This window comes from Pseudomonas sp. No.21 (assembly GCF_054558415.1).
Window position 1 is genome coordinate 113,230 of record NZ_BAAJNO010000008.1, and the last position, 55,474, is coordinate 168,703.

Genomic DNA, 55,474 nt, shown 5'->3' on the forward strand with positions numbered 1-55,474 from the left:
CGAACATTACAGTTCTGTCAGTTTGCTATTTCTTTCTTGTAGGCCCTCCTTAAGGCTCGGTACTGTCTTCCTGCCCGCGCAGCCTTGCGGATTCCATGGGCCTGATCGGTAGCAATGCCTGAGCTAACTCGTTCATTCGCACCGACGGATCGCGACCATCAAACAATCAAGAGAGATAGCCACTATGTCGAACAAATCCAACGTAGCTACCGGTGCCGCCTTGGCTCTGGTGGCCGCCAGCCTGTTCTCCACCCTGCCCGTCCAGGCTGCTCAGGAAACCAAAGCAGCAGAAGTGAAGTGCTTCGGGATCAATGGTTGCAAAGGGCAGAACGACTGCATGACCGCGAAAAACGACTGCAAAGGCCAAGGCGAATGCAAAGGCCAAGGGTTCAAGTTGATGACCCAGACCAAATGTGACGAAGCCGGTGGCAAAACCAGCGAATAAGGCGGTTCAGGGGAGTGCATGCCACTCCCCTGCTGGAGTCTCGAATGAGTAAGCGCAAAACTCTGGGTTTCGGTCTTGGCCTTCGTAACGAGTATTACCGGCAGATCCTGGAGGAACGGCCTGCGGTCGACTGGTTCGAGATCATTTCCGAGAATTACCTGGTGGAGGGCGGCAAGGCTCTCTACTTCCTTGATGCGATCGGCGAGCACTACCCCCTGGTGATGCACGGAGTATCTCTTTCGATTGGCGGCTCACATGCCTTGGACATAGACTACCTACGACAGCTCAAGCAGCTGGCGGATCGGGTGCAGCCTCAGTGGGTGTCTGATCACCTGTGCTGGAGTCGAGGCAACGCCCATCAACTTCACGATCTGCTACCGCTGCCGTTTACCCAGGAGAGCCTGCTGCATGTCGCGGCCCGGGTGCGCTTGGTGCAGGATGTTTTGGAACGTCCCATCGTGCTGGAGAACGTTTCCTCCTACGTGCAGTGGACAACATCCAGCATGAGCGAGTCTCAGTTCCTCTCGGAGCTCAGTTACCTGACCGGGTGCGAGCTGCTTCTCGACGTGAACAACGTCTACGTCAGTTCGCGCAACCAGGGTTTCGACTCTTGGCAGTTCATCATGGAATTGCCGCACGAGCGGATTCGGCAAATTCACCTGGCCGGGCACAGCGATTACGGGCAGTACCTCATCGACACCCATGACCAGCCCATCGCTGATCCGGTTTGGTCTCTCTACAGCAAGACTTTGAGCTACTTGGGCCCGACATCGACCTTGATCGAGCGGGATGACCAGTTTCCGCCGCTGGAAGAGCTGTTGTCCGAATTAGCACATGCCCGTGCTATCGCCAAATCTGTGATATCGGGGGCCACCCCTTGAGCCTGATCGCCCTACAGACTGCATTTGAAACTTACCTGACAGGTGACAGTGCCCTGCCCTCCAACGAGCTTTTGGAGCAGATCCGAGGTAGCACAGCGCTGAGTGCTCTCGAAGGCCTGCAGATCTACCACAACGCTTACCGTTCGCGCCTGCTTGCGGTCTTGCGAGAAGACTTCCCTGCCCTGCTTCACTGGATCGGCAACGAATCATTCGAGCAGCTCGCACTGGCCTACTTGGCCGCCTGGCCACCACGACATTTCAGCATTCGCTGGCTGGGCGAGAAGCTGCCCGAGTTCATTAGCAGCTACGTCGAAGAACCCCAACTATCGCCGATGCGCGAACTCGCGGAACTGGAATGGGCCTTTACACTGGCCTTCGACGCTCAGGATGTCGAAGCGCTTTCGCTGGAGAACATGAGTGATTTTTCGGCTGAAGACTGGATTTCACTCAGGGTTTCCCTGACTGCATCTGCCCGGTGGTTGCAGCTGCAGTACAACACGCTGGAGTTGTGGAAAGCCGCCAAGTCCGGCAGCTTGCTGCCTGATATTACCCGCCTGCCAACGAACCTAGCCTGTCTTGTTTGGCGTCATGAACTCGTCTGCCAGTACCGGAGCCTGGAGCCAGCGGAGGCTTCGGCATTGCAGTTTCTCATCGAGGGCGGATCGTTCGCTGAACTCTGCGAGTCGTTGAGCGCCACGCATGGCGAGCAAGCTCCCTTGCAAGCCGCGACCTGGTTGAAGTTGTGGGTCAACGACGGTTTGCTAAAGCGCGGCCAGCTAGTACACGAATGACCCGGAACCTTTAGGCTAGCGCTCTCTCTTTGGCCACTCCGAGCGCTTCTATGACTCACCGCATCATTCATTTCAAACAGTAAGCCTTGCTTGACCCGGAGACCTATCAGGCAATGCTGGCCGACGGCGTTGGTCACTGGGAGCGGCTTGCAGGAGAAGTCGTCGGCATAGAAGACGAAAAAGCCACGAGTTCGCTGCATTGAAAAGCCTGTTCAAGCGCAAGCGGTACTCCTATGACACGCTGGAAATGCGCGAGCCAGGCGATCACTCAAACTGGCTTCGCGGCCGAGATGGTTCAGAAGGTATGACCAACGAGGTCACCAGTATCCCAGGGCTAAAAGAGCTCTCAGAACTGGAGATTTAGTGGGATAGCAGGTCAGCGCTCAAGCGCTGACCTGGGCCGAATAGCCAAGCTCCTGGATGAGTTCGCGGATCGATTCGGCACTTTCTGTGCTCTCAACGGTGACCTTGCCGGCCGCTCGATCCACTTCTACTCGTGCATCCTGATCCAGAGCTTGAATGGCCTTCGTGATTTTGCTCACGCAACTGCCACAGCCCATCCCCGCAACACTCAGACTAAACATGTCTTTCACCTCATTTCGTCCGCGGCTCAAGTTACCGCACGGACAGCATCGACCTTGACACGATGGCAAGGTCAAGCCCGTAAGCGCTACAAAAGGATCAGCCGTTTACCACGGGCGTAAGGATGGGGGTTGGTGAACACACCACGACATGCCTTGCGCCCCTCGTCAGTGCGACGTATAGATTCTGGGGGGTCATAAGCTCAGGATGCAGGACAACCGAGACATCCGCCTCCAGCCCCTTGAGAAGTAATGTGCTGCCTACAGAGCGTCTTGCGATCGGTCGGGCAAGGTGTCTATTGCGCTCTCGCGCTTGAATGGCTGCACTCAGAAAGTCGGCAGCACCTCCCACCACCGCTTGCATTGCAGACCGGCAGCAGTACAGAACCTCCGGTCGGTATACACGTGCCCCGTGCTGCTCAGCGAGCGTATCGATCACACGGAGCGCTTGCCCCAATGTTGGCGCTGCTACGAAATCGATCGCCGCAGCCTCGGCCGCGGTCGGAGGCGTTCGGGCCCTTCCTGCACGCAGCGACTCCACGCGCGTTCGCAGGTTTGCTGCACCTACCCCCGTCATTACGCTGGAAGCAAACTCCACAAGTTGTGCCAGAGCATTGGCACCCTGCAAGTCAAAGTTCCTGGCGAAGTTGACGAGATCTCTCAGGTCGACGGCTTCTACGGCCATGGCACCGGGTGTCTGGCTCGTGAGCTGATGGCGACCTTGCACGTTGATGGAGTCCCCGATGATGAGGACGCTACCCTGAGCGTTGGGAGCTTCGGTTCTCGCGGCCACCAGTCGCTGCTGAACTTCGGTTCCGGCGTTTAGCTGCACCCAACGCACTTCTGCTGGAGCCGTGCGCAGATCCACCGGCTGACCAGCTTGAAGTTGTTGCCTTATGGCGAGCAGCCACTGCCCGAGGTTCTCAGCTCCAGCCAGCCGCCAGCGCCACGGTATCCTCAACTCTCCCGCTGCGGGAAACAGGGGTTGCACCTCATTCGCCCAATGCACCAGTCGATTGCCACGGAAGCTGAATATGGCTTGCATCGGGTCACCGAGCACGCAGGTCGGAAGCACCTGGGCCAAACCAGACACGATGGCGTGCTGGACGACGTTGCAGTCTTGGTACTCGTCGACAAGCAACCGTGCATAGGTGGCGCGAAGGGGCTGAGCGAGGTGACCGGCCTGCAACAACTGCATGGCGGCCTCCCGAATTGCCGGGTAGTCAGTATTGGGTTGATGCAGCTGTAGGATCTGCGGGTTATGGCCGCTTCGCGCTGGGAACTTAGCGATCAGGCGCATCGAGAATCCGTCAATGGTGGAGACTCGATATGCGGAGTTAGGAACACCGGCTCGTCTCAGGCGCGCCCGTAAGGCCGCAACGCCGGCGTTCGTATGTGTCAAGACGAGGATGGGTTTGCTCTGCGTATGCGCGATGAGCGTCTCGGCAATCAATTGCGTTTTTCCACAACCTGCGGGGGCCGTTATGGAGCCACGCTCGATAGCGAAAAGATCAATCTCAGGGGGCACTTGTAAACGTCCAGAGCTGATTCGTGACTGCCATGAAGCCCGGTTCGGCGTTCTGTAAAGACGGACCGACGATGTCCCTTGCAACCTCCTGATAGGTTGTCAGCGACTTGAACCAGCCGCTGTTGCGGATACGGGATGCGGTTCCCAGCAGCTCTCGTCTCTCAGGTGAGTACCCATCCACGAGTCGCTTGGCTCGGATATCGTTCAGCGTCACGCGGCCTTGGGACTTCGTCTGAATGTGTGCGTTCATCAGCTCTGCACCCACTATTGTTTCGGCTTTCGCCAGAAGTGCATCGAGTGCTTGCTCACTGAGATGGCGGAAGATCTCGTCCTCCAACGTGAGGCCTGGTCGCCATGTAAGAATTTGCCCGCCGGCGGCCAAGAATGCTTCAGCGAGCCCCGCGGTCGAAGGCTTGTCGGCATCTACAAAAACCATCACGCGGTAACCCAAGTTCAGAAGTGCTGTTCCCCGGATAAGACTGTTATCGGGGCTTCCCCCGCCGGCGTCCACATACGCGCCGCCATGGGCCAGGAATGAGGTAGCGCCAAGACTGACCCACCATTGGTCAAGGCCACGCGCGAAGCCAACCTCGCTGGCCCCCTCGCAAACGATGATGGATTTGGCGAGGAATGCTTCGGGGTCCTTCCGAAGGGTACTTTGTACCTCGTTGGCTTCCCCAGCTGGCATAACACTGTGGCGCTGAGGTGCTGACCGAACAACGAATAACTGGCTGCCGGACAGCTCGCGCAGCGCGACCGGCGAGTGCGTCGTCATGAACACTTGCAACGGAGCGGCAGCGTCCTTTGCACCCAGCGAGTCCAGGAATCGCATGAGCCGATGAGGTTCAAGCCCGTATTCCACCTCATCAACCAGGGCAATTGGCGCGGCGCTGGCCGCAGCCCTTTGAAGCCCTGCCACTAGCAAGCGTGACGAGCCCGTGCCAAGGGAGCGCAGCGGAATACCTGTTTCACTGTGCAGCGCGATCGCCCCCTCGCCAATCGACACAGAATGTGCGTCAAGGAGCGCCTGAGGCATAGCCCCGACCGAAACGCCAAGATGCTGTGCTGTGCGTTGCACGACCTCAAGCGTCTGGGTCAGATGTTCGGCTGCTTGATTGCCAAAGTTCGCTCTTGCTTGCCTAGCGGCGCGCGCCAGTTCAGCACCAAGCTCGGCGCGCTCATCGGTAAGTCGATTGAGCACTGAGCCACGACTCCACGACAGGTTCGAGCTCGCAAAGCTGCCGATACGGGCGGGCGCTAGTGCCGCTCGTTCTTTCCAGGGAAGAGTGCGTTCAAGTTGCTGCTGCTCCGCGCGCTCGGAGAAAAGTGTCCAAACAGGCTCCAAATCGGCACCAACTTGCAGACGCAAGGTGATGACGGTCTCCAGCCCCGCTCGCGGTTCGTCTTCGACTTCCCCCGTACCGGGATGGAATCCACGCAAGAACTCGCCGTAGACATCGATATCCATCAGCGATAACGGCAGATCGCCAAGCGCCACGCTGATGGTGATGGGTACATCGACGTTTAATGCGAAGAAGTCCATGTCGCCGAACGTGCCGCCTCGGCGGGCGCCGACGCAAAGGTCAATCGCGTCCAGGATGCTGGACTTCCCACTGTCACCCGGACCAATGAGGCAGTTAATTCCGGGGGCCGGCACCCAGTCGAGCGCCTGGATAGACCGGAAGTTGCTAATTTGCAGTCGGCGAATGCGGGCCACGGAGAATCCTCATGGGGTAACGACTGTCAGTCTCCTACTCGCAGCGGGAACGATCCATAGAACGTCCCCTCGTCATCAGGTGATGCGACTGATAGGTCAAGTTGCAAGCTACCGTACGGTATTTTCCGGTCAGATGCGCATTTAAAAAATCGCCCTGCAGGTAGGCACATCGTCTTGTCTAGCAGACTAGCCAACGTCCGTTGCTTTCAACCTAAGCGCATTGAAAACCACCGAGGCTGAACTGACGCTCATTGCCAGAGCAGCGATCAAGGGCGACAGAAGATGTCCTGTCAGCGGATATAGCAGCCCGGCCGCTAGCGGGATTCCCATCGCGTTGTAGAGGAATGCAAAGGCAAGGTTCTGCCTCATGTTCTTCACCGTGGCCACCGACAAGGTGCGCGCCCGCAGGATGCCCATCAGGTCTCCCTTGACCAGGGTCACTTGGGCGCTGTTCATCGCCACGTCGGTGCCCGTGCCCATAGCGATGCCTACGTCGGCCCTGGCCAAGGCCGGCGCATCGTTGATGCCGTCGCCCGCCATGGCAACACGCCGGCCATAGCTCTGCAGTTCGGCGACTAATTTCTCCTTGTCCTGCGGTTTCACCTCGCCATGCACCTCCTCGATGCCTAACTGCTTCGCCACGGCTCTTGCTGTGGTGAGGCCATCGCCAGTGGCCATGATGACCTTCACGTCAGCGTTCTGGAGTTGAGCAACAGCCTGTTGGGAGGTCGGTTTGATTGGATCGGAAACGGCCAGGAGACCCGCCAGGCGACCATCGACGGCCAGATAGATGATGCTGATGCCCTCCAGGCGCAGTTGCTCTGCACGGTTACGCAGCGGAGTAATATCGACGCCCGCCTCCTCCATCAACGCTGTGTTCCCAAGCTGCAGTTGATGGCCATCGACCTGTCCGCGTACACCAATACCTGAGCCAGATTCGAAGGTCTCCGGTTTCACCAGGGCAAGACCCTGTTCACGCGCATGATCGACAATGGCATGCGCCAGCGGATGCTCGCTGCCCTGGTCGAGGCTTGCGGCCAAGCGCAGAACCTCGACCGAGTCGAACGGCCCGGTTCCCTCTGCACTATGAAAGGCCGGCCGCCCCTGCGTCAGTGTCCCGGTCTTGTCGACGATCAAGGTGTCGATTTTGCAGAGGTTCTCGATAGCGCTGGCATCGCGGAACAACACACCGCTGCTGGCGGCCTTGCCGGTCGCGACCATGACCGACATCGGCGTTGCCAAGCCCAGGGCGCATGGGCAGGCAATGATCAGTACGGCCACAGCGTTGATCAGGCCAAATACCCAACCTGATTCCGGCCCGAACACCCCCCAGCCAAAAAATGTCAGGATCGCGATCAGGATCACCCCCACCACGAAATACCCTGCCACGGCATCGGCCATACGCTGCATGGGCGCCTTGGAACGCTGGGCCTTAGCCACCATCTGGACGATCTGCGACAACATGGTTTCGGCGCCCACCTTCTGCGCTTCCATCACCAGGCTGCCGTGGGTGTTCAGGGTGGCACCGATGAGGGTATCCCCTGCCCGCTTGGTGACGGGCACCGGCTCGCCGGTGAGCATCGACTCGTCGACAGCGCTCTCGCCCTCCAGCACGGTGCCATCCACCGGGACTTTTTCGCCCGGCCGGACACGCAAGTGGTCACCCTGATGGACGTGGGTCAGCGGAATATCTTCTTCCTGGCCGTCAGGCCTGATGCGCCGGGCAGTCTTGGGGGCCAATCCCAGCAGTGACTTAATGGCGGCAGAGGTCTGCGAGCGGGCTTTGAGTTCGAGCATCTGGCCCAACAGCGTGAGCGAGATGATCACCGCGGCGGCCTCGAAGTAGACGCCGATGCGTCCATCCTGAACGAAGGCCGCCGGGAACCACTGCGGCACCAGGGTGGCTGCCACGCTGTAGAGGTAGGCGGCTGCAGTTCCTAATCCGATCAGGGTCCACATATTAGGGCTGCGTTGCCGGATGGAGTCTATTCCGCGAGTGAAAAATACCCAGCCACCCCAAAGCGTCACGGGCGTTGCCAGAACCAGCTCAACCCAGTTCTGGGATGTTCCATGGAACAGCTGCAAGGAATGACCAGCCATCGCCAGCACGGTCACGATGACGGTCAATGGCAGGGTCCACCAGAACCGTCGCGAAAAGTCTTTCAGCTCCGGATTTTCTTCGTCCTCCAGCTCTGGAATGACGGGTTCGAGCGTCATCCCACAGATCGGGCAGTTGCCAGGGCTCGGTTGGCGAATCTCGGGATGCATCGGGCAGGTGTATTCAGCCCCCAGTCCTGCCTGAGTTGAGTACTCTGGCGGAGCGGCATGCTGGTGGTGCCCGGCATGCGATTGATGGCTCATGTACTGATGAGGGGCTGCCTGGAACTTCTCCTGGCATTTTGTACTGCAGAACCGATAGGCCCTTCCCTCAAAGTTCTCCTGGTAAGGACTATCAGATTTGACCTCCATGCCACACACCGGATCGCGTGGGCTCTCTGGATGGCCGTGCGAGTGATGTGCATGGCCCTGGTCATGATGGCAGGAGGTCTTTTGCATTCGAGTTACTTCCTATCCTCGTCCTTGGAAACTGCGGCTCCGCTGGAGTGGGAGTGCCCGCCATGATTGTGGCCAAACAGATGCATCAGCGGGCATAGCAGCAGGATGAGGTATGGCAAAGCCTGCGAAAGATGACCGTAATGCTCGCGCGCGACATAGAAGATGCCGATTACGGCCAGCATGATCAGTGCGATGCCAATCTTGCTCTTCCAAAAAGGTGGTTCCGTAGTGCCAGTGTGGTGCGTGTGATCCATGACAATAGCCTCGGTTCAATGACCATAGAATCAGCATAGGTTGCTCTGGCCAGGCAGAGTTGACGCGTATCAATGGAGTTCAGCGTACGGTCACCTTACCGACCATTCCCGACTGATAATGTCCAGGAACATTGCAGGCGAACTCCAGATCAGTAGCGTCGGAGAAGGTCCAGATCAGCTCTTCGCGTGCACCTGGCTCGACCAGAACGCTGTTGGGATCGTCGTGCTCCATGCCGACCATCTTCATGCCGCCCATGGCGTGGTCCATTTTGCTCATGTCATGCGCTGCAGTCGGGGACAGCGTGCCGTTCTGAAACATCGCAGCCATCTCTTTCTGATGCGCAGCATGGGATGCCGCTTTGCCAAGGTTGAACTCGTGCAGCAGGGCTCCCTCGTTCAGCAGTACGAAGCGAACCGTCTCGCCCGCCTTGATTTCCATTGCCTTGGGTTCAAAGAAGATGTCCCCCATCCGTACCTCGATGGTGCGATCTACTGCCTGACTATCTCCCGACTGGCCGATGCTGTCTTTGTTGTGGCCCGGGCTGGCCATCGCGTTGGCTGCGCTGAGCAGCAAACCCACGGTGGTGATCAAAGAAAGGGATTTGAGTTTCATGGTATGCCTCTGGGGTAGTTAGGAGGTATGCGCCCCTATGCTGATTAAGTGCAGCTGCCGGCACGCTGACGCGAAAACTACATTGCAGTAAGGTTTTGTCAGATAGGTGCCGGCCAGCCCTCGGCCAATGGGTAGCACCGGTGCCGATCTAACGCAGGGCGAAATCACCTACCATTCCTGCCTGGTAATGCCCAGGCAACGTGCAGGCAAAACTCAAGGCCCCGGCCTGTGGGAATGTCCAAACGAACTCTTTGGTCGTGCCGGGCTCAACGAGAATGGCGTTCGCGTCTTCATGCTTGGCTTTGATGACCTCCGGATACCCGGGAGGATTGGAGTCTCCCGTGCCATAACGCTCATGCCAGACAATGCTTTCGGCCATACCGGTCGGTGTCAGCGTGCCGTCCTTGAACAAGGCCGCCATCTTGCGTTGGTGCGCCAGTTGGGACGCCGCTTGCCCTATGTTGAACTCGTGCATCAATGCGCCCTCGTTCTTCAGAACGAAGCGCACGGTCTCGCCGGGCTTTACGTTGATTGTCTTCTGGTTGTAGTTGATGTCGTCCATCTTCACCAAGATGGTACGAGTCGCCGGCGTCGCTTTGGCTTGTTGCCCAAAATCACTTCCACTGGGCTCGGCAATTGCCGGAATAGCAGTGCTGATGAACAGCGTGCTGATCAGTAACTTAAGGGGTAGGCGTTTCATGGTGAGACCTCGCTGGGATGCTGGAAATCTCATGCTATTACCCGCTTGCTGCCAGACCGCTGACCCCAAAACTACAATTGCGTCAGCTGGGAAAAAACACGGCGCCATAGAGGCGCCGCTGGCCAAAGGAGCAATCACGGAAGGCCTGGAAAATGGGGGAACCCTTACGGATGGCACTCTTTGTCGGCCATCATCAGCTTGTGCTCGCGAATCATTTGGCCCAGCACGTCGTCTACCAGCTTGTCATGCTTTTCCATCCAGGCCAGATGCTCTTCGGTGGACATACCTGGAGCAGGATGTTCGTCATGCAGCTGACTCATAATGTTTTCGAGCATTTTCATGTGCTCCTGCATGTGCACATGTCGCTCGCTGGCTGGGGCCTTCTCCGCCTGGATCAGCACAGCTTCTGCTTTGTCGCGCATCTGCTGGATGCGTTCGAATACTCGATCGCTGCCCCCTTCGGCCCAAGCCATAGAAGACAGCAGTAGCGAACCAACCAGAAGCAAAGGTTTCAGCGATTTCATGGGGCAGTCTCCATCAGTGCAAACTATGGCCGGCACCTCTGCTTTTGGTCTGTCGAGGGCCGAGAGCACAACCTAGTGCTCATGTTTGCACCCTAGACAAGCCACCCTGTCAGCGACCTGAAACCAGGATTACATTTTCGTAAGCTTCTGGTTGGTGCCGCTGTTTGCCTGCAAACTCTGGCCACCCGTTTTTTGGAGTCTGCTCGCATGAAACTTCTGGTAGCTGAAGATGAACCCAAAACCGGTGCATATCTGCAGCAAGGCCTCACCGAAGCGGGATTCAATGTCGACCGGGTTATGACCGGTACAGATGCGCTACAGCACGCGCTGAGTGAGCCCTATGACCTGCTGATCCTGGATGTGATGATGCCGGGGCTGGACGGCTGGGAAGTGCTGCGCATGGTGCGCGCCGCCGGAAAAGACGTCCCAGTGCTGTTCCTGACCGCACGCGATGGTGTTGAGGATCGCGTTAAAGGGTTGGAACTGGGCGCGGATGACTACCTGATCAAGCCATTTGCTTTCTCAGAGCTTCTGGCCAGGGTCAGAACGCTGCTGCGCAGAGGCAATGGCTCACCCACGCAAACCACCATGAAAATTGCCGATCTGGAAGTCGACCTGATGAAGCGGCGCGCGGTCCGGGGTGGGAAAAGAATTGACCTGACGGCGAAGGAGTTTTCACTGCTGGAGCTGCTACTGCGCCGGCGTGGCGAAGTGCTCCCGAAATCTCTGATTGCTTCCCAGGTGTGGGACATGAACTTCGACAGCGACACCAACGTCATTGAGGTCGCTGTACGTCGGCTGCGCGCCAAGATCGATGACGATTTCGATCTCAAGCTGATCCATACCGCCCGCGGCATGGGGTACATGATGGATGCGCCGGAGTGAATATGAAGCACCTCTCGCTGACCGCCCGCATGAGCTTGATGTTCATGTCCGCGGTGATTGCCGTCCTGACACTAGCGGGGCTGAGTTTCAACATGCTCAGCCAGCACCACTTCAAGATGCTGGACCGGCAGGCCCTGGTGGAAAAACTCGAATCAGCCAAACATATTCTCAACAATGCTCGCAGCGGAGCTAGCCTCTCCGAGGAGTTACCGCAGTTGCGAGCCTTACTGGGGGCGCATCAGGATCTGGCCGCAACCATCCTGGCCGGCGACGGCGCAGTGCTCTTTTCCGACCCCAGAGCAGTCGAAGTGCCCGAACGTTTCAGGCTAGCCGATGAGCAGAGCATGTGGGAGTGGCAGAAAGACGAGCACATGTACCGGGGCATGACGGCTCAAATCTCTGTGACAGACCAACCCGAACCGCTTACAGCTCTGCTGATTCTCGATGTCACCAATCACACACACTTTTTCGACACGCTGCAGCGATGGTTCTGGATTGGATTGGTCATCAGTGCCTTGGTCAGTGCAGCGCTTGGCTGGGTGGTTGCTCGCAGTGGCCTCAGGCCGCTGCGACAGGTCACTCGCGTGGCCACCGGGATGTCCGCCCGTTCATTGCAGGAACGAATCCCTCTAGAACCAGTGCCACAGGAACTTCAGCAGTTGGTACTGTCCTTCAACGCGATGCTGGCCCGACTTGAAGAGGCCTTCATTCGACTCTCCAATTTCTCTGCTGACATCGCACACGAGCTGCGCACGCCCGTAAGCAACCTGATGACCCACACTGAAGTCGTGCTGAGCAAGAAGCGTGATATCAATGCCTACGAGGAGAATCTGTACTCGAACCTGGAGGAATTGAAGCGCATGTCTCGCATGATCGATGACATGCTGTTCCTGGCCAAGGCTGATAATGGCCTGATCATCCCAGAGCAGGCCAGGATCGAACTGGCTGACGTAATCTTCAAACTGTTTGACTACTACCACCTCCTGGCCGAAGAGCGCGGCATTGAACTTTCGCTCACAGGCAAAGGCCAAGTGCTAGGAGATCGGCTGATGCTTGATCGAGCGCTGTCCAACTTGCTGTCCAATGCGCTGCGTTACACGCCGGCGGGAAAGAGAATTTCGGTTCTGATCCGCCAGACAGCGGACTCAACTACCTTCAGCATCGAGAACCCAGGGAACACAATCAGCTCGGAGCATCTAGAGAAACTCTTCGACCGCTTTTACCGGGTAGACCCTGCTCGACGCGAAGGTAGCCCGAGCAATGCCGGGCTCGGGCTTGCCATCACCCGATCCATAATCGAGGCTCACAAAGGCCGCATTTGGTGTACTTCAGCGGCTGGCCTCACGGGCTTTCACATTGAACTCCCCCATCCCAGCTGATGTCGGTCTGCCGGTAAGTAGACTACAGCAGACAGCTAGCCCAACTTGACAGAGCGAGCTCAGGTGCAATTCGACCGAGCGCAGATGGCTTTCGCCATCCAGGCAGGCAATGAGCGGTGAGCTGACACTAGAGCCCGCCATTCGGTCGCGGTAGGGATGGCAGTTACCTGCCACCCCCCGCACAGATCCGTACGTGCGGAACTACCGCATACGGCTCCTGCCTCAGGTTCGTGACGCGAAGCGTTCCTCCGGATAGGGATGTGCAGTTCTGGGCTTCGGTATGTAGATGTCTGCGAGACGACCAAAGCGTGACCACTGGAGTCGGTTAGGGGCCATGCCGAGATAAGGCAAAAATTAGGACATTCGTTCTGTAAGTCTATGATTCTAAAATTTTTCTATCCACACCCCCAAGCTGCTGATCACCCGCCGTCTGGCTAGCCGTCTATGCTGATTCTTTTGCCTTGCTTGGGGGATGTGCTCAATGGCTTCGGTGGAAAGAACAGCCTACCCGATCTTGCCCAGTCAGCTACCGACCAAGGAGCTTCATCGAAGCTATTCCCTGTCTGATTCAGAGATCGAATGGGTCAACAACACCGCTAAGAGTCCAGCGCTCTCGATTGGGCTGGCAATCCAGTTAAAGGTGTTTCAGCAACTGCACTATTTCGTTCCGTTCGAGGAGCTTCCTCAGGAACTCATCAGTCATGTCCGGCAATGCCTCCGCTACGGGGCACGAATAGCTCCGCGCTATAGCAATCCCCGCACCCTTTACCGGCACCAAGCAGCGGTACGGCAGTACCTGCAGGTGACCCCCTTCTACAGCAGCGACGGGCTAGTAGTCACTGAGCAGATCGCACGTGACTGCGCTGCAATTCTTGAGCAGCGAGTCGATCTCATCAATGCCATGCTTGATGAGCTTATTCAGCGTCGCTATGAGCTTCCGGCTTATTCGACGCTCAACAACCTCGCAGAAACCGCCTTGGCGAGTGCTCAGGAAGTTACCTTCAACCTAGTTGTAACTCGCGCGCCAATCGAGGTGATCTACAAGCTGAAGGAGCTGCTAGAAACCGACTTCGGCCGTCGCCAGAGCGATTTCAATGCCCTGAAACAGGCGCCCAAGAAGCCCTCCCGCAAACACTTGGAAGTACTGATCGATCACTTGGCCTGGCTGGAAAGCTTCGGGAATCTCGACGCTATATTTGAGGGCATCGTCGATACCAAGATCCGCCACTTCGCTGCCCAAGCAGCAGCATCGGACGTCTCCGAGCTGAAGGACTGCTCGCTACCGAAACGCTACACGCTGATGCTGGCTTTGATCTATCGCATGCGCGTGCGGACACGGGATCACCTGGCCGAGATGTTCATTCGGCGGATATCGACGATCCACAAACGTGCCAAGGAGGAACTGGAGCAAATCCATACGCGACAACGCCAGAAGCTGGAGCAGTTAGCGGCGACCCTGGACGGCGTGGTGCAGATTCTGGTTCAAGAACCGGATGACCAGGAAGCTGGCAGCCTGATTCGCGAATACCTCTCCCCCGATGGCAATCTGGATCGGTTGCGTGAGACTTGCGCCGAAGTCCAAGCTACCGGCGGTAATAACTACCTGCCGCTGATCTGGAAGCACTTCAGGTCCCATCGATCGCTGTTGTTCCGTCTCAGTCACCTTCTCCAACTGGAGCCCACAACTCAGGATCGGTCGCTGATTCAGGCACTTCAGCTGATCCAGGACAGCGAAAATCTACACCGTGAATGGATCGACGAGCACGTCGATTTGTCGTTTGCGTCGGAGCGCTGGGTCAAGGTCGTTCGTCGCCCTTCCAGTGAGGGGCCACCGACCAACCGGCGCTTTCTGGAGGTTTGCGTTTTCTCCTACCTGGCCAGCGAGCTGCGATCCGGTGACATGTGCGTACAAGGGTCGGAATCCTTCGCCGACTATCGCAAGCAGTTGCTGCCCTGGGAAGAATGTCTCCAGCGACTACCGGCTTACTGCGAAAAGGTGGGGCTGCCTGGTACGGCGATGGAATTTGTTGCCTCCCTTAAAACCCAGTTGGAGGAAACCGCGCAGCAGCTGGATGAAAAATTCCCAGCTTGCCGAGGTGACGTATCGATCAATGAAGCCGGCGAGCCTGTGCTGCGCCGAGTGACCGCGCGCGACATCCCGCCATCGGCCATATCGCTGCAGACAGCGCTCATGCAGCGCATGCCGGCCAGGCACGTGCTCGACATCATGGCCAACATAGAGCATTGGATTCAGTTCACTCGGCATTTCGGGCCGATGTCCGGGAACGAGCCGAAGCTTAAAGATCCGGCCGAGCGTTACCTGATGACGATCTTCGCCATGGGCTGCAACCTAGGCCCGAACCAGGCCGCGCGGCATCTGGCCGGTAATGTCACGCCGCACATGCTCTCCTATACCAATCGCCGTCACCTCTCGCTGGAGAAGTTGGACAAAGCTAACCGCGAGCTGGTGGAACTCTACCTGCAGCTCGACCTGCCCAAGCTCTGGGGCGACGGCAAAGCGGTGGCCGCGGACGGTACGCAGTTTGACTTCTATGACGACAACCTGCTGGCCGGCTATCACTTCCGCTACCGCAAGATGGGGGCTGTGGCGTACCGGCATGTGGCCAATAACTACATCGCAGTGTTCCAGCACTTCATCCCGCCGGGCATCTGGGAGGCGATCTATGTGATCGAGGGGCTGCTAAAGGCTGATCTCAGTGTCGAGGCAGACACTGTGTATTCCGATACTCAGGGGCAATCGGCGACGGTCTTTGCCTTCACCCATCTGCTGGGCATTAATCTGATGCCACGTATTCGCAACTGGCGCGAGCTGGTGATGTGCCGACCGGATCGCGGCGCCTCGTACAAGCATATCAACCGCCTGTTCACCGACACTGCCGACTGGAACCTGATCGAAACCCACTGGCAAGATCTGATGCAGGTCGCACTATCGATCCAGGCCGGCAAAATCTCCTCGCCTATGCTGCTGCGAAAACTCGGTTCCTACAGCCGGCGCAACAAGCTCTACCATGCGGCACAGGCACTGGGCAGCGTGATCCGTACAATCTTCCTGCTCAACTGGATCGGCAGTCGCGAGTTGCGCCAGGAGGTCACCGCGAACACCAACAAGATCGAGTCCTACAACGGATTCTCCAAGTGGTTGTCCTTCGGCGGCGATGTGATTGCTGAGAACGATCCGGACGAGCAGCAGAAACGGCTGCGCTACAACGACATGGTGGCCTCGTCGGTGATCCTGCAGAACACTGTGGACATGATGCGCATCCTGCAGAAACTGGCCCGCGAGGGCTGGCAGTTCACTGATGAGGACGTGTCGTTCCTCAGTCCCTACCTGACCAGCAACGTCAAGCGCTTCGGCGAGTTCAACCTCAAGCTCAATCGGCCACCGGAGCCTTGGATCAAGGATTCGGTGTTTCAACAAGCCGCCGGCTCGCTGCGAGTCAGCACGACCCGCCAGGCCGATACCGAGATGGCCACATGATCAACATACCTCCCGCATCCTTTCGCGTTACGCCGTGTGGAGAGGTGGACGCCGCGGCATTGGACAAGCTGCGCAACAGCTTCGACACGTCACAGCTACTCGGACTGGTCGATCGACTGGAAACTAGTCTGGCTGAGGTGGGTGGGATGATTGCGCTACGCGACGACTTGCTGAAGCTGCATACGATGGCCCTGGCGTTGGTCGAAGGCACTCTACCACCGGTTACAACCGAGGAATCCTGCGTCTGGGAGGTAGCCGAATCAGTGCTGTTAGATCTTGAGACTTTGAACTCTTGGATTCGCACTGCTCAGATGATGATCGCGCCGTTGGTCGATCTGGTGCCAGAGCATAGAGTCAGTGAGTTGCCAGATCGCGAAGGCAAGTGAGCAGGTAATTACCTGAGATAGATCAGCGTTCTGACTGACTCGGGCTTTTACACTGTGCAATCGATCCGATTGGAGTCCCTCAGTGGAAGCTCGCTCTGAAAATAAGTGGGATGTAGTCATCATCGGCGGCGGCCAAGCCGCGTTGGCCACCGCGTACTTTCTGCGGCGCACGGGGTTGTCGTTTGTGATGCTCGATGCCGAGGATGGCCCCGGCGGGGCCTGGCGTCATGGCTGGGACTCCTTGCGACTGTTTTCGCCGGCGACTTGGAGTTCGATTGCCGGCTGGATGATGCCGCCAGTTCAAGAGGGTTACCCCACACGTGATCACGTCATCGACTACCTGACACGCTATGAGGCGCGCTACCGGCTCCCGGTCGAGCGCCCCGTGCAAGTCACCTCGGTCGAGCGCATCAATGGCGCGCTGCGCGTCCATGCCGAGCAAGGGCATTGGGATGCAAAGTCGGTGGTCAGCGCCGCTGGTACCTGGAGCAATCCTCATATCCCAAGCTATACGGGTATCGAGTTGTTCCGCGGCCAGCAGTTGCATTCGGCCCACTATGTCGAGGCCCAGCCGTTCGCAGGCAAACGGGTGCTGGTGGTAGGCGGTGGAAACTCCGGGGCACAGATCCTGGCAGAGGTCTCCAAAGTGGCCGACGCCACCTGGGTGACGCCCACCGAGCCGCTGTTTCTGCCCGACGATGTCGATGGTCGTGTGTTGTTCGAGCGAGCGACCGACCGCTGGAAAGCCCAGCAGGAAGGTCGCGTCATCGAACAACCAGTGGGCGGGCTGGGCGATGTGGTGATGGTACCGCCCGTGGTCGAAGCGCGTGAACGTGGCGTCTTGCACGCAGTGCGCCCCTTCACACGCTTCACCCGTAATGGTGTGGTTTGGCCCGATGGCACGGAGACCATGGTCGATGCAGTGATCTGGTGCACCGGCTTCAAACCCGCGCTGGGCCACCTGGCCAACCTGGGGCTGATCAACGATGAGGGGCGAGTCGAGGTTGAGGGGACTCGCGCCGCCCACGAACCCAGGCTCTGGCTGGTGGGCTACGAAGAATGGACGGGATCGGCTTCAGCAACCTTGATCGGGGTGACCCGCACGGCACGCAGCACGGCAACCGAGATCGAGCAGTTTTTGGCAACGGCGGAGGCCTGAAAGCCTCCGCTCTAAGCCGCTTGATCAGGCCTGCGGAGCCGCATCGAGGTGCCTAGGCAAGGCGATGGAAATCAGCGCAGCGGCCAGCACAAACGCACTGGAAACCCACAGGCAGGCCTCCAGACCATAAGTCTGGAATACCCAGCCCGAGAGTAACGTACCGATCAGTCTCCCCAGCGCGTTGGACATGTAGTAGAAGCCCACATCCAGCGACACGCCATCCTCCTTGGCGTAGCTGACGATCAGGTAGCTGTGCAGCGACGAGTTCACCGCAAACAGCGCGCCAAATACCATCAGCCCACCCAGCAGCACAACCTGGGGCGCCCACCCCGCCGAAAGACCGAGGGCAATAGCCGCAGGTAAGCCAGCCAGCAGTGCCGCCCAAACAAAGGCAGCTCGCCCATCGGGGACATGACCACGTTTTTTCCCGGTGATGTTCGGGGCGAACGACTGCACGATGCCGTAGCCGATCACCCAGGCTGCCAAGAAGCCGCCCACCAGCCAGAAGTCCCAGCCAAACACGGTGCTCAGGTAGACCGGCAAGGCCACCACGAACCACACATCACGGGCACCGAAAAGGAACAACCTGGCCGCGGAGAGGATGTTGATCGCCCGGCTCTTGGAGAGGATGTCGCGAAACTTGGGCTTGGCTTTGGCCTTGCCCAGGTCTTTCTTCAGCAGGAACAGGCTGGCTATCCAGATCAGGGCCAGCACTGCGGCCATCGCCAGCACTGCGCCCGTGAACCCCATCAATGCCAGCAACGCACCGCCTAGGAAGAAGCCAACCCCTTTCAACGCGTTCTTTGAGCCGGTGAGGATCGCCACCCACTTGTAGAGCGTGCCTTGCTGGTTGTCAGGCACCAACAGCTTGATCGAACTCTTAGCGCTCATCTTGTTGAGGTCTTTGGCGATACCCGACATGGCCTGAGCGCCCATCACCCACGGGATGGTCAGCCAGGCGGCGGGCACCGTCAGCATCAGCAAGGCCACAACCTGTAGGCCCAAGCCAATGTTCATGGTGCGATTCAGGCCCAGCCGAGCCCCGAGGTAGCCGCCCACCAAGTTGGTGATAACGCCGAAGATCTCGTAGAACAGGAACAGCGCAGCAATTTGCAGCGGCGTGTAGCCCAACGTATGGAAGTGCAGCACCACCAACATGCGCAACGCGCCATCGGTGAGGGTAAAGGCCCAGTAATTGCCGGTGACCAGCAAGTACTGGCGCACTTCCGGGGAAAGGGCTGACAACGCCTTCATGATCGCTCCCTGTTAACCGGCCAAGCCGACCAGTTTGGCCAGTTCGACAGCACGGTTGGCGTATCCCCACTCGTTGTCATACCAGGCGTAGATCTTCACCTGGGTGTCATTGACCACCATGGTCGACAGTGCATCGATGATCGAAGAACGCGGGTCGGTGCGGTAGTCGATGGAGACCAGGGGACGCACTTCGTAACCGAGGATGTTTTTCAGCGGGCCATCGGCGGCAGCTTTAAGCAGCGCGTTGACCTCATCCACTGAGGTGGCGCGCTCGACCTCGAACACACAGTCGGTGAGCGAGGCGTTGGCCAGCGGTACGCGTACGGCATGCCCATTCAACTTGCCGCGCAGATCGGGGAATATCTCGGCAATCGCGGTAGCCGAACCCGTAGTAGTCGGGATCAGACTCATGCCCGAGGCACGGGCACGACGCAGATCCTTGTGCGGCTGGTCGAGGATGCTCTGGGTGTTGGTCAGGTCGTGAATCGTGGTGATCGAGCCGTGGCGAATGCCCAGGTTCTCGTGGATCACCTTGACCACTGGAGCCAGGCAGTTGGTGGTGCAGGACGCGGCGGTAACGATGCGGTGCTGAGCGGGGTCGAACAAATGCTGGTTGACGCCCATGACCACATTCAGCGCACCTTTCTCCTTGACCGGCGCACACACCACCACACGCTTCACACCCTGATCCAAGTAGGCTTGAAGCACCGCAACGCTCTTCATCTTGCCGCTGGCTTCGATGACCAGATCACAGCCCGACCAGTCGGTGTCAGCAATCGCCTTGTTGGCCGTCACCTTGATGCGCTTACCATCGATCACAACATGCTCGCCTTCGGAGCTGGCTTCGTTGTTCCAGCGGCCATGCACCGAATCGAAGTTGATCAGGTGGGCGTGAGTCGCGGCGTCACCTGCCGGGTCGTTGATCTGCACGAACTCGAACTCTGGCCAGCTCCAGGCCGCACGCAAGGCAAGACGACCGATGCGACCGAAACCGTTGATACCTACTTTGATGCTCATGTTTTTGTTCTCTCGGGGCGGCTAGCAGCGGGCAATTACGACTTGGCGATGTCGAACTGGCTGATGTAGTTGATATGCGCGGGATGCTGAATCGCACGAGGACGCAGCGCCTGCACGTCGCTGACCGCATCGCGGAATGGAACACCGCACTCGATCAGCAGCTGTGCGGCAATCAGCCCAGTACGACCCGAGCCACCCTTGCAGTGAATGGCAATGTTCTTGCCTTCATTGAGCAGTTGCTTGATCCGCTCGCGGTTGGCATCCCAGGCCGCCTGGAATGGTTCGCCGGGTGCCTGATCGTCTTCCACCGGCAGATGGAACCACTCGATGCCACGCTGCTGGCACTGCCCAGGCAGATTCTCGACTTCGTTCTGGGTCAGCTCTTCAGTGGGCATCAGCGTCAGCAAGGCTGAAGCACCAGCCTCTTTGAGGGTGTCCAGCGCCTCAGCGACCGATGTGTCTTTGGTGCCAGGACACGGCGTGAAGATCAGTTGGCCCTTGACCTGCTCGGAGGTCAGCACGGAATACGGATGTTGTTGCACGATCAAAAATCCTTCAGATGGAACGTTGATTAACGCGTTTAGAGAGTTCTTCCGCCGATTCCTTGCGCTCGGAATAGCGGTCAACCAGATAGTCGGAGCGCTCACGCAGCAGCAGGGTGAACTTCACCAGCTCCTCCATCACGTCCACTACGCGGTCATAGAAAGCCGATGGTTTCATCCGGCCTGCTGCGTCGAATTCGAGGTAGGCCTTCGGTACGGACGACTGGTTGGGGATGGTGAACATGCGCATCCAGCGACCCAGCACACGCAGCTGGTTGACCACGTTGAAGGACTGCGAGCCACCACAGACCTGCATCACCGCCAAGGTCTTGCCCTGGGTCGGACGCACCGCGCCAATAGCCAGCGGCACCCAGTCGATCTGCGCCTTGAACACTCCGGTCATTGAGCCGTGGCGCTCTGGCGAGCACCAGACTTGGCCTTCCGACCACTGCATCAGCTCGCGCAGCTCCTGCACCTTGGGATGGCTGTCCGGAGCATCGTCCGGTAGAGGTAGGCCAGAGGGATTGAAAATCCGCGTTTCGGCACCGAAGTGCTCCAGCAGGCGCGCCGCTTCCTCGGTCAGCAAGCGGCTGAAGGAACGTTCGCGGGTCGATCCGTAGAGCAGCAGGATGCGCGGCTTGTGGGTGACTGTAAGCGGGCTGCCGAGCTTGTCTAGAGTGGGCAGATCGACCAATTCAGCATCGAGATTAGGGATGTGTTCTTCAGACATACGACTACTCCTGAACGAGTGTTGCGCGAGGCTGGTCGAACCAGCGGCGCTTGAGCCAGAGGGCTACACCGACCAGAGCAATCAGCACCGGCACTTCAACCAACGGGCCGATCACCGTGGCAAAGGCCACTGGCGAAGCCAGGCCGAAGGTGGCAATGGCCACAGCGATGGCGAGTTCGAAGTTGTTGCTGGCGGCGGTAAAGGCCAGCGCGGTAGTGCGTGGGTAATCAGCCTTCAGCAGCTTGCCCATCCAGAAGCTGATAAAGAACATCACCACGAAGTAGATGGCCAGCGGGATGGCGATGCGCAGCACATCCAGCGGCAGTTGCAGCACCATATCGCCCTTGAGGCTGAACATCGCGACGATAGTCAGCAGCAAAGCGACCAGCGTCAGCGGGCTGATGCGTGGAATGAAGCGATGGTTGAACCACTCTTCGCCTTTGCGGCTGATCAGGATCTTGCGCGTCAGGAAACCAGCCAGGAATGGAATGCCGAGGTAGATCAGCACGGACTCGGCGATGCTGACAAAGCTCACATCGATCACACTGCCCTGTAGCCCGAACAAAGGCGGCAGCAGGCCTAGGAAGATCCAGGCATACACACTAAAAAACAGGATCTGGAAGATGCTGTTGAACGCGACCAGACCAGCGACGTATTGGTTGTTGCCACCTGCAATTTGGTTCCACACCAGCACCATGGCGATGCAGCGCGACAGACCGATAAGAATCAGGCCTGTCATATATTCGGGGTAATCGCGCAGGAAGATCACCGCGAGGGCGAACATCAGTACCGGGCCGATCACCCAGTTCTGGATCAGCGACAGCGCGAGAATGCGCTTGTCCTTGAACACCTCGGGCAGCTCTTCATACCTGACCTTGGCCAACGGCGGGTACATCATCACGATCAGGCCGATGGCGATCGGGATATTGGTCGAACCCACCGACAGGCTGTTGAGCCAGACCGGCAGGCCTTCAAACAGGCTACCCAGGCTGACGCCAATCGCCATGGCGAGAAAGATCCAGAGCGTCAGGTAACGATCCAAAAATGAAAGGCGGCTTTTGCTCATCGTCATGCCTCCAATGTCAGAGCGTGCCGATCAAGGCCAACTCGGCCTTGAGCTGCTCGGCATCCATCTGCTTGAGCGGTAATGCCAGGAAGGCTTCGATACGGGTTCTGATCTGATCCAGGGTGGCGGCAAAAGCGGCTTCGATCTCCTCTTCGCTGCCCTGGTATTCCGACGGATCAGCCAGCCCCCAATGGGCCTTGGTCGCGGGGCCGAAAAACACCGGACAGGCTTCGCCGGCAGCCTTGTCGCAGACCGTGATCACGAAGTCTGGGGCTAGGCCCTCATGAACATCGCTGGATTTGCTGGAGAGTCCTGCGGTCGAGATACCGGCGTTTTGCAGCGTTTTCAGGCTCAATGGATGCACTACACCTTTAGGCTGGCTGCCGGCGCTGTAGGCTTTCATGCCTGCCGGTGCCAAGTGATTGAACACAGCCTCGCAAAGAATGCTGCGGCAACTGTTGGCGGTGCATAGAAACAAAATTTTCATCAGGCTATCTCGTAAAGGCCGAGCGCGACTCAGCAGCAGGCAGCAAGACGTTGCGGGCGGTCGCCCATCACATCGAGGCGTTTGGCATCTGGGCTGAGCCAGTGCTGATTGGCATCCAGAGTGATTTTCAGGATGGCGATCACCCAGTCCGGCAGACTGGGGTGCAGGCGGTAATAGACCCACTGACCTTGCCGGCGATCTTCCAGCAGGCCGCAGTTGCGCAGTTGCGCCAGGTGGCGGGACACCTTCGGCTGGCTTTCATCAAGCGCACAGGTCAGCTCACAGACGCACAACTCATCCTCACGGGTAATGAGCAGCATCAGGCGAACGCGGGTCTCGTCAGCCAGGCATTTGAATACGGTGGTCGGGGTCAGATGGTCTGCCATAGGGTCTCAGCGCTTGGTTTTCTTGGTTTTCACCAACACGAACATCTTGATGCGCTCGTGTATCTCGTGAAGGGTGTGGCGGAATGCGTCGGGCTGTGTGCTGGTCACCGGGTCTTCAAAGTTCCACGCCAGTACCTCGCCAGCACCTGGAAGGGCCTGACACTCCAAAGACGACTTATCGCACAGTGTGATGACGTATTCGAAACGCTCGCCGGCAAACTCATCAATGGACTTGCTGCGCAGTCCCTCGATGTTTACGCCAAGGTGCTCAAGCGCATCCAGGGTGCGCGGATCAACCTCACCAGGCTCAGTGCCGGCGCTGAATGCCTCGAAGCGCTCGGAATCAGTGTGTCGCAGCAGCGCTTCAGCCAGCTGCGAGCGAGCAGCGTTAGCCACACAAACGAACAGCACGCGGGTTTTGTAAGCCATTGCTAAATCTCGAACCGAATATGGTTTCAGGAATATACGTTTTAGCGAATATTCAGTAAAGCGGAAATGACAGTCCAGGGGCTGAGTCACGTACATGAAGGCTTGAATGGCTCATCTTTGCTGGCCAAAGGCAGCAAGCAGGGCGAAGCTTGGAGCTGGAAACACCCTGAAACATCTGGTTAAACGCATATCCATATCTTGTAATCTTTCCGTCATCAGAAGAGCTTTAGGCTTTATCGCATCTCCAACCCAAGCAGGAACCTTGCGATGAAAAAACTGACTTTGACTGCAATGCTGTTGACCAGCCTGTTCGCCACCGCCGCCTTCGCCAGCCAGTATGACAAGCCTGGCTTTGTCACCGAGGTTGAAGATGGCCGCCTGTGGGTATTCCGCGAAGGCTCCAAAGAGCTGGAAGAGTTCAAGAAAACCGGCGAGCCGGCCAAGCAATTCACCGACATCGGTAGCGGTCCGAACGGCATGACGGTTAAAGCCGCTGATGATCAGACGCTGAAGGACTACCTGCAATCGCTGAAGAAGTAATCGGACCAAGAATCCGAGTGTTCAGAAAGGTCATCCATCTGTCGCTCAGTGCCGCCTTCGGGCGGCTTCTTTTTTGCGTCCAGTTAGAGTCGCTCTCAGCCCAGTCCCGTTGCATTGTCAGGGCTAGTGGCGAGCAGTCAACTTCCAACTCCAAAGCCAAGGCCGTGGCGCTTTAGGAGTGCCTGATGCTTACTGTTTGGCCCACTTAACCTACAACCCCACCATGACAGGATCACCGTCCAAACCTTGGACACCGTCTTGTCCGAATAAGGTTTTTTGCAGTCGCTTGGGCGCAGCGTTCTGGCGAACGAATCGGTCAGGGTCGCAAATCAAGCGAGCAGCTTCGGCACCTGTTAGGCACAGAGTTTTCTGTAATATCAAGCGAGTTTGAAACACAGGCGATTGATGAAACTTACTGCGCGTGGAGATAAATCGGTAGGGATCTGGCAAAAAGGCCCAAGTACTGTCCAATCCGGTGTCACGCGGTATGTTTGGCATTGCTGACTCCACCCGTTCTAGCTACGTGTTGCGGATTTCATCCTGCTCTGAAGAATTGTGACCGGCCGGGTAAGCAGATGTTGGATGAACAGGATCAATAAATTGCCCGAAATAATTTCTGGGGTAGTCCTTTTCATGCAATCCAACCTCAGCCTCGCCCAGCTTCCCGGCGCTGTCGTAGAAGGTTCCAAACATCTGATCCCACACAGTTGAAAACTCACCGAAGTTGACCTGAGCGTCTTCGAAGTCGCGCTTATGGTGCCAACGATGGACCTCAGCAACCCCTAGCACATGCCGCAGCCAACCCACGCTGTAGTCCAGGTTCGAATGCTGAAAGGCCAGATGGACGGTTAGGATCCCAAACCACGTTGCGACTACGGCAGACGGAGCTCCAGATATGAGCAAAACCACCAGCCCCGGCCCGGCCATCAACGCCGCATGCAGAGGATGTCGACGTTCTCCGTTCATCCAGTAGAGCCGCTCAGCGCTGTGATGGATCATGTGAAAGCGCCACAGCCAATGCACCCGGTGGCTGATGCGGTGCATCACATACAGGCTCAAGTCGAGCACGGCGGCGACTAGTAGCAATTGCAGCCACAATGGGCTCTCGATCGGAAAGAGCCGAACCGAAGCCGGTACCGCATCGCCTAACTTAGCCAGAAATTCTGCAGTAAATTGAATGACAGACAGGTTCACCAGCATGTGCAGCAGATCCGTCAGGGTGTCCTGATGATCTTCCAGCCAGGCTCGCCGAAAAGGCTGGATGCGCTCCAAGCCAGCAATGAGTAGCAGCCCCGCCGCGGCGACTATGGGTGTGGTGGGCCAATACGGTATACCTGCATACAGCGCCCAAATCATGAAGGAGGCACAGCCGCCAAACACAAGTGGATAGCTCAGCCACCGTATGGCGAATCGCAAGGGAATAGACATCGCTCAGCTCCTGAGTAGGGAGCCATGACTGTATGTGGGAAGGTCCGCTTTCGGCTTGAACGAAAGAGCTACGACCCCTGAAGATCGACTTCAGCCAGGGCGGAGGAAGGATCGATGCCCAGCAGTGCCCGGAATGTCCGGGAGAAATGTGCCGAGTCAGAAAAGCCCGCCTCATGGGCCGCTTCAGTGAGTAGACCCCCTTTGGCTAGGTGCTGTAGGGCTTGTGTGAGACGTAACCATTTCGCATAGCTGCGCAGCGGCAAGCCTGTCTGTTCCACGAACCAATGGGAAAACCGTGTAGGGGATAAATGCACCAACGCGGCCATTTCTTCGCGCCTCATTTGGCCTCTATGCAGCGCTTCAATCACCTTTGTCAAGCGAGGATCTGGAATCGGTGGATCGGGTAGCCGCAGTGCCTGGCGCACCCCCGTCCTAACCTGGAGAGCGGTATGTCCTGTCTCGCGCAGCATATCGATAATCGCTACTACGTCCGCCGGGGCGATCACGACTACCCTTGCTTCTTCGGTACCCCGCATAGTTGGGGCTTCATCGGATAGTGCATCCAGATAGATCGACAGCACTCGACCAGCACTGATCCGGTGTTTCAGGCCCGCGGCGATGAAGATGGCAGCCCCTGTTTGAATGCCCAACGGGGTTTCAACCGATACAGGTGAATCGAGGCCCACTGAAATCTGATGCGCCTGATGGTGGTGCCACTCCTGGTGGCCGGCACGGCCATGAAAGATGCCGATGCCGGGCCCTATCCAGGCCTGGCCTGCCCAGCGTACGGTATCCGTTGAGAGCGAGCCTTTCATTCGTTGACTCGGCCGGCTTCCGCATTTGGGCTTAGCAAACTGCTCAGGATCAACATGGCGGCGCCACCGACGATAGCAATATCCGCCAGGTTAAACGCAGGCCAATGCCAGGACAGCCAGTAAAAATCCAGGTAGTCGATTACATGGCCTCGAAATGCGCGATCAATCAGATTCCCAACTGCCCCGCCCAAGATAAGGCTATAGCCTAGGGCTTCGCTTTTGGCTCTGCGTTTACGCAATATCAGAGCCAGCACGATCGAAACGACCAAAGCTATGACAATGAAGAAGTAACGCTGCCAACCACCCGCGTCAGCCAGGAAGCTGAACGCTGCACCGGTATTCCAGAAGTGAACCAGGTTGAAGAACGGGGTGAGAGGAATCACGGTGCCGACCGGGAGCGAACCCGTAATTGCGCTTTTCAACGCTAGGTCGGCCGAGGCAATGGCTAGCGATAGCATCCACCAGAACCCAGGAGCAACAAGAGGTGATCTAGGAGACGACCTCATTGCATTTCTCCTTGAAGAAGTCGCTGCAGCTCCGGTGAAATAGGCATCGGCGCAAAAGCACTGACCCTGGCGCGCCCGCTGTTTCCGAGCGGCACCCAGATCTTCGAGAACAGCAGGGCCGCCATGATTCGCGGTACTTGGCTGAGCACCTTTCGTAAGTCGCGCAACTGCCAGCCGGCCCTCAGCATCAGCCAATGGCTCTGAGCATGAAGAATAGGCATTCGCTGGCTCAATATGTGGGCTCGCTCCAGCCAGGAGAAAGCCTCGGTTGGCGCCTCTTCATTAAGTGCTTTCCTAGCCTGGAAGAAGGCCTCATCAATGGCAATGCTGAGAGCGGTATTCATCTGGATCTCACTTACGCAGTAGATGCCCGAGTGAACACCCTATAGCTGCTATAGGGTCAAGCGCTATGGGCGATTCAAGACGACGCAAAAATGACTTTATGCCGGATTACGAAAGAGGTTTGTCGCCCCCCAGCAGGCCCGAAAGTATCCCGCAGTCCAGACTTTGTCGTTCGTTATCGCAGCAACCTCGCAACGTCACCAGCTGGTTTTCGAGAGCATGTAAGGATGCGATCTGAGCCCTTACCTGTGCGATATGTCTATCAAGGAGCTCATTGACCGCAACGCAGGGTTGCTGCGGCTGTTCCTGATAGCTCTGCAAAACACCAATTTCTTCCAGTGACATGCCAAAAGAGCGGCATCGGCGAATGAACAGCAGTTTGTCCGCATGGCCTGCTTTATAGGTTCGATAGCCATTGTCCTCGCGTTCGGGCGGTGGAAGCAGTCCCTGACGTTCATAAAAACGAATCGTCTGAGTGTCCACTCCTGTCTGCTGTGCAAGTTGACCGATGCGCATGGTCTGTCCCTTGGTAAAAAAGCCAGTATATCCAGGCTTGACCCTATAGCCACTACATGGTTTTTAATCGGTAGAATCAAGTCCTATAGGAGAGGCGAGTCATGACTTCTTGTGATAAATCCTGTGGCTGTGGCCCTGAGCCGGCAACCACTGAAGCGGCAACCGCGCCTTCGAATGAAGGGACTTGGGTCAGCAGTTTTTCTGTGCCGAAGATGGATTGCCCTTCAGAAGAGCGCATGATTCGGCTCGCGCTCAATGGCTTTCCTGAGCTCAATTCGTTGTCCTTTGATCTGAGCAGCAGACAGGTACGCGCTTTCCATGACGGTCCGGTTGACCAGATCGCGACCAAGCTGGAATCACTTGGTTTAGGGGCAACATTGCTCGGTACTCAACCGGCCAGCCAGGAAGCAGCTTCGGCCAATAGCGCCAGTGAAGAGCTGACTGCTTCCAAGGAGGCCGGCACGCTCAAAATCTTGCTCGGTATCAATGCTGCGATGTTTGTCATCGAGCTGGGCGCAGGCTTGATCGCTCAGTCGACGGGCCTGATCGCCGACTCGCTGGACATGTTTGCTGATGCAGCCGTCTATGGCCTGGCTCTCTTTGCGGTCGGTCGAGCTGCGCGGTTGCAGGTTCGCGCTGCGCACCTGGCGGGTATCTTCCAGATCGTGTTGGCTCTGGGGGTACTCGTGGAGGTGGTTAGACGCTTCATGTATGGCAGCGAACCTGAGTCGATGCTGATGATGGGGATTGGCTTAGTTGCACTCGTCGCGAACGTCAGCTGTCTGTTGATGATCTATGGCCATCGCGAAGGCGGTGCACACATGAAAGCGAGTTGGATTTTTTCGGCCAACGATGTGCTTGCGAATATTGGTGTTATCGCTGCAGGAGCTCTGGTGGCGTGGACAGGCTCTCCCTATCCAGATTTGGTGATTGGTACGGTCGTTGGCCTCATCGTACTGAATGGTGCGCGCCGAATCCTGGCATTGAAAGCCTGATTATCTGGATCGACAGCTACCCCGTGTTCCCGAACGTAGCGAGTGGCCGATTGCCCGAGTAAGAGCCTAGACCGTGATGAAATTAAACGGGAGGGAGAACCCTGTTGCATCGCACACGAGCTGTTCTCTGGCCGGTACAGCTCGGGGCCGTATTGATTGCCATTGATCTCAAAGCTCAGCCTTTTGACTCGGGCTTTCTTAGTGGAGGCAGATAGAAGATGGGTCTCTGCGGCGGAGCTATCAGGATATCTGTAGACTTGATGCTCGTGCCCTTGCGGCGCTTTGTTTTACCGTTCTTGTCGACCGCCAAAAGGTCACCGGTAGCGACAGCGATGTCCAGCGCCTGCTTTACTCGGAGCTCGTCCGCCATAGTGTAATTGGTCAATCCGCTCATCAGCCCAAGGAACGGCTGACGTTCGAGCTCGTAGACCTGTTTGGGCAGAAGTTCCGAGAGCTCGCTACGGATGCGGTCATCAGTCGCATCATCGAAATGATGTTCATCCAACAGAAGATCGGGCTGCCCTGTCACGGCGATATCCCGATTGGCGTCGTATCCGAAGAAGCTTGAAGGTGACAGCATGTGGGAAAAGTTATTGCCGTACTTCCAGTGAATCTTCTTCATGACATCGTTGGCGCGGTAGTTATTCGCCAGATGGATAAACCAGTAGGCCATCGGGTTGTTGCCGGCAGGACGGATGAAGAAGACCGTCATGTACTCCGCGCCGCTTTCCTGCTTGATTCCCTCCGACAGAAAGCGCTGGATGATGTATTGCCAGTTCCGAGGCTGATGCGCCTTCAGTTCTTTCAGCGTGCCCCAGGGCACATGATGATCCAAGCCAATATTAGAAATCGCCTTACGGTTCGCTTGTCGGTCTGCTAGGTACGTGACCAGAAAATCAACGTTGAAGGTGAGCAGAACCTCCGCATTACTGAGATTCTCGAAAATCCATTTGATCCTAGGGAACGGTACGTCGCCGTATCCGTACTGATCCAGCAGAAAAAGAACTCGCTCACCTTTACCGAAGTATTTGAGCTTCTGGGCGATGGTTGGTAATGCCTGGATGAACTCGGCGCTATGCAGGTGCACATCTTGGCCTACTCGAGCGGCATGGCCTCGCGAAGCCAAAACAGCATGCAGACAGGCAATATTCTCGGGTTTCACATCCACAAAGTAGTGCTGCGAACGTATGGGCCGCGGCTTGATGCGTTCCAGGTTGTTGCGCACCTCCGAGGCCTGAATTGCTTCCAGAGCAATCACTGGAGAGCCGAAGTGCTTTCCTCCGGCGCCATCATGGTAAATACCACCGCCGCTAAAGCCATCGACGATGGACAAACCCAGCTCCGGCATCAATTGGTTTCGCATCAGCACATCAATGTAAGTCTGGATGTACTCATCGATGATCTGATGTTTGATCTTGCTGTGCGGATCAATGGTAGGGAAGCTCTGTGCGGCCCAATCCCAACGGTACTTCTCGTCATCCTTGGCCATCTCGTATTCCTTGTGCCGATATTAGGCGAGGTTGAGCAGCGGGATCTCATCCCAGATTTTGCCGTTCAACAGCCGGCCATTGGCTTTCTTCGAACGCTTCACGCCATCAGCGCCCCAGCCGCCCCATTGCTTGAAGAAAAAGGCAGAGCCAGAGGCGTCGCACTGACTATGGATATTGTCTACCCACTCCTGCTTCATCAGTCGGGCCTTTGGGCCAGACTCGCCACCGACAATGACCCAATGAATATCGGTCAAGTCCAGTTCCCCCAAATCCTCCAGCAGTGGCTCCGCAGAGAGGAAGCGAATCGTGGCGTCTACCCGGCGTAAACAGTCAATCCGAGGCACGCCATATTCGCGATCCTCGACCGACACCCCCAGCCACGCATTGGCAGGTGGTGTCCGCTTACTGAAATAGGTGGCCAGGCGTTCGGCACGCTTAGTGAGAATCTGGAAGGTGTGTTGAGAGGCCTTCTGAATTACCTCGAAAACTTGATCGATGTAGTCGTCCGGTACGTGCTCGTGAAATAGGTCGGACATTGAGTTTACAAAGTAGATGGTCGGCTTCTTGCGCAGCAATGGCTCCTGCAATTTCTCCGGCCGTAGGCTCAAGCGAAAGCCGTTTTCGTAGCCGGGCGTTCCCATCGCCTGTAAACGGTGTGCCATGTTCTCGGCGTAGCAGTGTTTGCAGCCAGGCGAAACTTTGGTGCATCCCACTACAGGGTTCCACGTCATTTCCGTCCATTCGATGCTTGTCTGTGTACTCATTGCACAGTCACTCCTGTTCTGCGTCGATGTTAGTGAGAAGCTGGCAGCTCAGTCAAAGTGCCAGTATTAATTTCAAGGGCGGAGTTAGCCGCCAGACCGCCAAAGGAAATAGCAGGATCGATGTAACGCATGGCTGACTTGATATCTTTCCAGCCCACGTAGGTCATCAGGGCTTTTAGATCCCAGCCGTTAGCGGTGGCCCACGTCGCGAAGCCTCGGCGCAACGAATGACTAGTGTATTGCTCGGTCGAGATACCTGCGCCTTGCAGGATTTGGCGCAACAAGCTGATCAGGCTGCCGGGGTGTAGGGCCTCGCTGCCCAGATGCCCCCAACGATCCAGGCGACAGAACACTGCGCCGCGGGCGATGCCGGCGACACTGATCCAGTCGAGATAGGCCTGTACTGGGCAGAGGCGTTTCAGGGCCGGTGCGTAATGGGTCGTGCCGAGGTTTTCCCGGTCACCCTTGCTCTGCGGCAGGAATAGTCGCATGCCAGCACCGGCTTCGGCCTGGATATGCTCGACCTGCAGTCTACAGAGTTCGTCGCTGCGAAAACCCCGCCAGAAGCCGATCAATAGCAGCGCCACATCGCGCCGGCACCGCAGCAGGCTTGCCAAATTGCCAGACTGCTGAGCCCGTTCGGCTTCCTGGTTCAACCACTGAACCGCCTGTTCCAGATGCAGCAACTGCAACGGGGCAGCCTGTTTGGTTTGTGCCGGATGCAAGGTGCGGATGCCTTTGAGCACCTGACGCACCGTGGGGGTCTTAGTCGGATCAGGGAACCCTTGGGTGATATGCCACTGGGCCAGCGCGGCTAGACGCTGCTTCAGCGTACTTAGACTCAGGGTGTCGGCGTAGTCCACCAGGTAGCGCACGATGCTGTCGCCGGTCGCCGGCAGGAAACCGCCCCAGGACACCTCGAAGTGCTCGACAGCCTGCTGATAGCTGCGGCGAGTGTTTTCCCGCGTACCGGCTTGCAGATAACGCTCGACGTCTTTCATCGTTCGAAACGCCCTTTGTGTACTGGAAAACGGCAGGTAAGCGACCGCTTGTGCCGATCTAATTGAATAAGCCTCCATTATTTTATCTGATTTATTTGCTTCTAACTGGCTTTACATCAATCAAATTTAATATGTAAATACATGGTATGTAATCCACTACGAAATCGTAGGAGCAGACCATGGCCCGTGGCGGCATCAACAAGGCGCTGGTTCAGAAGGCACGGCAGGCCATCCTGGCGCGGGGCGAGAACCCCAGCATCGACGCGGTACGGGTCGAACTGGGCAATACCGGCTCGAAAACCACCATTCATCGCTACCTGAAAGAACTCGAAGACGCAGACCACGGCCGGAATGCGACTGCAATGCCGCTCAGCGAACAGCTGGCCAACCTAGTGGCCCAGTTGGCGGATCAGCTCAAGGAGGAAGCAAAGGCCGACGTAGCTCAGGAGCGCGAGCAACTGGCACTCGAACGGCTCGATTACCAGAACCAGGCCCGGCTGGCCGAAAGCCGTGTCCAGCAGTTGGAAGGTCAGTGCGCTGGGTTCACGGAGCAGCTCCAAGCCGCCCAGCAAGCACTGCAGCAGGAGCAGCAGCACCGCCAGCAGTCCGATATAGAGAATGCCCGCCTGCAGCAAGCCAACCACGACCACGAAGCGCGCCTGCGGGACCGCGAAGAGCAGATTCGCTCGTTGGAAGATAAGCATCAACATGCTCGCGATGCCCTGGAGCACTATCGCCAGGCCAACAAGGAACAGCGAGAGCAGGAGCAGCGCCGGCACGAGTCGCAGGTGCAGCAGTTGCAGTTGGAAGTACGTCAGTTGCAGCAGACGTTAATCGTCAAGCAGGACGAGCTGACCCAACTGAATCGCGACAACGCGCGCCTTCTCACCGAAGCAAGGCAGTTGCACAGGGACCAGCAGGCCCAGCAACGTCTGCTGGATCAGAAAGCTCAGGTTCTGGAAGCTCTGCAGAGCCAGTTCAGCGCGTCAGAAGCCGTCAAGTTGGTCCTGGAGCAACGCAATCAGAATCTACAGAGCGAACTGGACAGCTTGAGCAAGGCCAAGGTCAGGCAAGAGCCTCCTCGGCAGTCGCGCAGAGCCCAGCGCGCAACCGCGGCAGTAGATAAATCGACTCCGCCAGCAAAAAAGCAAAGCTGACTGAAACGACTAGGCCGGCAAACCGCGCGGATCACTCGCCTCGTGGCGCGGAGGCCAGTTGCGACTGTTAATCCAGGATCGTTCAGGTTGGTTTAAGTTCGGACAACTTCGGTAGCAGGTAAGCAGGGTCACAGGCAAGCTGGCGTGCAATTCGATATAGCTTCTCTACGGTGATGCTTACTTCACCCCGCTCGATCCGCCCCATGTAGCTGCGGTCGATGCTGCAGGCCAGCGCCAGGGCATCCTGAGAAATCCGGCAGGCCTTTCTCTGCGCTCGGATGCGTTCGCCCAACGCTTTCGCCAACTTATCCATGACCGTCTCAATTCCGCTGAGACGGCAATATCATGCGTTTACGGACGCACGAGCCACGGATTATAATCCGTATTTTTCGCGCTATCTTCTCTGGTGCCGCAATGAAATCAGCCTCGTTCATCTTCGACAGGCGGCTGTATGAGCTGCTTCAGGAGGAAGGCCGCACACGGTTCACAATTCGTGAACTGCGCGATGCCTACGCCAAGCACCTGGATGGCATGACCTATCGCATCGGTGATGTACGCCGCTATGTGTATGAACAGATGCGCCGGATGTTACGCATAGGTTGGTTAGTGCATGACGAAGAGCGCCGCGTACGGGGGCAGGTCTACCACCTGCTGCCTACCCCAGCACATCTTCAACTTGAGCTGATCGACAACGGTTTTGAAAACAGTCTTATGTCTGCAGGGGGGGCTGAGCAGGACACAGCCGTACGCGACGTGGAAGCTCTGCCGCTTCAATCTTCAGCCAATACGGATCAGCAGCTGGAGGCACTCCATAAGGAGATCCGTCTGGATTTCCTTTCTTCAATGGGTGAGGCAGAGCGATTCAAGTTGCTTCTGGATGAGATGCCACATTTGCGGGGCAAGGTTGAAGGCGATTATCTGGAAGCCAGGGATCGCAGCTCTCGCCTCTTGGGGCATCTGCGCGCCATCGAAAAGACCCTCAAAACGCTCGCTGCACCACGATGAGCAGCTCGCTACGCAGCTGGCAGAACAGCTGCATCACTCGGGCGTTGGAGCACTTTACCGTCACGCCGCATTTCTTCTGCCAGGCAACGCCGGGAGCCGGAAAGACGCGCATGGCTGCAGAACTGGCCAGCCGACTGCTTGAGCAGGACAGAATCGATTTGGTGCTGTGCTTTGCGCCGTCCTGCCAGGTCGTGGAGGGTTTTCGTTCGACCTTTGCGGCTGTGCTAGGCAGGCGTCTCGACGGCCGGATAGGTGCCGCGGGTGCGGCTTATACCTATCAGGCCATGGAATACCGTGATGAGGGATTCTGGCAGCTGCTTTATGACTACCGGGTGTTCGTGGTCTTCGATGAGATCCACCATTGCGCCGGCCACGATCCGCTGCTCAGTAATGCCTGGGGGCAGCAGATACTGCATCGGATACAGGATCGGGCTGCCTTCACGTTGGCCCTGTCTGGCACGCCCTGGCGTTCGGACGATAAGGCCATCGCATTGGCTCGTTACTCTTCGCCCGAGGGGCATTTGATCTGTGATTACCGTTATGGCTTGAAAGATGCCATTGCCGACGACGTGTGCCGATCACCTCGCATAGTGTTGCTCGACAATCAGAAGGTGAAACTTACGGAAGAGCTTGGCGCGGATAGCTCCGTGAGGCTGTTTCCCAGCATCGCCAAGCTCTTAGGGGAGTCACCTGTCACCTATGAGGAACTTCTGCGTCATGACGAGGTGATCAATCCAATCCTCGATCTTGGCTGCAGCAAGCTGAACGAGCTACGCCAGATCAAACCTGATGCCGCTGGTTTGGTGGTGGCCACCGACATCGAACACGCCCAGCAAGTTGCACTGGCTCTAGAAGCAATGGGTGAAGAGTGCCGCATCGTGACCAACAAAACCCCGGATGCGCAGCAAGTGATCAATGCATTCCGGAGCAGCGCCTGCCGCTGGATTGTGGCCGTCGGAATGATCAGCGAAGGCACCGACATTCCCCGCCTGCAAGTGTGCTGCTATCTCAGCCGTATCCGCACCGAACTGCACTACCGGCAAGTACTGGGGCGAGTGCTGCGGCGCACAGGTGAGTCCGACGACCAGGCATGGTTATTCATGTTGGCGGAGCCAACGCTTCAGGGTTTTGCGGAGCGAATTTCGGATGACCTGCCTGATGACCTGGCAGTTTTGAGCGATGTGCAGATGCCTGGTTTTACTCCAGGCTCCAGGCCTGAGCCGGTGGGCACTTTGGGTCATGTCGACGGTTTCGACGGTGCGGGGTTAGGTGGTGCAGAATCGGGAATTGGATCGCAGCCTACGAACATGATTTCGCTGGGCGGCTTTGCAATTGAGCCCGCTTACCAGGTCAGCTTTTCCCAGCATTATCGGCAGCAGCTACTGGCTTGTTTTTGATGCTCAGCCAGTCGAGGCTGATCCAATGATGTTGGTGTTCATGAATCCATAACCAGCCGTCGTGTGGAACGTAATCGTGAGGTGTGCATGGAGAGTAAGTCGCAGGCACTGGTCGATGTGGTTGAGGATGTGATCTGCGACGTGTGCCGCTCTGGAACGAGTATCCCCGGCTATGCCCCCCAATACGGCAAGCTTGAAGCCCAATGGGGATATGGCTCCCAGCATGATGGGGAGCACTACCGGATTCATCTCTGTGAGCCCTGCTTTTTCAGGGTGCTGAGCGGGTTGCGTCGGGAGCGTATGGTCAATGGCATGTTCGATGATGAGCAGCCTTTTGCTTCTGAAGATTTTGGTCTGGTCAGCAAAGACAACTACTGGGGAAAGAACTGGTTGTAGGGTTGAAAAGCCATCAGCCGCACCACGACGAATCGCGGACAAATTAGGGGTAAGCGCGCGGCTTGCCCGTTCTGGTCTCGTAGATTGGAATAACTGAATAAGGAGGTAGCCGCTTTGACCCTGCCGCATGAAAGAACCCGGAGTGTCGTCAATACCGAAGCTTTTCTCCGCGACCTCTCTCGCAACACCGAGCTACCTGATGACATTCGCAGCTATGCGAAAAGCCTGCTTAGACACTACCCGTCCGCCGATCAAGTTTTCTCGCTAGGGCGCCTCGAAGAGTGCCTAGTAAACGACGCTCAAGATGATGAATATCGGCGAAGGGTGATTGCGTTCCATCAGCCGTTTTTCAGTTCGTCGTTAGACTTCACGCTATAGGCGTGAACGCCACGATGCTCAGCACTGATTTAGCCCAGTCGGTATCCGCCCGGATTGCGCAACGAGTCAAGCGCCTACCTAAAGGGCAGCCGTTCAGCATTAGCCATTTCACAGGGTTTGGAACGAAAAACGCCGTATCCAAAGCAATAGCTCGACTGGTCAACCGAGGCGAGCTCGAACGGGTGTATCGTGGGATTTATATGCGACCAAAACCCGGACTTTACGTTGCGAGGGCTCGTCCCAATCTCTGGGAATTGATCAGCGTAATTGCCAGGCAGAAGCACCTGTCTTTACAGATCCATGGTGCCAATGCCGTCAGGAGGTTTGGGCTCAGTACCCAGATGCCGCTCATTCCAATCTATTACACCAACGGAGCCAGCCGTTCAGTATTCATAGGTAAAGCTGAAGTCCGACTGATACATGCGGCCCCGATGGTGATGCAGCATGCCGGGACTGAGGCGGGGATGGCTATCAGTGCACTGTTTTATCTCGGCAAAGAAGGCGCTACTCCAGAATGTACTGCTGCGATTAAGAAAGCGCTTAGGCCTGACGACTTAATCAAATTGATGACCAGTAAAATACCGAAGTGGATGCTAATTGCGTTGGATTGCTAGCACGCCATCCTCACATGTCGGCCGCCAATGACGAGAAATTTATTTCCTTCAGAGCTACTTACATTTCAGGGGTCAAACCTGCAACAAAGCCATCAAAACGCGTCTGGCTTGAGTGTGGAAGCCGACCAATCCTAGACAGAAGATAATCATAATCGCCAATAGAACTATAATTTGCACATGTAAACCCTAGTTCTAGGTTGCTGAGACCGAAATAAGGAAACAAATCATCCACCATGCAATCAAGACGCCCAACCTCTTCATCAGAGAGAATCCCAAGCACCTTACCAGCTAAAATTACCCCACAAATCCTTTGATTTATATCAACCTCATTAACGCCATTCTCAAGCAACCAAGAATAATCTTTTCGATAACGCCCTAGTCTCAGCTTAAAAGCAAACGTAAACGACCAAGACAGGCCGCCTGAATTATGGAGGCTGGGAGCCTGTGTCAATAACTCAAAAACAAGATCAAAGTATGCAGTTGAGGCAGCATCAGCACCCGCACTATCCACCCTCGCCTCTTCGCTAGAGCCATACCACTCAAATACTTGGATAGCAAGATCATAAAGAGCTTCCTGCAGACTCTCGCTCTCCCACAGATTATAGTTTCTAGTACCTTGATATTGATGGTAGGGGTATTGCGAAAACTCAGAGAATGCTCGCCAACCTCTACCAATAGGATCACAGTTAAACCTAATACTCGACAACTTTTTCTCATGGAACGAACAGAATACGCAAACGGCACTGCACCAGCTCCGCCGCCAACATGGAAGAATATTATTTTTAATGTCATCTATTATACAATCTTGACAGTAAAATCGACGGCTTTGCCATGACAAGAGCTTGCCAGGCTTCTTATCAAAGAATCGCAAATAGTCATCCTCAGCGAGATTCAACCTCGATATAACATCCTGGACATAGCTAGAGCCGATGTCAAAATCCGGATCCTCATAAACTAATTCACCATGCCTATCACACTCACCCTTTACACTGACTCCTTCCAATGAGAACTTCACCCAAGGAAACTTTATCATGCATCTATATATCCAGGATGAAAAGCACTCGTCCACGCTGGCGGGGCATAAATTTAGGAGGCGCATTAGTAACTCCACGGCGTCGAAATGGCTTTTACCAAAGTGCCTATGGTGATGCGTTCCTCTCCCGACTTTACTGCGTAGCATGCAGCAGATTTAATTGAGTTCATAATAGAGTCCATTCGCCCACTGGTATTCTCTAAAAGAAACCCAATAACCTCAGCGCCATCAAGGTTTGACGGCCTTCTTAATGGTAGATTTTGCTCAACCCCCGCCAGAAACGATCTAAAAGACTCGCTTTCTCTCCAGTCATCAATCTGGACGCTATAAAATCGCCTAGAGAACTGTTCATCCATACTCAAAGCGTTCCTAGCGAGATCAATACCGAAACCTATTATTGATAATCCATAAGTATTATTGGATAGCGACTTCATAATGGACAAATTTTTAAGTTGCTCTGGCCTCGCCACCAGCATTGACTCGTGCAGTTCATCTATAATCAGAGCCTTTATTTTTCTCAATTTTATCACTTCGGCTAGCTCCGCCGGAAGCGTGGCTTTTCTGGGGTGTCCGAACTTAATCAGCCCATGAGGGAGGCCTAGTGCCGAAACAAGCAACTCACCAAATTTTAGATTAAATGGGTTCGCAACCATGTCTAGAAAGACAATTTGGTTAGAGAGTGCTTCAGAATTCCTTATCTGCTGAATGATTGAGCTTTTACCGGCGCCAGGAGCACCGGTTACAATCATACACGGCGCCTGCATTCTTCTAGGAACGGCCAGTACATTTTCAACCATCTTTAAAATGCTATTTGATTGAGGGTGGTCAATGTAAAAACTATCTCGCTGTATAGCGGCCAACCGCATGTCGTCAGATGAACATGCCAATTCCCTAGCGCTCTCCGTTAAGTGCTCATAAGAACTCATCAAGACCTCCTAGAATAGGGCGTCGCCTTTTTCGAGTAGTCAGGTTTTTTGATTTCTACATCTGACCTATCTGGAGCAGTCGCTGATATAGTCTCGTCAGCGATCCACGTGCTGGTCTCATGCTCGAATTTGGCAGCAATTATTTTTCTCGCTCGCTTTGTCTTCGTTATCGCTCCCTTCACTATCTGCGCATTTTCTTTTATCACATCTATCAAAGCATGATCTTCCAATGCTCCATCTGGTGTGACGCCTTCTTTTCGCCTAAACTTCAATAGCGCCCTGTGTTCCTCATATGCAAAGTCACTGGTCGTCACATCAGAAAAGTACAGCGGAATATATCCTCCATCCAACCTTGCCCATATTGTCGCCATTGAGTGCGGATCGTACTTAATGACCACTCTCTCTCTACCTATATGGGGAGTTAATCCAGGACTCCAGTACCATTTACCATTTAGAGTCACGCCTTGGGGGTGGATTTTCCGACTCATCTCCGGCATGAAGTCAAGGCGAAACGTCCACGAATCGGAAATTATCGGAGGATGAGTAACGTTGTTTTCGGAATCAACAAAATGCGACTTCCACTCCGCCGCAGGAGAGCGGCCCAGCCCTTTATGCTTACGCCCATGATAAATAGCGACCTGCCCTGCAAACCATTGGCAAAACTCCTTGAAGGTCAGTGCAGAATTTTTCTCACTATCATAACCTCTGCGACTAACAGGATTGGAGTGAGTAGTACCGGGCAAGAAGTGCACATAATCGGTCATCAGTGTGCCGATCAAACGCTCAACATGACCTCCATAATGCTTTGCCCCAATTGGTCGCCATTTCAAGCCAATTTTGTGTAGCACACATGCACGCTGAAATTTAACGGTCTTGAACTCACTTGCGTTATCCATGTGCAAGAGTTTTGGGACCCCATAATATGGATGTAGACCTGCGCTCACTCCCAGTCTTTTAAGGAATTGATTTTTAGGAAGTGCGGCATGCGCTACAGCACAGGCAACAGAGAGGCTAGATGGCGGGTATAGACTTAGATAATAACCAAGAATAACCCTGGTCTTGACATCAATGAGGACAGTTAACCAGGGCCTGCCTATTGGTCGGCGTGTAATTTGATCGACCAATATCAGATCTACTCTGGTATGATCCATCTGCACCCATTCAAGCGGCAGATGAATTTCCTTTTTACCTGGTCTTGCTGCATATTTTTGACTCGTCGCCTCATGCCCATGCTTTCTCAGATGACGCTCTTTCTCAGGTATATCTTTGAGCCGTGCAGATATTGCCGATCGAGAAGGTGGCTTTAAACCAAGCCTAATGGATAACTCTTCCGCCTTGCGAAAAACCGCAGCTATGGTTGCCGACTTTCCTATGTACGCCTCTTTGATTGCCTGCTTTATTACGTCATCGACATCTTTAATGAGTCTTCTTGAGCCTTTCTTATTCCCTCTCTTCATCCTTAGCAGAGACGCTGGACCAATTTCCTCATCATAAAACTTAATGTTTCTATAAAAGGTACCATTTGAGACGCCTGCTTGCTCTAGCGCCTGAGCCAAGTTGAGTTCTTTTGCCAAGTATCTCTTTATTAAGTCGAACTGTGACTGAGCGGCCTGCAACTCCTCCAGAGGCACTACCGACTCGCTTGATAGCGACTCAACTTGAAGCAGATTAATATTATCCTCATCCCTTGAAGGCAAATGCTCAATTTCGTCAATGTCGACAACTAACTTTTCACTGCTTTTTTTTAGGACAACCTCGACCGTCAAGTTGGGAAGACATTTATTAACTGTTGCAACATGCCCCCTCGCGACGACAACCAAGCCCTCCCGCAGCAATATTTGCCCCATGCGCCCTCCCTGAATCCTTCGATAGATCACAGTTCGTTATGAGCGTAGCTGGCCTTTGAAAAATGTAAAAAAATAAATTCTAGGTTGTTTTTTACAGTCTATAAAAGACACATATGGTTTTTTAATAAAAAAATCAATAAGATAGGATAATTACAATATTTAAGAGTCACCCACAGTCGCAGGACGATCACCGAATCGTCCTTCAATTGATGGTTATCTCCACCGACGATCATCAACCTTATTCTCCAACTTGTGCCGAGGCCACGATACCTTTGAGCGAGAAAATCGAGTCATTGAGGATCGGCAGGCCGTGGTCGCGCCAATGTAGCTACACGAACTCAATGACATGACCAAAGACCAGGCGATCGATCAGATTTCCCATGGCGCCACCAAGAGTCAATGCGAACCCCAGAAACACGTACATGGGCTGGGTCGTTCGCCGGATCAGCCCTATGACGATGGTCACAGCAGAAAGCAGCAATTGAAGCCCCCAAAAGCTGCGCCTGTGTTGTAGGAAAATTGCAGAGCCAGTGCGGGAAAAAGCTCAAGTAACTGAGAATATTCCAATAGTGCGTCCACCACATGTTTCGTGATCTGGTCCATGACTACGACAGAAACAGACAACGCCAAGAATACGAACTTCGCCCGCGCCTGAGAAATCAACTTGGCGCTCCTTGTTAAATGGCTTGCTTTGAAAATCGGGGGCAATAATTCCCGGTGTGTGAGAGCGCATGGCTATTACCTCCGCTCCTGGGTGGTCAATCCGCCCAACTCTGTTTTCGTTGAATATATTGGTCCGCCAACGTCCAGTTGCATTTCGATACATGACAACATCGTTGAGTTCGCCCTGAGCACGAAGATGTAAAAATACTGCGTGGTGTATCAAAAGATTTGACGTGACATGTCCAAGCCGCTTGGCATCAGGCCAAACATAATCCTCCTCCCCCCCCCCCAGGTGTTGTTTGTTATGCAACATCCTGCTGACTTATTTTTCACGTTTTTTTGATACCCCGAATTTTAGACTACTTCTCTCACTATTCGAGCGTGCTGGAGCGACCAAACCCTCCGTATTGTGCCCAAGGAGTGTTTCTTGATACCGAACGATGAAGAGTCGATCAACCTCACCAAGGCTCTGGGGAAGGCGCTGAAGGAGTTCAGGATCAGCAAGGGTTTTTCACAGGCAGAGGTCGGACGTAGCCAGCACACGCTCAGCGTGTTGGAGAAAGGAAAGAAGGCAGTGTCTATCGACGATCTGGACTTCATCTCCACTTGCATCGGGGTTGCCCCGCTGACTGTCCTGGCTAGAGCGTACCTGATGCTCGACGATACGCTCGGCCCCGATGAGTTGTTGTCCCGAGTGATGGCTGAGCTGGATGCTCTTGCGCAAGCCGAAGTTTCAAGTTTTCCGCTGAAATGAGCGATCAAGTAAGCGCTTCACGCCAGCTTCATGAACCAATCAGATAGCGATGCACCCGGTCTATGCGTCGAGTGCGTTCGTATGCGCCAATTTTCTCCAGAACGGAGTGCCAGCCTGCATGCGGCCTCGCGATGAGTCCTAATAGATATGTTCAAGAAGATCTCGATTCGCCCTGAACTGCTTGCCTTTCTGACGAGCGCTCTATTTTTATCGTTTTATAATTTCCCTCTGTGGAAACATATCGCCAACATCGTCCCGTCCGATGTTGGTGGCATGCTTATGCGCATTGCATTCGGGGTGATGGTACTGGCCATCTTCAACTTTGTTCTGGTGCTGTTCTCGTTTCGCTGGGTCTTCAAGCCCCTCCTGATAACTCTCTTTCTGGCAAGTTCCGGCGCCGCCTATTTCATGAGCCAGTATGGCGTACTGATCGACGCCAATATGCTGCGCAATGTCATGGAAACAGACGTGAACGAGGTCCGCGGACTTCTCTCCCTGAAGTTCGCTCTGTTCGTGGTGCTCCTGGGAATACTGCCGTCTTGGTTGTTGTGGAAGTTACCGGTCAGGCATCAGAAGCTTGGGCGCGAACTGCTGGGCAAGTTGGCCATCGCCATCGCTTCACTTGTGGTGCTTGGCGTTGTAGCCCTGGCCAACTATCAAGGACTGGCCTCCCTCTTCCGCAACCACCACGAGTTGCGGCTGCTGGTGGTGCCCAGCAACTACCTGAACGCCTCGTTCGGCTACGTGCGCGAACAACTGGCGGTGGCCAAGGCACCGCTGCGCCCTATCGCGACCGATGCCCATAAGGCCCCTGCCTGGCAGTCCCACCAGCGTAAGTCCCTGACCGTGCTGGTCATTGGCGAAAGTGCCCGGGCGAAGAACTTCGGCATCCTCGGTTATGAACGCGATACGACACCTGCCCTGAAGTCCCAGCCCGACGTCGTTGCATTCGCCAACGCGCGCTCCTGTGGCACAGAAACGGCGGTATCGGTGCCCTGCATGTTCTCCAACATGGGGCGCAGCGGCTATGACGCAGCCCAGGCCCGCAGCCAGGAAGGGCTGCTGGATGTACTCCAGCGCGCGGGCCTTGCGGTTACCTGGCGCGACAATCAGTCCGGCTGCAAGGGCACTTGTGATCGCGTGGCGCTGCAGGACCTGAGCCATGAGCAGGACCCGGCGCTGTGCAACACCGACGAGTGTCATGACGGAATCCTGCTCACGGGCCTGCAGGAGTACATCGACCAGATGAAGGACGATTCGGTGATCGTCCTGCACCAAGTGGGCAGCCATGGGCCCGAGTACTTCAAGCGCTATCCGAAGCAGTTCGAGAAATTCAGCCCGGTATGTACCAGCAATGCCCTGAACAACTGCAGCCAGGAAAGCATCATCAATGCCTACGACAACACTCTGGTCTACACCGACTACCTGCTGTCGAGCCTGATCGACCTGCTGAACAGGAACCAGGACCGCTTCGACACAGCGATGATCTACCTCTCCGACCACGGCGAATCCCTGGGCGAATACAACCTCTTCCTGCACGGGACGCCCTATCTGCTGGCCCCGGACCAGCAAAAGCACGTGCCGTTGCTAACATGGTTCTCCAAGAGCTACCAGCAGGATTTCGGGCTGGATCTCGAATGCCTGCGTATGGAACGCGACAAGGCGCTGAGCCACGACAATCTCTTCCACTCTGTTCTGGGTCTGCTGCAGATACAGACCAGTGAATACCGGGGCGGGCTCGACATGTTCTCGGCCTGCCGTGGCACCACGACAAACACTTCCGTGGCTATCGAATAGGAACGCATGGATGCTACGTATCAACTCCACCACCGCCACTACTTCTCCCCTCCTCGCCTGGCAACGCATCAGCCTATGTGCCCTCTACGGCTTGCTGGTGGTGCGCCTGATGCTCATGGGCTGGGTGCCCCTTACCGACACCACCGAAGCACGTTATGCCGAAATCGCCCGCAAGATGCTTGAAACCGGCAACTGGGTAACGCCGCTGCATGACTACGGCATTCCCTTCTGGGCCAAGCCGCCGCTTTCCACCTGGCTCTCCGCGCTCAGCATGGGGTTGCTGGGGCAGACCGAGTTCGCCGTACGGCTGCCTTCGCTGCTGCTGTCATTGGGTGTGCTGTGGTTGGTGGGGTCGCTGGTCTTTCGCCGGGCTGGCCGGGACATGGCGCTTATCACGGTGCTGATGCTCGCCAGCAGCCTGTTTTTTTTCGTGTCCGCCGGCGCGGTGATGACAGACCCGGCCCTGGTGTTCTGCACCACCCTGATCCTGGTCGCGTTCTGGCGCGCCGTGGTGGATGGCGATGGTATCTGGGGCTACGCGTTCTTCCTCGGCATTGGTCTGGGGTTGCTGGCAAAAGGGCCGATCGCCATTGTGCTGAGCGGCATGCCGCTCTTCTTCTGGGTGCTCCTGCGTCGGCAATGGCTGCCACTATGGCAACGCCTTCCTTGGGTCCGCGGCTCCCTGCTGGCAGCTCTGGTGGCGGTCCCCTGGTACATCTGGGCGGAGATACGCACGCCGGGCTTCCTCGACTATTTCATCATGGGCGAGCATGTGCAGCGTTTCCTGGACCCGGGCTGGCAAGGTGACAAATACGGCTTCGCCCATGCCACGCCGCACGGGATGATCTGGCTGTTCGCCGTGGCCGCCCTGCTCCCCTGGTCGCTGGTCGCTCCCTTGTGGATATGGCGCAGCCTCAAGCAGCCCCGGGCCCAGGCGGCCGACGATGGCGGCTGGTTGACCTTCCTGTTGCTCTGGGCCTGCTTGCCGCTGGCATTCTTCAGCCTGTCAGGGAATATCATCTTTCCCTACACGCTGCCCATGCTGCCCGCTGCCTGCCTGCTCTTCGCCGAACTCTGGAACCGCACCCGCCGGCACGACGCCCCTCCCCGGCTGCCCTGGCTGGCGATCGCCGTGGTGGTGCTTGGCATCGTCCTCATCTTGCTCCAGGCGGCGGTTCCGGAGCGCCTGCTGCGCACCCAGAAGGCCGTCATCGCTCAATGGCACGCCCTGCAGCCGGACGCCGACAGCCAGCTGATCTACTGGAGCAAGCGGCGGGAGTTCTCTTCGGAGTTCTATTCATCGGGGCGCACCCGCGCGACTCATGACGCCGAGGCTTTGAAGAGGCTGCTAGGCCCTGCGCGCAATTTCGTCGCAGTCAGCGCGGGGGATGTCTCCGAGTTGCCGAATGAACTCCAAAGCAGGCTTGAGCGCCTGGCGGAGATCAAGGTCAAGGGCGACACCGTCCTGATCCTGGGCGATGCACGCACGGAGCAAGAGACGCCAACCACTGGCAAGGAGATGCCCTGATGGATGCCTACGTAGAACCTGATCGCCTGGCCTGCAGCAACGGGGAACGTCCCAGGTCCCCCCTCGTCAGCTGCATAATTCCCGCCTTCAACGAAGCGGAGAACATCGGCGCCCTGTTGCGCACCCTGCATGGCTTGCTGACCGACCATGGTTACCGTCACGAGCTGCTGGTGGTGGACGATGGCAGCCGCGACGGTACCGCATTACGGGTGCTCGATGAATGTGATTCGATGCCGGTGGTCCTGGTGCAGTTGTCGCGAAACTTCGGCAAGGAGATCGCGCTCACCGCCGGCATCGACCATGCCGAAGGTGATGTCGCGGTACTCATCGACGGGGATTTCCAACACCCTCCAGAGATGGTCCCGGTATTTCTGGAAAAGTGGCGTGCAGGGTACGACATGGTCTACGGTGTGCGCCCCGACCGTGTCGGAGAGAGCCTGATAAAGCGCCTCTTCACCCACGCCTTCTACATATTGGTCAACCTCGGCTCGCCTCAGCGCATTCCAGAGAACACCCAGGACTTCCGGGTGATGGACCGCTGTGTGATGGACGCCCTGCGGCAGATGCCCGAGCGAAACCGTTTCATGAAAGGGCTCTACAACTGGGTCGGCTTCTCGCAGCTGGCGATGGAGTGCGAGACCGCAGAGCGACGCGGTGGCAAGAGCAGCTTCAACTTCCGCCGCCTGCTGACCCTCGGCATGACGGGGCTCACCGCCTTCTCCAACATGCCGCTGCGCATCTGGACGCTCGCTGGTTGCTGCATCTCGCTGTGCTCGATCCTCTACGCCTGCTGGGAGCTGGGCCATACCCTGTTATTCGGAAACCCGGTTTCCGGCTGGCCGACCCTGTCGGTAGCCATCACCTTCCTCGGCGGCGTGCAGCTGTTTTCGGTCGGTATTCTGGGCGAGTACATCGGGCGCATCTTCGATGAGGTGAAGCAGCGCCCTACCTATCTGGTTCGGCAGGTTTCTCGACATCGCCCGAGAGCTGGTCAATGAGCCGACAGTTGTTCTGGTTCAGCGTGGTCGGTTTGCTGGCGATGTTCGTGCACTTCACCCTGGTCGCCGGGTTGCTTGTTCCCGCCGGCCTGGCCCCCCTGCAGGCCAATGTCCTGGGGTTCCTGCTGGCCTTTACCCTCAGTTACTGGGGCCACCGGACCCGGACATTCGACGCCAGCCACGTCCCTCATGCCAAGGCGTTGCCGCGTTTTTTCCTGGTGTCGTGCCTGGGATTCTGTCTGAACGAGGCCCTGTACTTCCTCACGCTGCGCTTCACCCAGCTCGGCTACAGGGAAGCCCTGTTGTTGGTGTTGGTGGCCGTCGCGGGCGTGACCTTCCTGCTCGGTCGCTTCTGGGCCTTTCACGGACCGCGCCCAACATGAAGAAGATCATCCTGTGCGCCGATGATTTCGCGCTCTCGGCGACGAGTAGCGAACGTATCCTTCGGCTGATGGAGCTCGGCCGCATCTCGGCTACGAGCGTCATGAGCCAGTCCCCCCTCTGGCCATCGCTTGCGCCTGGCTTGGCGGCCCAGGCTGAAACTGCCAGGCTCGATATTGGCCTGCATTTCAACCTGACCCATCCCTTCGACGACGGCGCACGCCCCCTCTCCCACTGGTTGCTGCTCAGCCAGGCACGGCGTCTTTCCGGCGACTGGTTGCGAGACCGCATGCTGGAGCAGATCGACCTGTTCTCGGGCCATTTCCAGCGCTTGCCGGATTTCATCGACGGTCATCAGCATGTGCATGCCTTCCCGGTCATTCGCGAGGCCCTGTTCAAGGCGGTTAGCCTGCGCTGGGGCACAGCTCCGAAGCCCTATCTGCGAGGTCCGGACAGGCTTGGCCATGCAGGGCGCGCGTGGTTCAAGGCGGGCGTGCTCAAAGCCATGTGCATGGGCTTTTCAGCGCGTGCTTCTGCTCTGGGGTATGCGCTGCCGGCGTGGTTCGGCGGCCTCTACAGCCTGGACTCGTCAGCTGGTTTCCCGCACCTGATGGCACAGTGGCTGGCACTGGCCCCAACGCGCGCCCTGTTGATGTGCCACCCCGGCGACAACGAGGCCGGAGACGCCATCGGACCGGCACGGTCCTGGGAGTACCACTACCTGGGTAGCAACGAATTCCTCGAGCATTGCCTGGAGAACCGGGTGCTCCTCACCGGCTTCCGCGGATAACACGTTTCCACCCTCCCCCACTGCGCCTTGACCCCGACAGGAGAGCCTGCTTGATATTCCTACCCAGCAAGCAGCCGCTTGAGCGGCGAATCATCACCGCGTTCGTCCTGATGACGTTGATCGTCAGCGGCATGTTCTGCCTGGGGATCGTCGCTATCGTGCACTTCCTGGAAGAGCACCTGGTATCTGAGGAACTGGTCCGGGAGCTGGATTTCACCATCAACGAAGAGCCCAAGATCGAGCAGGCATCTCGTATCCATGCCAACACGCGCTACTACAGCACCCGCTCAGGCAACCTGGCCATACCTCAGCGTTTCCTGGGGCTCCCCGAGGGGTTCTCCGAAATGGTCGATGGCAAGGAAGCCTTCTATGTCTACAAGCGCAGCCATAAGGGGCATGAAGACCTACTCGTGGAGGACCAGCACGAGTTCGAGGCGCGCGAGCAGACGATGTTCGATGTTGTGCTCGCTGGATTCATTCTCAGTGTCATTGGGTCCTGGGGGCTGGGTCGGCTGCTTGCCCGCAAGGTGATGATCCCGGTGCGCCGGCTTGCACAGCAGGTCCGCCATCGCGATCAGTTGCTCCCCGTCGCGCCTCGGCTGGCACCTGACTACCCCGACGACGAGATAGGCCACCTGGCCGCAGCCTTCGACGAGACACTGGGGCAACTGCGCCTCTCGCTCGAGCGTGAGCGGCTGTTCACCAGCGATGTCAGCCACGAATTGCGCACACCGTTGATGATCGTGAGCACCTCGTGCGAGCTCCTTCGTGAGACACCGCATCTGACGCCGGCCGACCAGGCGTTGATAGCCCGTATCGTGCGCGCGACTGCTGAAATGAACGACCTGGTGCAGACCTTTCTGCGACTCGCCCGTGCCGGCCAGGGAAACAGCGTCCAGGGCGACAAGGTCGCTCTGGAAAATATCGCTGTCGAGCAGTATCGGTTGTGGAGCCCGCAATTCGAAGCAAAGGGGCTCTTGTTCACGATCGAGGAAGAAGGGACGAGCCGAGGTCGATACGAGAGCCCACAACTACGTACGGTGATGTCCAACCTGCTCCGGAATGCCCTGCACTACACCGAAACGGGCAGCGTCAAACTCATCCTCATGGCAGAAGGCTTTCGTGTCGAGGACAGTGGACAAGGGATCCCGGAGGAGGAGCAGGAACGGATATTCCAAAGCTTCGTGCGCGGCCAGCAGACCCGGGGCGAGGGGTTGGGCCTCGGCCTTTCGCTGGTCAAGCGAATATGCCAGCAGCAGGGATGGGAAGTTTCCCTGGAGTCCAGCCTGGCGACCGGCAGTTGCTTCATCGTGAAGCTGGGCATGGGGGGTTGACACAATTTTCACGTGCTTTTGACTTCGCCTGTACGGCGCTCCACCTAGATTGGCTCACTCATACATGGAGTGGAGCCTAAATGTCACAGCCTCGGACGAAGCACTTTGTGCTGGACTTCTCGGGTGTCAAAGCGCTTAGGGCCGACGGTGAAACGCCCATCGGGCGACCTGGCCCAGGCATGGCCGGCCGTCTCACCGCATGGCGCGAAGAGCGCCTGGTACGGCGGGCATTGAGCGACGCCGGCGAGCCCAACCTGGTGCTCAACCTGTCGTCCAGGAGCGGGCACCTCTGGCAGGTACTGACCCGCCACCCCAACCGGATCGTCATCGTGGGCGATGACCTCGCCGGTGCCTCGGCCCAGAGCCGTACGACCCGGAATCCGGGCGTTGCAGGACAGGTCGCGGTTCAGTACCCACCCCTGCACATCGATCTTGGCGAGAACGCCGTGGATTCGATCTTCTGCCTTCGTGTCCTGCAACGCATCGAGAATCCACAGTCACGCCTGCAGGTCCTGCGCGAACTGCATCGGGTTACCCGCGACACCCTGATCATCTCGCTCTGGATCGACGGCAACTATCAGGCCTGGAGGCGCAAGCGCCTGGAATCGCAACGGACCCTGGAAAGAGGACAGTCGGCCCGCATCGTCGTGCCCAGGCGACAGATCGAAGAGGAATTCCAGGACGTTGGCTTCACCGTCCTCTCTCACATGGACCTGCTGCCCGGGTACTCGATGTGGCGTTTCTACATTCTGCGGAAAACATCCTGAGGTGCAGGTATGACATTGGCTGCCAGCTCGAAATGGACGCGCAACCCTTCGCAGGCGAGGACTGCATCCATCCCATCCCGGCCGTACAGCCGGAGAACCAGCCGAGCGCTGGCATTGATAGCCCTGGTGTTGCTACTGGCCGCCTATCCGGCGTGGCGCCACTTCTATCCGGCCACGGCCGCGCATGGTTGGACCTACGACGTCCACCTGACATCCATCGAACGCGCCAGTGCGCTGCTTCCAGACGGTAATGGCGGGCTGTTCGTAAGCCAGGAGATCCAGGACAGAAAAGGGAGCATTCTGCATGTGGGGCGTGATGGTCAGCGGCAACATCTGGTGACGGGTCTGTCCAAGCCGGATGGCATGCTTCGTTATCGGGGCGGAGTGGCCTTCACCCAGGAACAGGGCAAGCATCCCGTGCTGTGGATGGACGAGCAAAGTACCCGGTCGCTTTTCACTGCCGATAGCGTCGAGGGAATGGCCACCGATGGGCACTATCTCTACGCGGTAGAAGATCTCCACGGTACAGGGCGCCTGCTCCGCTACGACTTCGAGACGAATGAAGTCACCGCGCTACGTACGGGCCTGGATGAGGCGGAATCGGTGGCCCACTGCCCGGACGGGCGTCTGTTCTACACCGAGAAAACCCACGGCCATGTCCGCCAGTTGCTCGCCGATGGCTCCGACCCTGTGGTGCTGGACGGTCTGCGCGAGCCCGGCTTCCTTCTGTGCAATCTCGAAGGGCTTTGGATCACCGAGGATGCGACCCATATGGCCCGGGTCTTCCTCTGGGAAGGGTTGAGTGACCTGAAGGTGGTTCTCTCTCACCTGCGCTCCCCGCAGACGATCGTCGAGGCGACGCCTGGGCAATACCTGGTGGCTGAACAGGGACGCGACCGCGTGCTTGAGCTCGGGCGCCTCTAGGTCTGGCAATTTCGCGGAACATCGCCCACTCATCGCCGCGCGTGCTCCGGCCCCGATGCTTTTTGGCCAATCAGGCAATGATCGGCTATTAGCTGGGAGTAACGAATTTTTCACGAGTGGATGGCTAGTTTGGCTGACCGGCGCATGGAGTGAGTAGGAACACTCGCAACGATGCCATTCAGGAACAAGGGACGGGCGGGAGCTGAATGAAGATATCCATTTTCGGAACGGGCTATGTCGGCCTGACTCAGGCGGCGTGCCTGGCAGAAGTCGGGCATAGCGTCTGCTGCGTCGACATCGACGTCGAACGCATCGCCTTGCTCGCTCAAGGGCGCTCCCCGATCTACGAGCCCGGGCTCGAGGCCCTGCTCCAGGGCAACATCGCCGCTGGACGCCTCCACTTCACAACCAGTGCCCATGAGGGCGTAGCTTTCGCCAAGGTCATCTACATCTCCGTAGGCACCCCACCCGACGAGGATGGCAGCGCTGACATGAGGCATGTCTTTGCCGTGGCCCGCACCATTGCCGAGCACGCCATCGAAGACAAGGTGGTGATCAACAAGTCCACCTCCCCCGTGGGCACCGTGAAGCGCATCGGCGCGCTCATCGACGCTGCCCTGGTCGCCCAGGGGAGCCAGCTGCGCATCCAAGTGGTCTCCAACCCTGAGTTCCTCAAGGAAGGCTCGGCCGTCGACGACTGCATGCGCCCCGAGCGGATCATCATCGGCATCGACGGCGAATGTGACCTCGGGCTGTTCCGGGAGATCAACAAGCCCTTCAGCCGGCATCGGGAGAAACTCATCTTCATGGACAGCCGCAGTGCCGAGCTGACCAAGTATGCGGCGAACTGCATGCTAGCCACCAAGATTTCCTTCATCAACGAAATGGCCAATCTCGCAGAGCGCCTGGGCGCCGATATCGAGATGGTGCGCAAGGGGATCGGTTCCGACCCGCGGATCGGCTACGACTTCATCTACCCCGGCTGCGGTTATGGCGGCTCCTGCTTCCCCAAGGACATCCGGGCCCTGCAGCGTACCGCCATGGACATCGGCTATCGCCCCGCGCTCCTGGAAGCGGTGGAGTCGGTGAACCAGCAGCAGAAGCACAAGGTGTTCCAGAACATCGAGCGACATTACCAGGGCGACCTGCGCGGCAAGACATTTGCGCTCTGGGGACTGTCCTTCAAACCCAACACCAACGACATGCGCGAAGCACCGAGCCGGGTACTGCTGGAATCGCTCTGGGCAGTAGGCGCCCGCGTCCAGGCGTTCGACCCCGAAGCCATGGATGAGGCCCGGAGGCTCTATGGCGACCGCCTCGGCCTGCAACTGACCGACACCAAGGAGGCGGCACTGGAGGGTGCAAACGCCCTGGTCATCCTCACCGAGTGGCTGAACTTCCGCATAGCCGACTTCGCCCTGATCCGTGAACGGCTGGTCGACAGGGTCGTCTTCGACGGGCGCAATATCTTCGAGCCCGTGCAACTGGCACGTGAGGACCTCACCTATTACTCGATCGGGCGCGCCGTCGCCGGGGCTTCCCGTTGAGGTTCCTGGTCACCGGCGCCGCCGGCTTCATCGGTTTCCACACAGCCATGCGTCTCTGCCGGTCCGGGCACCAGGTGGTGGGCGTCGACAACCTCAACGACTACTACAGCGTCGACCTCAAGCGGGCCCGTCTCGAGGAACTGCTCCACGGCGCGCCGGGGTTCGAGTTCCACAAGCTAGACATCGCCGATCGCCAAGGCATGCAGGCCCTGTTCGACCGCCAGCGCTTCGACCGGGTCATCCATCTCGCCGCGCAGGCGGGCGTGCGCTATTCGCTGGAGAACCCCCACGTCTATGTCGACGCCAACCTGGGCGGCTTCATCAACGTGCTCGAGGGCTGCCGCCAGACCAAGGTCGGCCACCTGGTCTATGCCTCCAGCAGTTCGGTGTATGGCATGAATGCCAAGGTTCCCTTTGCCATCGGAGACACGGTCGACGACCCGATCTCGCTCTATGCCGCGACCAAGCGCGCCAACGAACTGATGGCGCACAGCTATGCGCACCTGTATCGCATCCCCTTGACCGGGCTGCGATTCTTCACCGTCTACGGCCCATGGGGCCGTCCCGACATGGCGCCCTTCAAGTTCACCAAGGCAGTGCTAGAACGACGCCCTATAGAGATCTACAACCACGGCGACATGTCGCGGGACTTCACCTACATCGACGATGTCGTAGAAGGCATCGTCCGTGTCCAGGCTTGCCCTCCCCCCTATGCGGACGAGCCCGAGCAACGTCGCCAGGGCCCGACCGACCGCCTGTTCAACATCGGCCTCGGCTCGCCCGTCAGGCTGCTGGAATTCGTCGAATGCATCGAATCGGCCACCGGCATGGCCGCCATACGGCAGTTGCGGCCCATGCAGCCGGGCGATGTCCCGCAGACCTGGGCGGAGGTCAGCGCGCTGGCCGAGCGCACGGGGTTCCGCCCCACCACATCGCTGCGCGAAGGCGTCGGACGCTTCGTCGATTGGTATCGGGGGTTCTATGGTATCTGAGCCCATCCGGTACGCCGGAGCCCGCCCATGCTGACCCCCCGCGTGGTGCTCAAGGGGCTGGGCCTGATCCTCAGCCTGGCGTTGATCGGCTACCTGTTCGACAGCAGCGACCTGGGCAATGCCATCAACGAGGCGTGGATCGACGCGCATATCCGTGACCGCGGTCTCCCCGGCATCCTGCTGTTCCTGGCCATGGGCGCCCTGTTCACCATGGTGGGGCTGCCCCGGCAGATCATCGCCTTCCTCGCCGGCTACGCCTTCGGGCTGCTGTCCGGAACGCTCCTCGGGGCGGCGGCGGCGCTCTTTGGTTGCCTGATCACCTTCCTGTACGCGCGGCTGTTCGGCAGGGGGGTCCTCCACCGGCGGCTGGGCCGGCGCGCGGCGCGCTTCGATCGCTTCATCCAGCAGAATCCGTTCTCGATGACCCTGCTCATCCGCTTGCTGCCGGTCGGCAGCAACGTACTGACGAATCTCGCCGCTGGTATCTCGAGCATCCGCCTCGTGCCCTTCCTGGCGGCCAGCTTTGTCGGCTTCCTGCCGCAGACGCTGGTGTTCACCCTGGTCGGCAGCGGCATCAATGTGGCACCGGCCGCGCGCATCGGCACGGCAATCTGTTTGTTCGTGATATCCGCCCTGCTTGGCGGCTACCTGTATCACCGGCACCGCCACGGCCTGAGCATCGACGATGGCGTCGACGTGGCGCTCGGCGAAGTCGAGCACACCCCGTGAGCCCACCCCTCCCTCGTCCGCCGGAGCCGGTCGCCCCGAACCCAACTTTCACGCATGGAGCCAGAATGCCGACCAAGCCTTACCTCTCCGTACTGATCCCGGCCAAGAATGAAGCCGAGAACCTGCCCCCGCTGCTGGAAGAGATCCGTCAGGCTCTCGCCGGCGAGGACTTCGAGGTGCTGGTGGTGGATGACGGCAGCACCGATGGCACCTCCGACGCCCTGGTTGCCCTCAAGCGAGGTGGCTACCCGCAACTGCGGGTCCTGAAGCATGACCGCTCCCTGGGGCAAAGCACCTCAATCTACCACGCGGCGCAGGCGGCCTGCGGAACCTGGCTCGCTACCCTGGACGGCGATGGCCAGAACGACCCGGCCGACATCCCCGGGATGCTTGCGGTCATACGCTCACCGCAGGCACCACGGAACCTGAAGTTGATCGCCGGGCACCGCGTGAATCGACGGGACACCGCCAGCAAGCGTTGGGCCTCCCGTTTCGCCAACCGCCTGCGCGGCCGCCTGCTCAGGGACAACACGCCGGATACCGGATGCGGGCTCAAGCTGATCGAGCGCGACGCCTTCCTGAGGCTCCCCTACTTCGACCACATGCACCGCTTCATCCCCGCGCTGATCCAGCGCCACCAAGGGGCGATGCTGGTTCATCCGGTGAACCACCGCCCCCGTGGCGCCGGCGTTTCCAACTACGGCAACCTGGATCGTGCGCTGGTGGGGATACTCGACCTGTTCGGCGTCTGGTGGTTGATCCGTCGTACGCGCTTAAACACCACGCCCTGCGAGTTGGAAGGCTGAACATGGGCCAGACCTCCCCCGCCATCGGCCGTATAGAGCCCCGGGAGCTGATCCGCAGCAGCCGCGCCTCGCTGATCCTGCTGTTACTCCTGGCTGCGGCCATGATCAGCGCCGGCCTGGGCATGCGCGCCCCCTCCAACGTCGACGAGGAGCGCTTCCTCGGCGTGGCGCTGGAGATGCTGCAGAGCGGCGATTGGCTCATCCCCCATCGTGCCGCCGAGATATACCCCGACAAGCCGCCGTTGTTCATGTGGGTCGTCGCGGCCCTGAGCGAACTGGGCATACCGCCCACCATCGCCCTGTTCCTGCCCGCGCTGCTGGCCGGCATGGTGGCCACCGCGTGTCTGCATGACCTGGGCACACGCCTGTGGAACCGTCGTGTGGGCATGATCGCCGGCCTGCTGTTCCTTGCCACCTATCAGACCTACAGCATCCAGCGCGCGGGGCAGATCGACGGTTTCCTGCTGCTGTGGATCGCTCTTGGTTTCTACGGGATGGCCCGCCA

General features: G+C 57.4%; 60 protein-coding genes and 1 pseudogene (1 of these 61 cut by a window edge). 31 read left to right on the forward strand and 30 right to left on the reverse strand.

Annotated elements, in window-relative coordinates; all coding sequences use genetic code 11:
- The first annotated feature begins 184 nt into the window (after positions 1–184).
- From bufA2 to ACYJSS_RS17930, 4 genes are all read left to right on the forward strand, one after another.
- Positions 185–445 (forward strand): BufA2 family periplasmic bufferin-type metallophore, encoded by a 261-nt coding sequence (gene bufA2, locus ACYJSS_RS17915; RefSeq protein ID WP_003460126.1) that lies wholly within the window; start codon positions 185–187, stop codon positions 443–445.
- 44 nt (positions 446–489) lie between these two features.
- Positions 490–1,326 (forward strand): MNIO family bufferin maturase, encoded by an 837-nt coding sequence (gene bufB, locus ACYJSS_RS17920; protein ID WP_126190464.1) that lies wholly within the window; start codon positions 490–492, stop codon positions 1,324–1,326.
- A complete protein-coding gene (locus ACYJSS_RS17925) occupies positions 1,323–2,117 on the forward strand; it encodes an HvfC/BufC N-terminal domain-containing protein (protein ID WP_236204897.1) in 795 nt (264 codons plus the stop codon). The genes bufB and ACYJSS_RS17925 overlap by 4 nt, the downstream gene beginning before the upstream one ends.
- 199 nt (positions 2,118–2,316) lie before the next feature.
- Positions 2,317–2,481, forward strand: a complete 165-nt coding sequence (locus tag ACYJSS_RS17930) for a hypothetical protein (protein WP_172424713.1) — start codon at positions 2,317–2,319, stop codon at positions 2,479–2,481.
- Between the two features lie 19 nt (positions 2,482–2,500).
- On the opposite strand, the gene ACYJSS_RS17935 is transcribed toward ACYJSS_RS17930, so the two are convergent.
- From ACYJSS_RS17935 to ACYJSS_RS17970, 8 genes are all read right to left on the reverse strand, one after another.
- Positions 2,501–2,701 carry a heavy-metal-associated domain-containing protein gene (locus tag ACYJSS_RS17935; protein WP_003246756.1) on the reverse strand — a complete coding sequence of 67 codons (201 nt, stop codon included), beginning with the start codon at positions 2,699–2,701 and terminating at the stop codon, positions 2,501–2,503.
- A gap of 97 nt (positions 2,702–2,798) precedes the next feature.
- On the reverse strand, positions 2,799–4,226 hold the full coding sequence (locus ACYJSS_RS17940; protein ID WP_033725463.1) for a UvrD-helicase domain-containing protein: 1,428 nt from the start codon (positions 4,224–4,226) through the stop codon (positions 2,799–2,801).
- Positions 4,216–5,943 carry an ATP-dependent nuclease gene (locus ACYJSS_RS17945; RefSeq protein WP_043242879.1) on the reverse strand — a complete coding sequence of 576 codons (1,728 nt, stop codon included), beginning with the start codon at positions 5,941–5,943 and terminating at the stop codon, positions 4,216–4,218. Before ACYJSS_RS17945 ends, ACYJSS_RS17940 begins: the two co-directional genes overlap by 11 nt.
- Positions 5,944–6,129: 186 nt before the next feature.
- On the reverse strand, positions 6,130–8,499 hold the full coding sequence (locus tag ACYJSS_RS17950) for a heavy metal translocating P-type ATPase (protein ID WP_081711492.1): 2,370 nt from the start codon (positions 8,497–8,499) through the stop codon (positions 6,130–6,132).
- Positions 8,500–8,504: 5 nt separating this feature from the next.
- Positions 8,505–8,753, reverse strand: coding sequence for a DUF2933 domain-containing protein (locus ACYJSS_RS17955; protein WP_009686142.1), 249 nt, complete (start codon positions 8,751–8,753; stop codon positions 8,505–8,507).
- A 79-nt stretch (positions 8,754–8,832) separates the two neighbouring features.
- Positions 8,833–9,366, reverse strand: a complete 534-nt coding sequence (locus ACYJSS_RS17960; protein WP_068827119.1) for a cupredoxin domain-containing protein — start codon at positions 9,364–9,366, stop codon at positions 8,833–8,835.
- 148 nt (positions 9,367–9,514) lie between these two features.
- Positions 9,515–10,066, reverse strand: coding sequence for a cupredoxin domain-containing protein (locus ACYJSS_RS17965; RefSeq protein WP_236204896.1), 552 nt, complete (start codon positions 10,064–10,066; stop codon positions 9,515–9,517).
- Positions 10,067–10,230: 164 nt separating this feature from the next.
- Positions 10,231–10,590, reverse strand: coding sequence for a co-regulatory protein PtrA N-terminal domain-containing protein (locus tag ACYJSS_RS17970; RefSeq protein ID WP_068827124.1), 360 nt, complete (start codon positions 10,588–10,590; stop codon positions 10,231–10,233).
- A gap of 207 nt (positions 10,591–10,797) precedes the next feature.
- Between ACYJSS_RS17970 and ACYJSS_RS17975 the strand changes: the two genes are divergently transcribed.
- The 5 genes from ACYJSS_RS17975 (at position 10,798) to ACYJSS_RS17995 (ending at position 17,898) form a co-directional block, all read left to right on the forward strand.
- Positions 10,798–11,475: a heavy metal response regulator transcription factor gene (locus ACYJSS_RS17975; RefSeq protein WP_003452340.1), complete on the forward strand. Its 678-nt coding sequence runs from the start codon at positions 10,798–10,800 to the stop codon at positions 11,473–11,475.
- A gap of 2 nt (positions 11,476–11,477) precedes the next feature.
- Positions 11,478–12,854, forward strand: a complete 1,377-nt coding sequence (locus ACYJSS_RS17980) for a heavy metal sensor histidine kinase (RefSeq protein ID WP_236204895.1) — start codon at positions 11,478–11,480, stop codon at positions 12,852–12,854.
- A gap of 481 nt (positions 12,855–13,335) precedes the next feature.
- On the forward strand, positions 13,336–16,353 hold the full coding sequence (locus ACYJSS_RS17985; protein ID WP_134293816.1) for a Tn3 family transposase: 3,018 nt from the start codon (positions 13,336–13,338) through the stop codon (positions 16,351–16,353).
- A complete protein-coding gene (tnpC, locus tag ACYJSS_RS17990; protein WP_134293817.1) occupies positions 16,350–16,739 on the forward strand; it encodes a Tn3 family transposase post-transcriptional regulator TnpC in 390 nt (129 codons plus the stop codon). Before ACYJSS_RS17985 ends, tnpC begins: the two co-directional genes overlap by 4 nt.
- An 82-nt stretch (positions 16,740–16,821) precedes the next feature.
- Entirely contained in the window at positions 16,822–17,898 is a 1,077-nt protein-coding gene (locus ACYJSS_RS17995) for an ArsO family NAD(P)H-dependent flavin-containing monooxygenase (RefSeq protein ID WP_236204894.1), read from the forward strand.
- A gap of 24 nt (positions 17,899–17,922) precedes the next feature.
- Here the strand turns inward: ACYJSS_RS17995 and arsJ are convergent, their stop codons facing one another.
- The 8 genes from arsJ to ACYJSS_RS18035 are packed head-to-tail and all read right to left on the reverse strand — an operon-like array spanning position 17,923 to position 23,809.
- Entirely contained in the window at positions 17,923–19,152 is a 1,230-nt protein-coding gene (gene arsJ / locus ACYJSS_RS18000) for an organoarsenical effux MFS transporter ArsJ (protein WP_134293819.1), read from the reverse strand.
- Positions 19,153–19,164: 12 nt separating this feature from the next.
- Positions 19,165–20,169 (reverse strand): ArsJ-associated glyceraldehyde-3-phosphate dehydrogenase, encoded by a 1,005-nt coding sequence (locus ACYJSS_RS18005; RefSeq protein ID WP_134293820.1) that lies wholly within the window; start codon positions 20,167–20,169, stop codon positions 19,165–19,167.
- A 35-nt stretch (positions 20,170–20,204) separates the two neighbouring features.
- Positions 20,205–20,711, reverse strand: a complete 507-nt coding sequence (locus tag ACYJSS_RS18010; RefSeq protein WP_236204893.1) for a cyclin-dependent kinase inhibitor 3 family protein — start codon at positions 20,709–20,711, stop codon at positions 20,205–20,207.
- 13 nt (positions 20,712–20,724) lie between these two features.
- On the reverse strand, positions 20,725–21,441 hold the full coding sequence (arsH, locus tag ACYJSS_RS18015; RefSeq protein ID WP_134293822.1) for an arsenical resistance protein ArsH: 717 nt from the start codon (positions 21,439–21,441) through the stop codon (positions 20,725–20,727).
- Between the two features lie 4 nt (positions 21,442–21,445).
- The gene (gene arsB / locus ACYJSS_RS18020) at positions 21,446–22,507 is read right to left on the reverse strand and encodes an ACR3 family arsenite efflux transporter (RefSeq protein WP_134293823.1); all 1,062 of its coding nucleotides are present in this window, start codon (positions 22,505–22,507) and stop codon (positions 21,446–21,448) included.
- Between the two features lie 16 nt (positions 22,508–22,523).
- Positions 22,524–22,994 (reverse strand): arsenate reductase ArsC, encoded by a 471-nt coding sequence (locus ACYJSS_RS18025; protein ID WP_134293824.1) that lies wholly within the window; start codon positions 22,992–22,994, stop codon positions 22,524–22,526.
- Positions 22,995–23,023: 29 nt separating this feature from the next.
- Positions 23,024–23,380, reverse strand: coding sequence for a metalloregulator ArsR/SmtB family transcription factor (locus tag ACYJSS_RS18030; protein WP_034073049.1), 357 nt, complete (start codon positions 23,378–23,380; stop codon positions 23,024–23,026).
- A gap of 6 nt (positions 23,381–23,386) precedes the next feature.
- Positions 23,387–23,809: an arsenate reductase ArsC gene (locus ACYJSS_RS18035; RefSeq protein ID WP_236204892.1), complete on the reverse strand. Its 423-nt coding sequence runs from the start codon at positions 23,807–23,809 to the stop codon at positions 23,387–23,389.
- A 267-nt stretch (positions 23,810–24,076) separates the two neighbouring features.
- Here ACYJSS_RS18035 and ACYJSS_RS18040 point away from each other — a divergent pair, with 267 nt between their 5' ends.
- Positions 24,077–24,349 carry a hypothetical protein gene (locus ACYJSS_RS18040; RefSeq protein ID WP_058019645.1) on the forward strand — a complete coding sequence of 91 codons (273 nt, stop codon included), beginning with the start codon at positions 24,077–24,079 and terminating at the stop codon, positions 24,347–24,349.
- Positions 24,350–24,868: 519 nt separating this feature from the next.
- Here ACYJSS_RS18040 and ACYJSS_RS18045 read toward each other — a convergent pair.
- The 5 genes from ACYJSS_RS18045 to cadR all read right to left on the reverse strand — a co-directional run bounded on the left by ACYJSS_RS18045 (position 24,869) and on the right by cadR (position 27,956).
- Positions 24,869–25,777, reverse strand: coding sequence for a sterol desaturase family protein (locus ACYJSS_RS18045; protein ID WP_023083085.1), 909 nt, complete (start codon positions 25,775–25,777; stop codon positions 24,869–24,871).
- Positions 25,778–25,845: 68 nt separating this feature from the next.
- Positions 25,846–26,592, reverse strand: a complete 747-nt coding sequence (locus tag ACYJSS_RS18050) for a helix-turn-helix transcriptional regulator (protein WP_023083084.1) — start codon at positions 26,590–26,592, stop codon at positions 25,846–25,848.
- Entirely contained in the window at positions 26,589–27,098 is a 510-nt protein-coding gene (gene lspA, locus ACYJSS_RS18055; RefSeq protein WP_023083083.1) for a signal peptidase II, read from the reverse strand. Before lspA ends, ACYJSS_RS18050 begins: the two co-directional genes overlap by 4 nt.
- Positions 27,095–27,442, reverse strand: coding sequence for a DUF3703 domain-containing protein (locus tag ACYJSS_RS18060; RefSeq protein WP_044727165.1), 348 nt, complete (start codon positions 27,440–27,442; stop codon positions 27,095–27,097). Before ACYJSS_RS18060 ends, lspA begins: the two co-directional genes overlap by 4 nt.
- Before the next feature lie 106 nt (positions 27,443–27,548).
- Positions 27,549–27,956 carry a Cd(II)/Pb(II)-responsive transcriptional regulator gene (gene cadR / locus ACYJSS_RS18065; protein WP_044727166.1) on the reverse strand — a complete coding sequence of 136 codons (408 nt, stop codon included), beginning with the start codon at positions 27,954–27,956 and terminating at the stop codon, positions 27,549–27,551.
- Between the two features lie 101 nt (positions 27,957–28,057).
- On the opposite strand from cadR, the gene ACYJSS_RS18070 reads away from it, so the two are divergent.
- On the forward strand, positions 28,058–28,951 hold the full coding sequence (locus ACYJSS_RS18070; protein ID WP_175384247.1) for a cation transporter: 894 nt from the start codon (positions 28,058–28,060) through the stop codon (positions 28,949–28,951).
- 175 nt (positions 28,952–29,126) lie between these two features.
- On the opposite strand, the gene ACYJSS_RS18075 is transcribed toward ACYJSS_RS18070, so the two are convergent.
- From ACYJSS_RS18075 to ACYJSS_RS18085, 3 genes are read right to left on the reverse strand one after another with little or no spacing between them, the layout of a single operon-like run.
- Positions 29,127–30,440: a three-Cys-motif partner protein TcmP gene (locus ACYJSS_RS18075; protein ID WP_044727168.1), complete on the reverse strand. Its 1,314-nt coding sequence runs from the start codon at positions 30,438–30,440 to the stop codon at positions 29,127–29,129.
- Positions 30,441–30,461: 21 nt separating this feature from the next.
- On the reverse strand, positions 30,462–31,205 hold the full coding sequence (locus ACYJSS_RS18080; RefSeq protein WP_044727169.1) for a phage Gp37/Gp68 family protein: 744 nt from the start codon (positions 31,203–31,205) through the stop codon (positions 30,462–30,464).
- 29 nt (positions 31,206–31,234) lie between these two features.
- Complete coding sequence (locus ACYJSS_RS18085; protein ID WP_044727170.1) at positions 31,235–32,206, reverse strand: site-specific integrase; 972 nt, start codon at positions 32,204–32,206, stop codon at positions 31,235–31,237.
- 179 nt (positions 32,207–32,385) lie between these two features.
- Between ACYJSS_RS18085 and ACYJSS_RS18090 the strand changes: the two genes are divergently transcribed.
- Positions 32,386–33,363 (forward strand): DNA-binding protein, encoded by a 978-nt coding sequence (locus ACYJSS_RS18090; protein ID WP_236204891.1) that lies wholly within the window; start codon positions 32,386–32,388, stop codon positions 33,361–33,363.
- 82 nt (positions 33,364–33,445) lie between these two features.
- Here ACYJSS_RS18090 and ACYJSS_RS18095 read toward each other — a convergent pair whose 3' ends face one another.
- Positions 33,446–33,676, reverse strand: a complete 231-nt coding sequence (locus tag ACYJSS_RS18095) for a helix-turn-helix domain-containing protein (RefSeq protein ID WP_048329181.1) — start codon at positions 33,674–33,676, stop codon at positions 33,446–33,448.
- Positions 33,677–33,777: 101 nt separating this feature from the next.
- Here ACYJSS_RS18095 and ACYJSS_RS18100 point away from each other — a divergent pair, with 101 nt between their 5' ends.
- The 5 genes from ACYJSS_RS18100 (at position 33,778) to ACYJSS_RS18120 (ending at position 37,153) form a co-directional block, all read left to right on the forward strand.
- The gene (locus ACYJSS_RS18100; RefSeq protein ID WP_106732287.1) at positions 33,778–34,368 is read left to right on the forward strand and encodes a hypothetical protein; all 591 of its coding nucleotides are present in this window, start codon (positions 33,778–33,780) and stop codon (positions 34,366–34,368) included.
- A complete protein-coding gene (locus ACYJSS_RS18105) occupies positions 34,365–35,765 on the forward strand; it encodes a DEAD/DEAH box helicase (RefSeq protein WP_084929462.1) in 1,401 nt (466 codons plus the stop codon). Before ACYJSS_RS18100 ends, ACYJSS_RS18105 begins: the two co-directional genes overlap by 4 nt.
- Before the next feature lie 87 nt (positions 35,766–35,852).
- Complete coding sequence (locus tag ACYJSS_RS18110; protein WP_084929463.1) at positions 35,853–36,161, forward strand: hypothetical protein; 309 nt, start codon at positions 35,853–35,855, stop codon at positions 36,159–36,161.
- Between the two features lie 114 nt (positions 36,162–36,275).
- Entirely contained in the window at positions 36,276–36,539 is a 264-nt protein-coding gene (locus tag ACYJSS_RS18115; RefSeq protein ID WP_084929464.1) for a BPSL0761 family protein, read from the forward strand.
- Positions 36,540–36,553: 14 nt separating this feature from the next.
- Positions 36,554–37,153, forward strand: a complete 600-nt coding sequence (locus ACYJSS_RS18120) for a DUF6088 family protein (RefSeq protein WP_236204890.1) — start codon at positions 36,554–36,556, stop codon at positions 37,151–37,153.
- Between the two features lie 58 nt (positions 37,154–37,211).
- Here ACYJSS_RS18120 and ACYJSS_RS18125 read toward each other — a convergent pair whose 3' ends face one another.
- The 5 genes and pseudogenes from ACYJSS_RS18125 to ACYJSS_RS18145 form a co-directional block, all read right to left on the reverse strand.
- Complete coding sequence (locus tag ACYJSS_RS18125) at positions 37,212–38,186, reverse strand: hypothetical protein (RefSeq protein ID WP_143478396.1); 975 nt, start codon at positions 38,184–38,186, stop codon at positions 37,212–37,214.
- Between the two features lie 65 nt (positions 38,187–38,251).
- Positions 38,252–39,112 (reverse strand): TniB family NTP-binding protein, encoded by an 861-nt coding sequence (locus tag ACYJSS_RS18130; RefSeq protein WP_236204889.1) that lies wholly within the window; start codon positions 39,110–39,112, stop codon positions 38,252–38,254.
- The gene (locus ACYJSS_RS18135) at positions 39,112–40,959 is read right to left on the reverse strand and encodes a Mu transposase C-terminal domain-containing protein (protein ID WP_236204888.1); all 1,848 of its coding nucleotides are present in this window, start codon (positions 40,957–40,959) and stop codon (positions 39,112–39,114) included. Before ACYJSS_RS18135 ends, ACYJSS_RS18130 begins: the two co-directional genes overlap by 1 nt.
- A gap of 328 nt (positions 40,960–41,287) precedes the next feature.
- Positions 41,288–41,562, reverse strand: a pseudogene (locus ACYJSS_RS18140) (signal peptidase II).
- Positions 41,504–41,935 (reverse strand): hypothetical protein, encoded by a 432-nt coding sequence (locus ACYJSS_RS18145; RefSeq protein WP_459480355.1) that lies wholly within the window; start codon positions 41,933–41,935, stop codon positions 41,504–41,506. Before ACYJSS_RS18145 ends, ACYJSS_RS18140 begins: the two are co-directional and overlap by 59 nt.
- A gap of 114 nt (positions 41,936–42,049) precedes the next feature.
- Between ACYJSS_RS18145 and ACYJSS_RS18150 the strand changes: the two genes are divergently transcribed.
- The 14 genes from ACYJSS_RS18150 to ACYJSS_RS18215 all read left to right on the forward strand — a co-directional run.
- Positions 42,050–42,376, forward strand: a complete 327-nt coding sequence (locus ACYJSS_RS18150) for a helix-turn-helix domain-containing protein (protein WP_111262358.1) — start codon at positions 42,050–42,052, stop codon at positions 42,374–42,376.
- A 147-nt stretch (positions 42,377–42,523) separates the two neighbouring features.
- Positions 42,524–44,173: a phosphoethanolamine transferase gene (locus ACYJSS_RS18155; protein ID WP_236204887.1), complete on the forward strand. Its 1,650-nt coding sequence runs from the start codon at positions 42,524–42,526 to the stop codon at positions 44,171–44,173.
- Between the two features lie 10 nt (positions 44,174–44,183).
- Positions 44,184–45,701, forward strand: coding sequence for an ArnT family glycosyltransferase (locus ACYJSS_RS18160; RefSeq protein WP_111262360.1), 1,518 nt, complete (start codon positions 44,184–44,186; stop codon positions 45,699–45,701).
- Positions 45,701–46,699: a glycosyltransferase family 2 protein gene (locus ACYJSS_RS18165; RefSeq protein WP_236204886.1), complete on the forward strand. Its 999-nt coding sequence runs from the start codon at positions 45,701–45,703 to the stop codon at positions 46,697–46,699. The genes ACYJSS_RS18160 and ACYJSS_RS18165 overlap by 1 nt, the downstream gene beginning before the upstream one ends.
- Entirely contained in the window at positions 46,696–47,082 is a 387-nt protein-coding gene (locus tag ACYJSS_RS18170) for a GtrA family protein (RefSeq protein WP_111262362.1), read from the forward strand. Before ACYJSS_RS18165 ends, ACYJSS_RS18170 begins: the two co-directional genes overlap by 4 nt.
- Positions 47,079–47,870 carry a ChbG/HpnK family deacetylase gene (locus ACYJSS_RS18175; RefSeq protein ID WP_111262363.1) on the forward strand — a complete coding sequence of 264 codons (792 nt, stop codon included), beginning with the start codon at positions 47,079–47,081 and terminating at the stop codon, positions 47,868–47,870. Before ACYJSS_RS18170 ends, ACYJSS_RS18175 begins: the two co-directional genes overlap by 4 nt.
- A 110-nt stretch (positions 47,871–47,980) precedes the next feature.
- Complete coding sequence (locus ACYJSS_RS18180; protein WP_111262381.1) at positions 47,981–49,204, forward strand: sensor histidine kinase; 1,224 nt, start codon at positions 47,981–47,983, stop codon at positions 49,202–49,204.
- Positions 49,205–49,383: 179 nt separating this feature from the next.
- Positions 49,384–49,971, forward strand: a complete 588-nt coding sequence (locus ACYJSS_RS18185) for a class I SAM-dependent methyltransferase (protein WP_146603030.1) — start codon at positions 49,384–49,386, stop codon at positions 49,969–49,971.
- 9 nt (positions 49,972–49,980) lie between these two features.
- Complete coding sequence (locus ACYJSS_RS18190) at positions 49,981–50,895, forward strand: NHL repeat-containing protein (protein WP_236204885.1); 915 nt, start codon at positions 49,981–49,983, stop codon at positions 50,893–50,895.
- A gap of 206 nt (positions 50,896–51,101) precedes the next feature.
- Positions 51,102–52,442, forward strand: a complete 1,341-nt coding sequence (locus ACYJSS_RS18195; RefSeq protein WP_236204884.1) for a UDP-glucose dehydrogenase family protein — start codon at positions 51,102–51,104, stop codon at positions 52,440–52,442.
- Positions 52,439–53,434 (forward strand): NAD-dependent epimerase, encoded by a 996-nt coding sequence (locus ACYJSS_RS18200; RefSeq protein WP_111262366.1) that lies wholly within the window; start codon positions 52,439–52,441, stop codon positions 53,432–53,434. The genes ACYJSS_RS18195 and ACYJSS_RS18200 overlap by 4 nt, the downstream gene beginning before the upstream one ends.
- A gap of 27 nt (positions 53,435–53,461) precedes the next feature.
- On the forward strand, positions 53,462–54,163 hold the full coding sequence (locus ACYJSS_RS18205; RefSeq protein ID WP_236204883.1) for a TVP38/TMEM64 family protein: 702 nt from the start codon (positions 53,462–53,464) through the stop codon (positions 54,161–54,163).
- 65 nt (positions 54,164–54,228) lie between these two features.
- Entirely contained in the window at positions 54,229–54,969 is a 741-nt protein-coding gene (locus tag ACYJSS_RS18210; protein ID WP_111262367.1) for a glycosyltransferase family 2 protein, read from the forward strand.
- Positions 54,970–55,070: 101 nt separating this feature from the next.
- Positions 55,071–55,474, forward strand: partial view of an ArnT family glycosyltransferase gene (locus ACYJSS_RS18215; protein ID WP_236204953.1) — the start only. Its footprint extends 1,060 nt past the window's final position; 404 of the gene's 1,464 nt are visible here — the first part of the coding sequence; it begins with the start codon at positions 55,071–55,073; the stop codon falls past the right edge of the window.

Excerpts from the sequence above, each read along its gene's own strand:
- ACYJSS_RS18160 (WP_111262360.1), top strand. The coding sequence starts at position 44,184 with ATGCTACGTATCAACTCCACCACCGCCACTACTTCTCCCCTCCTCGCC.
- ACYJSS_RS18170 (WP_111262362.1), top strand. The coding sequence starts at position 46,696 with ATGAGCCGACAGTTGTTCTGGTTCAGCGTGGTCGGTTTGCTGGCGATG.
- ACYJSS_RS17975 (WP_003452340.1), top strand. The coding sequence starts at position 10,798 with ATGAAACTTCTGGTAGCTGAAGATGAACCCAAAACCGGTGCATATCTG.
- ACYJSS_RS18130 (WP_236204889.1), bottom strand. The coding sequence starts at position 39,112 with ATGAGTTCTTATGAGCACTTAACGGAGAGCGCTAGGGAATTGGCATGT.
- lspA (WP_023083083.1), bottom strand. The coding sequence starts at position 27,098 with ATGAGGTCGTCTCCTAGATCACCTCTTGTTGCTCCTGGGTTCTGGTGG.
- ACYJSS_RS18060 (WP_044727165.1), bottom strand. The coding sequence starts at position 27,442 with ATGAATACCGCTCTCAGCATTGCCATTGATGAGGCCTTCTTCCAGGCT.
- ACYJSS_RS18195 (WP_236204884.1), top strand. The coding sequence starts at position 51,102 with ATGAAGATATCCATTTTCGGAACGGGCTATGTCGGCCTGACTCAGGCG.
- ACYJSS_RS18005 (WP_134293820.1), bottom strand. The coding sequence starts at position 20,169 with ATGAGCATCAAAGTAGGTATCAACGGTTTCGGTCGCATCGGTCGTCTT.
- ACYJSS_RS18175 (WP_111262363.1), top strand. The coding sequence starts at position 47,079 with ATGAAGAAGATCATCCTGTGCGCCGATGATTTCGCGCTCTCGGCGACG.
- ACYJSS_RS18105 (WP_084929462.1), top strand. The coding sequence starts at position 34,365 with ATGAGCAGCTCGCTACGCAGCTGGCAGAACAGCTGCATCACTCGGGCG.
- ACYJSS_RS18100 (WP_106732287.1), top strand. The coding sequence starts at position 33,778 with ATGAAATCAGCCTCGTTCATCTTCGACAGGCGGCTGTATGAGCTGCTT.
- ACYJSS_RS18075 (WP_044727168.1), bottom strand. The coding sequence starts at position 30,440 with ATGGCCAAGGATGACGAGAAGTACCGTTGGGATTGGGCCGCACAGAGC.
- ACYJSS_RS18110 (WP_084929463.1), top strand. The coding sequence starts at position 35,853 with ATGGAGAGTAAGTCGCAGGCACTGGTCGATGTGGTTGAGGATGTGATC.
- ACYJSS_RS18210 (WP_111262367.1), top strand. The coding sequence starts at position 54,229 with ATGCCGACCAAGCCTTACCTCTCCGTACTGATCCCGGCCAAGAATGAA.
- ACYJSS_RS17965 (WP_236204896.1), bottom strand. The coding sequence starts at position 10,066 with ATGAAACGCCTACCCCTTAAGTTACTGATCAGCACGCTGTTCATCAGC.
- ACYJSS_RS17960 (WP_068827119.1), bottom strand. The coding sequence starts at position 9,366 with ATGAAACTCAAATCCCTTTCTTTGATCACCACCGTGGGTTTGCTGCTC.
- ACYJSS_RS17980 (WP_236204895.1), top strand. The coding sequence starts at position 11,478 with ATGAAGCACCTCTCGCTGACCGCCCGCATGAGCTTGATGTTCATGTCC.
- arsJ (WP_134293819.1), bottom strand. The coding sequence starts at position 19,152 with ATGAAGGCGTTGTCAGCCCTTTCCCCGGAAGTGCGCCAGTACTTGCTG.
- ACYJSS_RS18095 (WP_048329181.1), bottom strand. The coding sequence starts at position 33,676 with ATGGATAAGTTGGCGAAAGCGTTGGGCGAACGCATCCGAGCGCAGAGA.
- ACYJSS_RS18205 (WP_236204883.1), top strand. The coding sequence starts at position 53,462 with ATGCTGACCCCCCGCGTGGTGCTCAAGGGGCTGGGCCTGATCCTCAGC.
- arsH (WP_134293822.1), bottom strand. The coding sequence starts at position 21,441 with ATGTCTGAAGAACACATCCCTAATCTCGATGCTGAATTGGTCGATCTG.
- ACYJSS_RS18080 (WP_044727169.1), bottom strand. The coding sequence starts at position 31,205 with ATGAGTACACAGACAAGCATCGAATGGACGGAAATGACGTGGAACCCT.
- ACYJSS_RS18025 (WP_134293824.1), bottom strand. The coding sequence starts at position 22,994 with ATGAAAATTTTGTTTCTATGCACCGCCAACAGTTGCCGCAGCATTCTT.
- ACYJSS_RS18035 (WP_236204892.1), bottom strand. The coding sequence starts at position 23,809 with ATGGCTTACAAAACCCGCGTGCTGTTCGTTTGTGTGGCTAACGCTGCT.
- ACYJSS_RS17970 (WP_068827124.1), bottom strand. The coding sequence starts at position 10,590 with ATGAAATCGCTGAAACCTTTGCTTCTGGTTGGTTCGCTACTGCTGTCT.
- ACYJSS_RS18050 (WP_023083084.1), bottom strand. The coding sequence starts at position 26,592 with ATGAAAGGCTCGCTCTCAACGGATACCGTACGCTGGGCAGGCCAGGCC.
- bufA2 (WP_003460126.1), top strand. The coding sequence starts at position 185 with ATGTCGAACAAATCCAACGTAGCTACCGGTGCCGCCTTGGCTCTGGTG.
- arsB (WP_134293823.1), bottom strand. The coding sequence starts at position 22,507 with ATGAGCAAAAGCCGCCTTTCATTTTTGGATCGTTACCTGACGCTCTGG.
- ACYJSS_RS18165 (WP_236204886.1), top strand. The coding sequence starts at position 45,701 with ATGGATGCCTACGTAGAACCTGATCGCCTGGCCTGCAGCAACGGGGAA.
- ACYJSS_RS17985 (WP_134293816.1), top strand. The coding sequence starts at position 13,336 with ATGGCTTCGGTGGAAAGAACAGCCTACCCGATCTTGCCCAGTCAGCTA.
- ACYJSS_RS18155 (WP_236204887.1), top strand. The coding sequence starts at position 42,524 with ATGTTCAAGAAGATCTCGATTCGCCCTGAACTGCTTGCCTTTCTGACG.
- cadR (WP_044727166.1), bottom strand. The coding sequence starts at position 27,956 with ATGCGCATCGGTCAACTTGCACAGCAGACAGGAGTGGACACTCAGACG.
- ACYJSS_RS18120 (WP_236204890.1), top strand. The coding sequence starts at position 36,554 with ATGCTCAGCACTGATTTAGCCCAGTCGGTATCCGCCCGGATTGCGCAA.
- ACYJSS_RS18090 (WP_236204891.1), top strand. The coding sequence starts at position 32,386 with ATGGCCCGTGGCGGCATCAACAAGGCGCTGGTTCAGAAGGCACGGCAG.
- ACYJSS_RS18185 (WP_146603030.1), top strand. The coding sequence starts at position 49,384 with ATGGCCGGCCGTCTCACCGCATGGCGCGAAGAGCGCCTGGTACGGCGG.
- ACYJSS_RS18180 (WP_111262381.1), top strand. The coding sequence starts at position 47,981 with ATGACGTTGATCGTCAGCGGCATGTTCTGCCTGGGGATCGTCGCTATC.
- ACYJSS_RS17950 (WP_081711492.1), bottom strand. The coding sequence starts at position 8,499 with ATGCAAAAGACCTCCTGCCATCATGACCAGGGCCATGCACATCACTCG.
- tnpC (WP_134293817.1), top strand. The coding sequence starts at position 16,350 with ATGATCAACATACCTCCCGCATCCTTTCGCGTTACGCCGTGTGGAGAG.
- ACYJSS_RS17955 (WP_009686142.1), bottom strand. The coding sequence starts at position 8,753 with ATGGATCACACGCACCACACTGGCACTACGGAACCACCTTTTTGGAAG.
- ACYJSS_RS17935 (WP_003246756.1), bottom strand. The coding sequence starts at position 2,701 with ATGTTTAGTCTGAGTGTTGCGGGGATGGGCTGTGGCAGTTGCGTGAGC.
- ACYJSS_RS18045 (WP_023083085.1), bottom strand. The coding sequence starts at position 25,777 with ATGTCTATTCCCTTGCGATTCGCCATACGGTGGCTGAGCTATCCACTT.
- ACYJSS_RS18125 (WP_143478396.1), bottom strand. The coding sequence starts at position 38,186 with ATGATAAAGTTTCCTTGGGTGAAGTTCTCATTGGAAGGAGTCAGTGTA.
- ACYJSS_RS18135 (WP_236204888.1), bottom strand. The coding sequence starts at position 40,959 with ATGGGGCAAATATTGCTGCGGGAGGGCTTGGTTGTCGTCGCGAGGGGG.
- ACYJSS_RS18070 (WP_175384247.1), top strand. The coding sequence starts at position 28,058 with ATGACTTCTTGTGATAAATCCTGTGGCTGTGGCCCTGAGCCGGCAACC.
- ACYJSS_RS18085 (WP_044727170.1), bottom strand. The coding sequence starts at position 32,206 with ATGAAAGACGTCGAGCGTTATCTGCAAGCCGGTACGCGGGAAAACACT.
- ACYJSS_RS18040 (WP_058019645.1), top strand. The coding sequence starts at position 24,077 with ATGAAAAAACTGACTTTGACTGCAATGCTGTTGACCAGCCTGTTCGCC.
- ACYJSS_RS18145 (WP_459480355.1), bottom strand. The coding sequence starts at position 41,935 with ATGTTGCATAACAAACAACACCTGGGGGGGGGGGAGGAGGATTATGTT.
- ACYJSS_RS18030 (WP_034073049.1), bottom strand. The coding sequence starts at position 23,380 with ATGGCAGACCATCTGACCCCGACCACCGTATTCAAATGCCTGGCTGAC.
- ACYJSS_RS18190 (WP_236204885.1), top strand. The coding sequence starts at position 49,981 with ATGACATTGGCTGCCAGCTCGAAATGGACGCGCAACCCTTCGCAGGCG.
- bufB (WP_126190464.1), top strand. The coding sequence starts at position 490 with ATGAGTAAGCGCAAAACTCTGGGTTTCGGTCTTGGCCTTCGTAACGAG.